52 protein-coding genes (2 of these 52 only partly in view) are annotated in these 57185 nt (G+C 64.1%); 13 read left to right on the forward strand and 39 right to left on the reverse strand.

Going from position 1 to position 57185, the window contains the following annotated elements:
• Positions 1 to 2764, forward strand: the 3' portion of a protein-coding gene (locus AB7Z56_RS12035) for a hypothetical protein (protein ID WP_441256241.1). It extends 1559 nt beyond the left edge of the window; only the last 2764 of its 4323 coding nucleotides appear in the window; its start codon lies beyond the left edge, outside the window; it ends in the stop codon at positions 2762 to 2764.
• A gap of 441 nt (positions 2765 to 3205) precedes the next feature.
• Here the strand turns inward: AB7Z56_RS12035 and AB7Z56_RS12040 are convergent, their stop codons facing one another.
• The 7 genes from AB7Z56_RS12040 to AB7Z56_RS12070 all read right to left on the reverse strand — a co-directional run bounded on the left by AB7Z56_RS12040 (position 3206) and on the right by AB7Z56_RS12070 (position 9259).
• Positions 3206 to 4003 (reverse strand): alpha/beta fold hydrolase, encoded by a 798-nt coding sequence (locus AB7Z56_RS12040; RefSeq protein ID WP_441256242.1) that lies wholly within the window; start codon positions 4001 to 4003, stop codon positions 3206 to 3208.
• 342 nt (positions 4004 to 4345) lie between these two features.
• A complete protein-coding gene (locus AB7Z56_RS12045) occupies positions 4346 to 4879 on the reverse strand; it encodes a DUF2380 domain-containing protein (RefSeq protein WP_441256243.1) in 534 nt (177 codons plus the stop codon).
• 369 nt (positions 4880 to 5248) lie between these two features.
• Positions 5249 to 5494 (reverse strand): hypothetical protein, encoded by a 246-nt coding sequence (locus tag AB7Z56_RS12050; RefSeq protein ID WP_441256244.1) that lies wholly within the window; start codon positions 5492 to 5494, stop codon positions 5249 to 5251.
• A 12-nt stretch (positions 5495 to 5506) separates the two neighbouring features.
• Entirely contained in the window at positions 5507 to 6169 is a 663-nt protein-coding gene (locus AB7Z56_RS12055; RefSeq protein WP_441256245.1) for a hypothetical protein, read from the reverse strand.
• A gap of 177 nt (positions 6170 to 6346) precedes the next feature.
• Complete coding sequence (locus tag AB7Z56_RS12060; RefSeq protein ID WP_441256246.1) at positions 6347 to 6934, reverse strand: hypothetical protein; 588 nt, start codon at positions 6932 to 6934, stop codon at positions 6347 to 6349.
• Between the two features lie 290 nt (positions 6935 to 7224).
• The gene (locus AB7Z56_RS12065; protein WP_441256247.1) at positions 7225 to 7590 is read right to left on the reverse strand and encodes a hypothetical protein; all 366 of its coding nucleotides are present in this window, start codon (positions 7588 to 7590) and stop codon (positions 7225 to 7227) included.
• 691 nt (positions 7591 to 8281) lie between these two features.
• Positions 8282 to 9259 carry an ABC transporter substrate-binding protein gene (locus AB7Z56_RS12070; RefSeq protein WP_441256248.1) on the reverse strand — a complete coding sequence of 326 codons (978 nt, stop codon included), beginning with the start codon at positions 9257 to 9259 and terminating at the stop codon, positions 8282 to 8284.
• 332 nt (positions 9260 to 9591) lie between these two features.
• Between AB7Z56_RS12070 and AB7Z56_RS12075 the strand changes: the two genes are divergently transcribed.
• On the forward strand, positions 9592 to 9873 hold the full coding sequence (locus AB7Z56_RS12075; protein ID WP_441256249.1) for a hypothetical protein: 282 nt from the start codon (positions 9592 to 9594) through the stop codon (positions 9871 to 9873).
• 184 nt (positions 9874 to 10057) lie between these two features.
• On the opposite strand, the gene AB7Z56_RS12080 is transcribed toward AB7Z56_RS12075, so the two are convergent.
• The 15 genes from AB7Z56_RS12080 to AB7Z56_RS12150 all read right to left on the reverse strand — a co-directional run bounded on the left by AB7Z56_RS12080 (position 10058) and on the right by AB7Z56_RS12150 (position 23414).
• On the reverse strand, positions 10058 to 10369 hold the full coding sequence (locus AB7Z56_RS12080; protein WP_441256250.1) for a hypothetical protein: 312 nt from the start codon (positions 10367 to 10369) through the stop codon (positions 10058 to 10060).
• A gap of 2 nt (positions 10370 to 10371) precedes the next feature.
• Positions 10372 to 10869, reverse strand: a complete 498-nt coding sequence (locus tag AB7Z56_RS12085) for a hypothetical protein (RefSeq protein WP_441256251.1) — start codon at positions 10867 to 10869, stop codon at positions 10372 to 10374.
• Positions 10870 to 10995: 126 nt separating this feature from the next.
• The gene (locus AB7Z56_RS12090) at positions 10996 to 11463 is read right to left on the reverse strand and encodes a hypothetical protein (protein ID WP_441256252.1); all 468 of its coding nucleotides are present in this window, start codon (positions 11461 to 11463) and stop codon (positions 10996 to 10998) included.
• 227 nt (positions 11464 to 11690) lie between these two features.
• Complete coding sequence (locus AB7Z56_RS12095; protein ID WP_441256825.1) at positions 11691 to 13046, reverse strand: phage/plasmid primase, P4 family; 1356 nt, start codon at positions 13044 to 13046, stop codon at positions 11691 to 11693.
• Positions 13039 to 13920, reverse strand: coding sequence for a DUF7146 domain-containing protein (locus tag AB7Z56_RS12100; RefSeq protein WP_441256253.1), 882 nt, complete (start codon positions 13918 to 13920; stop codon positions 13039 to 13041). The genes AB7Z56_RS12095 and AB7Z56_RS12100 overlap by 8 nt, the downstream gene beginning before the upstream one ends.
• The gene (locus AB7Z56_RS12105; RefSeq protein WP_441256254.1) at positions 13917 to 14603 is read right to left on the reverse strand and encodes an MT-A70 family methyltransferase; all 687 of its coding nucleotides are present in this window, start codon (positions 14601 to 14603) and stop codon (positions 13917 to 13919) included. The genes AB7Z56_RS12100 and AB7Z56_RS12105 overlap by 4 nt, the downstream gene beginning before the upstream one ends.
• Before the next feature lie 59 nt (positions 14604 to 14662).
• Positions 14663 to 14908 (reverse strand): hypothetical protein, encoded by a 246-nt coding sequence (locus AB7Z56_RS12110; RefSeq protein ID WP_441256255.1) that lies wholly within the window; start codon positions 14906 to 14908, stop codon positions 14663 to 14665.
• A gap of 88 nt (positions 14909 to 14996) precedes the next feature.
• A complete protein-coding gene (locus AB7Z56_RS12115) occupies positions 14997 to 15689 on the reverse strand; it encodes a hypothetical protein (RefSeq protein ID WP_441256256.1) in 693 nt (230 codons plus the stop codon).
• Between the two features lie 5 nt (positions 15690 to 15694).
• Complete coding sequence (locus tag AB7Z56_RS12120) at positions 15695 to 16945, reverse strand: site-specific integrase (protein WP_441256257.1); 1251 nt, start codon at positions 16943 to 16945, stop codon at positions 15695 to 15697.
• Between the two features lie 483 nt (positions 16946 to 17428).
• On the reverse strand, positions 17429 to 18661 hold the full coding sequence (locus AB7Z56_RS12125) for a Zn-dependent hydrolase (RefSeq protein WP_063981931.1): 1233 nt from the start codon (positions 18659 to 18661) through the stop codon (positions 17429 to 17431).
• A complete protein-coding gene (locus tag AB7Z56_RS12130; RefSeq protein ID WP_063981932.1) occupies positions 18654 to 19439 on the reverse strand; it encodes an ABC transporter ATP-binding protein in 786 nt (261 codons plus the stop codon). Before AB7Z56_RS12130 ends, AB7Z56_RS12125 begins: the two co-directional genes overlap by 8 nt.
• Complete coding sequence (locus AB7Z56_RS12135) at positions 19436 to 20209, reverse strand: ABC transporter permease (RefSeq protein WP_028156759.1); 774 nt, start codon at positions 20207 to 20209, stop codon at positions 19436 to 19438. The genes AB7Z56_RS12130 and AB7Z56_RS12135 overlap by 4 nt, the downstream gene beginning before the upstream one ends.
• Positions 20210 to 20280: 71 nt before the next feature.
• A complete protein-coding gene (locus AB7Z56_RS12140) occupies positions 20281 to 21225 on the reverse strand; it encodes an ABC transporter substrate-binding protein (protein WP_135216088.1) in 945 nt (314 codons plus the stop codon).
• 105 nt (positions 21226 to 21330) lie between these two features.
• On the reverse strand, positions 21331 to 22059 hold the full coding sequence (gene hutC / locus AB7Z56_RS12145) for a histidine utilization repressor (RefSeq protein WP_014493578.1): 729 nt from the start codon (positions 22057 to 22059) through the stop codon (positions 21331 to 21333).
• On the reverse strand, positions 22056 to 23414 hold the full coding sequence (locus AB7Z56_RS12150) for a formimidoylglutamate deiminase (protein ID WP_354098245.1): 1359 nt from the start codon (positions 23412 to 23414) through the stop codon (positions 22056 to 22058). The genes hutC and AB7Z56_RS12150 overlap by 4 nt, the downstream gene beginning before the upstream one ends.
• An 82-nt stretch (positions 23415 to 23496) precedes the next feature.
• Here AB7Z56_RS12150 and hutI point away from each other — a divergent pair, with 82 nt between their 5' ends.
• The 3 genes from hutI to hutU are packed head-to-tail and all read left to right on the forward strand — an operon-like array spanning position 23497 to position 27951.
• Complete coding sequence (gene hutI / locus AB7Z56_RS12155) at positions 23497 to 24711, forward strand: imidazolonepropionase (RefSeq protein WP_135216086.1); 1215 nt, start codon at positions 23497 to 23499, stop codon at positions 24709 to 24711.
• Entirely contained in the window at positions 24708 to 26267 is a 1560-nt protein-coding gene (gene hutH, locus AB7Z56_RS12160; protein ID WP_354098246.1) for a histidine ammonia-lyase, read from the forward strand. The genes hutI and hutH overlap by 4 nt, the downstream gene beginning before the upstream one ends.
• 13 nt (positions 26268 to 26280) lie before the next feature.
• The gene (gene hutU / locus AB7Z56_RS12165) at positions 26281 to 27951 is read left to right on the forward strand and encodes a urocanate hydratase (RefSeq protein WP_354098247.1); all 1671 of its coding nucleotides are present in this window, start codon (positions 26281 to 26283) and stop codon (positions 27949 to 27951) included.
• Positions 27952 to 27958: 7 nt separating this feature from the next.
• Here hutU and AB7Z56_RS12170 read toward each other — a convergent pair whose 3' ends face one another.
• The gene (locus tag AB7Z56_RS12170) at positions 27959 to 28579 is read right to left on the reverse strand and encodes a TetR/AcrR family transcriptional regulator (protein WP_354098248.1); all 621 of its coding nucleotides are present in this window, start codon (positions 28577 to 28579) and stop codon (positions 27959 to 27961) included.
• Between the two features lie 257 nt (positions 28580 to 28836).
• Between AB7Z56_RS12170 and AB7Z56_RS12175 the strand changes: the two genes are divergently transcribed.
• The 8 genes from AB7Z56_RS12175 to AB7Z56_RS12210 are packed head-to-tail and all read left to right on the forward strand — an operon-like array spanning position 28837 to position 37200.
• Complete coding sequence (locus AB7Z56_RS12175) at positions 28837 to 29697, forward strand: FAD binding domain-containing protein (RefSeq protein ID WP_354098249.1); 861 nt, start codon at positions 28837 to 28839, stop codon at positions 29695 to 29697.
• A complete protein-coding gene (locus AB7Z56_RS12180) occupies positions 29694 to 30218 on the forward strand; it encodes a (2Fe-2S)-binding protein (protein ID WP_283017250.1) in 525 nt (174 codons plus the stop codon). The genes AB7Z56_RS12175 and AB7Z56_RS12180 overlap by 4 nt, the downstream gene beginning before the upstream one ends.
• Positions 30215 to 32590, forward strand: a complete 2376-nt coding sequence (locus AB7Z56_RS12185; RefSeq protein WP_283017249.1) for a xanthine dehydrogenase family protein molybdopterin-binding subunit — start codon at positions 30215 to 30217, stop codon at positions 32588 to 32590. Before AB7Z56_RS12180 ends, AB7Z56_RS12185 begins: the two co-directional genes overlap by 4 nt.
• A gap of 22 nt (positions 32591 to 32612) precedes the next feature.
• A complete protein-coding gene (locus AB7Z56_RS12190) occupies positions 32613 to 33854 on the forward strand; it encodes an ABC transporter substrate-binding protein (RefSeq protein WP_283017248.1) in 1242 nt (413 codons plus the stop codon).
• Positions 33855 to 33865: 11 nt separating this feature from the next.
• Positions 33866 to 34741 (forward strand): branched-chain amino acid ABC transporter permease, encoded by an 876-nt coding sequence (locus AB7Z56_RS12195; RefSeq protein ID WP_071911591.1) that lies wholly within the window; start codon positions 33866 to 33868, stop codon positions 34739 to 34741.
• On the forward strand, positions 34738 to 35736 hold the full coding sequence (locus AB7Z56_RS12200; RefSeq protein WP_354098250.1) for a branched-chain amino acid ABC transporter permease: 999 nt from the start codon (positions 34738 to 34740) through the stop codon (positions 35734 to 35736). The genes AB7Z56_RS12195 and AB7Z56_RS12200 overlap by 4 nt, the downstream gene beginning before the upstream one ends.
• On the forward strand, positions 35733 to 36488 hold the full coding sequence (locus AB7Z56_RS12205; protein ID WP_283017246.1) for an ABC transporter ATP-binding protein: 756 nt from the start codon (positions 35733 to 35735) through the stop codon (positions 36486 to 36488). Before AB7Z56_RS12200 ends, AB7Z56_RS12205 begins: the two co-directional genes overlap by 4 nt.
• Positions 36481 to 37200 (forward strand): ABC transporter ATP-binding protein, encoded by a 720-nt coding sequence (locus AB7Z56_RS12210; RefSeq protein ID WP_283017245.1) that lies wholly within the window; start codon positions 36481 to 36483, stop codon positions 37198 to 37200. Before AB7Z56_RS12205 ends, AB7Z56_RS12210 begins: the two co-directional genes overlap by 8 nt.
• A gap of 28 nt (positions 37201 to 37228) precedes the next feature.
• Here the strand turns inward: AB7Z56_RS12210 and AB7Z56_RS12215 are convergent, their stop codons facing one another.
• The 16 genes in view from AB7Z56_RS12215 to AB7Z56_RS12290 are tightly spaced (at most 21 nt apart) and all read right to left on the reverse strand, a layout consistent with a single transcriptional unit that may run on beyond the window.
• Positions 37229 to 37750 (reverse strand): hypothetical protein, encoded by a 522-nt coding sequence (locus tag AB7Z56_RS12215; protein WP_283017244.1) that lies wholly within the window; start codon positions 37748 to 37750, stop codon positions 37229 to 37231.
• 15 nt (positions 37751 to 37765) lie between these two features.
• Positions 37766 to 40948: a DUF6519 domain-containing protein gene (locus AB7Z56_RS12220; protein ID WP_354098252.1), complete on the reverse strand. Its 3183-nt coding sequence runs from the start codon at positions 40946 to 40948 to the stop codon at positions 37766 to 37768.
• Between the two features lie 21 nt (positions 40949 to 40969).
• Positions 40970 to 43099, reverse strand: a complete 2130-nt coding sequence (locus tag AB7Z56_RS12225) for a hypothetical protein (protein ID WP_085405623.1) — start codon at positions 43097 to 43099, stop codon at positions 40970 to 40972.
• On the reverse strand, positions 43096 to 45735 hold the full coding sequence (locus tag AB7Z56_RS12230) for a putative baseplate assembly protein (RefSeq protein WP_283017242.1): 2640 nt from the start codon (positions 45733 to 45735) through the stop codon (positions 43096 to 43098). Before AB7Z56_RS12230 ends, AB7Z56_RS12225 begins: the two co-directional genes overlap by 4 nt.
• Positions 45732 to 48278, reverse strand: coding sequence for a putative baseplate assembly protein (locus AB7Z56_RS12235; RefSeq protein WP_085405625.1), 2547 nt, complete (start codon positions 48276 to 48278; stop codon positions 45732 to 45734). Before AB7Z56_RS12235 ends, AB7Z56_RS12230 begins: the two co-directional genes overlap by 4 nt.
• On the reverse strand, positions 48275 to 48646 hold the full coding sequence (locus AB7Z56_RS12240) for a GPW/gp25 family protein (RefSeq protein ID WP_063981950.1): 372 nt from the start codon (positions 48644 to 48646) through the stop codon (positions 48275 to 48277). The genes AB7Z56_RS12235 and AB7Z56_RS12240 overlap by 4 nt, the downstream gene beginning before the upstream one ends.
• A 12-nt stretch (positions 48647 to 48658) precedes the next feature.
• Positions 48659 to 48973 (reverse strand): hypothetical protein, encoded by a 315-nt coding sequence (locus tag AB7Z56_RS12245; RefSeq protein ID WP_085405626.1) that lies wholly within the window; start codon positions 48971 to 48973, stop codon positions 48659 to 48661.
• A 9-nt stretch (positions 48974 to 48982) separates the two neighbouring features.
• Positions 48983 to 49495, reverse strand: coding sequence for a phage baseplate assembly protein V (locus AB7Z56_RS12250; protein WP_085405627.1), 513 nt, complete (start codon positions 49493 to 49495; stop codon positions 48983 to 48985).
• Positions 49492 to 50622 carry a hypothetical protein gene (locus tag AB7Z56_RS12255; protein WP_085405628.1) on the reverse strand — a complete coding sequence of 377 codons (1131 nt, stop codon included), beginning with the start codon at positions 50620 to 50622 and terminating at the stop codon, positions 49492 to 49494. Before AB7Z56_RS12255 ends, AB7Z56_RS12250 begins: the two co-directional genes overlap by 4 nt.
• 14 nt (positions 50623 to 50636) lie before the next feature.
• A complete protein-coding gene (locus AB7Z56_RS12260; RefSeq protein WP_039157624.1) occupies positions 50637 to 50987 on the reverse strand; it encodes a base plate wedge protein 53 in 351 nt (116 codons plus the stop codon).
• A gap of 11 nt (positions 50988 to 50998) precedes the next feature.
• Positions 50999 to 51664 carry a hypothetical protein gene (locus tag AB7Z56_RS12265; protein ID WP_085405629.1) on the reverse strand — a complete coding sequence of 222 codons (666 nt, stop codon included), beginning with the start codon at positions 51662 to 51664 and terminating at the stop codon, positions 50999 to 51001.
• Positions 51661 to 52209: a hypothetical protein gene (locus tag AB7Z56_RS12270; RefSeq protein WP_085405630.1), complete on the reverse strand. Its 549-nt coding sequence runs from the start codon at positions 52207 to 52209 to the stop codon at positions 51661 to 51663. Before AB7Z56_RS12270 ends, AB7Z56_RS12265 begins: the two co-directional genes overlap by 4 nt.
• A 3-nt stretch (positions 52210 to 52212) precedes the next feature.
• Positions 52213 to 54558 (reverse strand): eCIS core domain-containing protein, encoded by a 2346-nt coding sequence (locus tag AB7Z56_RS12275; RefSeq protein ID WP_441256258.1) that lies wholly within the window; start codon positions 54556 to 54558, stop codon positions 52213 to 52215.
• Positions 54555 to 54788 (reverse strand): hypothetical protein, encoded by a 234-nt coding sequence (locus AB7Z56_RS12280; RefSeq protein WP_085405632.1) that lies wholly within the window; start codon positions 54786 to 54788, stop codon positions 54555 to 54557. Before AB7Z56_RS12280 ends, AB7Z56_RS12275 begins: the two co-directional genes overlap by 4 nt.
• Positions 54785 to 56761, reverse strand: coding sequence for an ATP-binding protein (locus AB7Z56_RS12285; protein WP_085405633.1), 1977 nt, complete (start codon positions 56759 to 56761; stop codon positions 54785 to 54787). The genes AB7Z56_RS12280 and AB7Z56_RS12285 overlap by 4 nt, the downstream gene beginning before the upstream one ends.
• Positions 56758 to 57185, reverse strand: the 3' portion of a protein-coding gene (locus tag AB7Z56_RS12290) for a DUF4255 domain-containing protein (protein ID WP_354098255.1). 922 nt of this gene lie beyond the right edge of the window; the window shows 428 of its 1350 coding nt (coding positions 923-1350); its start codon lies off the right edge, out of view; the stop codon is at positions 56758 to 56760. The genes AB7Z56_RS12285 and AB7Z56_RS12290 overlap by 4 nt, the downstream gene beginning before the upstream one ends.

Below are 57185 nucleotides of genomic sequence, written 5' to 3' on the forward strand. Positions count from 1 at the left end.
ACGCCTCTTTGCACTCAAGGGTGAAGCGAAGGCTTTGGCGCTTTCCTCCACCACTGCTAAATATACACGCGAGGCCGCCATACGAGCTCTTCGCGCCGTTGGTACGACCGAAGATATCGACGACTTGCGTAAGAGGTTCGCGAGCGAAGCACTAGTGTTAAATCGCGACTGGCTCAGCGAGATCGTCACTGCATCAGCCCCAACACCGGAAACAACAACGTGGCTTCTCGAGGCGCTGGCTAAAGCGGCGCCGAAGAAGCGATTTACGGTCGATTCACTGACGGACGGGGTGGCGACCTTTGTGAAAGCGACACCAATAGAGCTGCTGCCGAAACTCGCGGAGGGGCTGAACCATTTGCTGGAAGAGCCGCCTTTCATTGAAAGGGGCTTCTGCGACGTCTCGAAAAGCAACGCTTGGCTAATTACTCCTGCTTCACTCGCAGTGGAGAGGCTCATCCGAGCAAGGCGACCTGAAGCCACTCGGGAGACTACTCTCGGCATCCTTCATAAGCTCAAAGCCATCAAGAACTGGGATGAGGACCTTCGGGATGTAAAAGCCGAGTTTGGCAAGTTGGTCCCTGCCTGGACAGAGCTTAATCGTGCGGCGTTTTGGTACGATGTACAAGCGACGCGCCAAAGCGCGTTCTACGTGAAGCAAAACCATCGATTGATAAGTTTTTGGCAGGCGTCCGGACTCGCTTATTGGGATTTCGGCGTGGACGACTTCGCCTATGCGGCCGACGCAATTCGCACATCACATCATCAAGACGACAAGCAGGTCGCCCTGACCCTTGCATTCGATATCTACGCGAAAGGTAACCGCCCGCCCGCGTGGCGAGATCGGCTTCGCGAGCTCGTAATTGGCAATTTCGAACTGGAAGAGCGACTCGGAAATTTGCTTGATCCCCCTGTAACCGAGCATGAGCGAGAAGAGAAAAAGTGGAAGAAACGCGCGGCCGCGAGGGAGAAGCGGGAGCGTGACAACCGCAAAAAGTCCAAGGACTTTATCCTCTCTAATGTTGAGCTTGTTCGCGCCCCCGAGCTGAAGGACCCGACTGACATCTCAAGCGCCCAATGGCACCTGCACGAGCGCCTGCGCGAGAACGCTGAAAGGGCTAATCGATGGACAGTGGGACGCTGGCGCGAACTGATCCCTGAATTCGGTGAAGAGGTAGCGCAGGCGTATCGCGAAGGCGTGACAAATTATTGGCGCAAGTACCGGCCGATCCTCCGGTCTGAGGGAGCTCCGGCCAACTCCACACCTATATCCGTCATATTCGGGCTCGCGGGGTTGGACATCGAGGCGGCAGAAACTCCTAATTGGCCATCGAGCCTATCAAAGGACGAGGTGCTGGTCGCCTGCCGTTATGCTGCCCATGAGTTGAACGGCTTCCCTCCATGGTTTCCAAAGCTATTCGCCACCTATCCAGAAATCGTCAGCGACTTTCTTGTAAGCGAAATCAAGGACGAAATATTATCCGAAAAGCCGGACGTAGAATCCAACTATCTACTAAGTGACGTGAGCTGGTCCGGGCAATGGGCATGGGACCGGACTGCTCCTGCGGCGCTGGACCTCCTGCGAACAACCAACGTCGAGAATGCGTTCAATTTGGGAAAGCTCCTGACCATAGTTCAGGGGAGTAGCTCGATATCAGATCAGGACCTAGCCGCGCTCGCTCAAATCAAGGCCCGAGGCTCAGCAAATGCTGAAGCTGCCGCAACATGGTTCGCCGTTTGGGCGGGCGTGAAGCCGGAGCAAGCCATCCCGCAGATAGCAGCACACCTCTCTGCTATCGCCATTCCAAGCGATCAAACACACTTCGCAATGAACTTGGTTATCAGATTACTAGGTGGAAGACGATCAGAGGTTAGAGGAGTGCGTCGAAGATTCGCCACGCCAGAGCATCTGAAGGAGCTGTTTCTGTTGATGCAAGCGTACGTGCGCGAGGACGAAGATATCAACCGGTCAGGTGGTGGCGTCTATTCGCCAGGGTTGCGCGACAACGCGCAAGACGCGCGAAACGCGCTCTTCAATGAGCTTAAGCAAATCCCGGGCAAAGAGGCCTTCGTCGCGCTATCCGAAATAGCGACCCAGCACCCAAAAGCCGACTCCCGGCCATGGCTCACGTCCTTTGCACGCGGTAAGGCAGAACAGGATGCAGACCTGGCGCCGTGGCTACCGGCCCAAGTGCGTGACTTTCATCAACATCTGGATCGTACGCCGACAAACCATCGCGAGCTGGCTGACTTAGCGATGATGCGTCTCCTCGATCTCCGAGATGATCTCGAGAATGGCGACGACAGCGTGGCGACGATTCTCCAGCGGGTCGAGGAAGAACCGGAGATGCGCAACTATCTCGCGCACGAACTCCGCGAAAAGGCGCGAGGTCGCTACACAATCACGCAAGAGGAAGAACTCGCCGACGCCAAACGCCCCGACCTACGCTTCCACGGAGCCGGTTTTGACGCCCCAGTGCCGTCTGAGCTTAAATTAGCGGAGCGGTGGACAGGACCGCAGCTGTTCGAGCGGCTGGAAGTCCAGCTGTCAGGCGACTACCTGCGCGACAATCGCTCCGCGCGTGGCATCTTCGTGTTGGTGAATCGCACGAAGGGGCGACAATGGCAGCTTCCGTCAGGAGAGCGGGTGAATTTCGACAAGCTGCTTAAAGCACTTCGAGATCAATGGAACTCTGTTGCTGATAAGCATCCGCACGTCGAAGAGCTCACCTTCGTCGGCATCGATCTTTCGAAAAGGTTTGAGTGAAGCGGCGTGCGAACCGATAAGTGGACATGCGCGGTCACGTCCGATGTCGGCCTGAGAACAGACATCGCAGTAACCCGTACCGCCGTCCGCTAAGGGCCGATTGTGTTGCAAAAGTCGAAAGTTGCAGGGCTCAAGATTTTTCGCGAAAACACTAAGCAGCGAGCGATCGCTGATTCGTATGACCTCAATCGCGCTACCGAAGTCGCCTGTGAATTTTGCGTGAGGCCGTGAGGTCCCTCGCATCTTGTACGCGAAAGTCGCGTCCACGGCCCGCAGAATTTTGGTCATCGGCGAAAATCGACTTTTGCAACAATATCGGCCACAAGCGGTCCTTGACCCGGATGCGCACAGCAAACACCGGACATCGCCAGAGGCTGCTCCTATGGCGGACGACAATGCAAGTTCGAGGCTCCCGACTTGACGGCCTCACAGCACGCGAGCTTACGTGGGCTGCGACACGATTATTTGCAGCAGCTGAGCAAGAGCTGCAGGCGCGGTTATGTGCGCTGAATGGCTGGCGTCGAGTTCGTAGTAACGCCAATGGCGGTCGTTCTTCGCGCGCGCGGCAAAGGGTCGGAAAGGATCCGCAGGAGCTACGCGCGTCAGATAGATATAGCTACGCGGCAAGGACAGATCCCCACCGTGCATCTTCAGCGGCTGCTCGAAGCACTTGATTGATTGGGGGAGCCGGCGTTCAGAAATCCACTTCACGTCGGCATCCGAAGTGTCAGGCGGAATGGGGTTCGATGGCACTCGCCAGCCATCGCCCGCCTTTGCGAGTTCCTGCATGCGCTGCCGTGCCGTCGGGGGGCCCGCATCCATCAGAGATTGTCCATCCGTTGGCACAAATGCATCGAGATAAACCAATCGGCTGATACGGTCTCGCGCCCGGTCGGCGACCCCCGTTGCGACCATGCCACCGTAGCTGTGGCCGACTAGCACAATGTCGCGCAAGTCTTCGTATTTGATGACCGCCAGAATATCCTGAATATGGGTTTCAAGATCATTTGACGGGCTGGCTAGGTGCTCCCTCTCGCCAAGACCTGTGTAGGTCGGAGTGACCAAGCGATGGCCGCCGGCGGCCATTAGCGGGTGCATCTTCTTCCACGACCATCCCGCAGACCACGCACCCGTACAGACTAAAAATGTTGTTCCAGAAGTCTGCGCGATGGCCGGCTGGGCCGTTGCAACAACGGCCATGCTTGCGACGGCTGCTTCCAAGAATTCTCGACGTTTCATCGTCTTCCTCCTTGCAATGAATTTTCGCTAGTGGAATGGGTATCGTCAGTTCAGTTCGTGACGCGCAGCTAACTGAACATTCCAATCTCCGAAACTAACCAACTATGAAAACCAGGGCGGCGGCGCCGGCCTACACTTAACACGTGCAGGCTTGTCGCGTAACACCCTTGCAGGCATCGTGCCGGAAGGTTGAGGTCCGCTGCGGGTCAAAATACGAAGAACTCAACCTGAGCAAATCTAGTCCGCCATGCCCCGGTGAGGGGACCTCAACGAGGTGCGCTGCTACTTCGCTGATGGGCCAAAACCGGACTCACGGTGCCATGCACATGCGTCGCGCGTAGTCTATTGCTGCGATCTGCTTTCAAGCAGCCGGTCGCGGACCTCCTCCGATACAAAGCGCTCCGCCCGCTGCCATGCCTCGTCGTTGTCGCCGCGGAACTGGAAGTATTTCCTAAACACAATGCGCTGGGATTTTGTATCGATAGCAACAGTCTGCGCAAACTGCACCAGCGTGCTCATCTTATGAAAGCCGCCGATGATCAGGATCTGCGCGCCGGCCTGTGACGCCGCGCGCAGCCGATCGCGCAACGTCGGTCCATCGGTCGGACAATTTGAAGCGCAGGAGGACGGCACAAGCTCAAAACGGTGGTCCGCCGTGACATCGTCCCGCAGCGCGCTCATGAAGGCCCGCAATCGGTTTTCATGTACGGCCGTCTGATCGGTGGGCTCGTTCGACGTGTCTCTATATTTGAAATCGTCGACGGACACGGCCAAGGCGTGGCCGGCGGTCTCGGCGGATGCATCTGAGATGAGGCTGGATGATCCCAGAAACAGACCGGCTGCGGTAACAGCGTGCAGAATTGAGCTGTGGCGCATGGCGGTCTCCTCCGCTAAGTCCATCTTAGAAGATCGATTCTTTCCGTCTCCTGTCGAAGAAATTAATCCTTGGTAACGCTACGCGGCCGCCCATGGCAGCCCAGCGCTAATGTCCGCAGTGGGTCACAACTGGTAAGGCTCGGATCGAGCATATGATTTCTGCTTCGCGTCTAAGAGCCGACATCTGCGCGTGAACGGAAGGCGCCTAAAACAATGGCCCCGCCGATATTGCGCGTCAGGGCCATTGAAGATCATCAGGTCGGGTACATCCGCCGCGCCTTCTGATCATTGACAGGTCTTATTACCGCATGCGACCTGCTGCATAAGGTGGCACGTCTACGGCATCGGCGCGGTCACATTGCGCTCGATTTACCGCGTTTCGAGCCCGAACCGATTACGCCGCGCCACAATGACCTTCCTCGACAATTCGTACTTCAACTGACGCGCGATCATCCGCGCCCGCGTAGCCTCGGCGACGGTGCGCGGACGGCCAGAAGGCATTTCGCCGACGATCAGTCGGGCGACACTCTCGGGCACCTCTTCGGGACTGCCGAACCAACCGTCGATTCTCTGCAACGTTTGGAAAGGTTCGGCGCCAGGCGGACAGAACTTCAAATCATCCTCCTTCTAGGTACGAACGAAGCCTTTGAAGGTAGGCTCAGCTTTCACGGCGCGGTACTTGAAGTGCGGTTCGGTGGGAGCCTGAGCCGGCGCCGGGACGTGCTGATCCTCGTCGCGCGGCAGGGTCGCAGGCGCAGTGCCGGCGATCACAGCGTCCGCGTGAGCACGAAGCAGTTTGGCAACTAACTCCAACGCGGCTGGCACTTCCGCCTGACAAGTTGCCATGAACTTGTCGAGGCCAAGAGCTTCATAGACGAGCGGGACGGCGCGCGTGGTGTGCTCGGACAGCCGAACCGCAGTCTCGTTGAACTCCGCACCGACCTCCGTCAGCTTGCCGATCAGGCGATCGATTTCCGCTGCGGTTTCCGCACGCATCTTCTTGTCGGCGGCCTCCTCCTTGGCGCGCTCAAGATTGGCAAGTCGCTGGTTCATCTCCGTCAAGGCGGTCTGGAGGGTCGCGACACGATCCTGCGCGGCTCGGAGCGAACCCTCCGCCGCATCAAGACCCGCATCGTCGCCGCTCAGGGCGCTGTCTTTGGCCGCAGTCGCATGCCGACCGATCGCCTGTTCGCATTCAGCCAGCTTTGCCGAGAGCCGGTCACGGTTGGCCGTTGCGGCGTCGATATCGCGCTGGATGGTCTTCTCGGGAGTAAGTTTGAAAATGCCCATTTGTTGTTGCCTGTCCTTTCGCGATCACGTTACGCGAAGGAAGGGCCGGGTTGCACGGGACGTTTTCCAACAAAATACAACGACCGCAATGTCCGCTATTCAGCCGAAGCAGACCGCCGACGAAGCGCTGCGAACGTCCGGATGGGCCACAACCGGACATCCACTCGCGTATTGTGTTCAGGGCGGCGGGAGTGCTTCCGCCTTCTCAAGCTTGTCATCGGGCACGGCTTTGTTGGACCGAACGAATACAATGCGGGAGATTGCTGATATTTCCGCGTCAGGTCTGCCATCTTGACCAATGAGGATAAGCCCGGCCCCGCCATTAGCTACATTTAGGATAACTGGCTCGCCGCTCCACGTCTTGATTGGCTCCATTCCGATGATGAGAAATTCACCCATGGGCTGGTCTAAATACTGAAGCCTCAGTTGCGGACCGACCTCTGCAACCGCAAGTTCAAAGCCGAACTGCTGAGCGCGCCCATAAATTGCAGCCAGGGTCACAGCATCGGTTTTGAAGCCGAGCTGGCCCGCCGATACAGCAACAAGCTCCACATCTGTTTTCGTAGAATCGACGACAAAGGCCGGTCGAGCGAGAATTTCCGCAGCCAGCCCTCCGACGCCGCAACCTTTTTTGTCCAACGCGTTACGAAGGGCGAGCGAGTCCGCAAAAGTCCCCAGCGTAAGTGTTTTCCACGTCGGCACATCGGCGGAGGATCTGACCAGCACTTGCGGCACACTGGTCGAGAGAGCTTTCTTGAGCTTCAACTGGCTCTGCAAGACATCTTGTGCGGTGCATTGAGCCCTAGCTTCACTCGCGAGTTGGAATATGCACACCGCGTAGAGCATCGCGACAATAAAACCGCGGCTACGATGCCCACCTATCGAACAATCAGGTCGTACGCGGCAATCGACTCGAAACATTACCATAACAACCTCTCTTGTGCGAGGCGCGTATCGATGATCAGAAACTGCTTCAGTATCAGTCCGCCAGGCAGCATCGGCCAACAAAGACTACTAAGTGTAGGACAGGCTTTCGTTCGAAAACGCCATGTCGGTCACATCATGGCTCCGGGGATGAAACAACGGATGTCGATCCGCAGCGCCTTGCCGACCGTCCAAGAGTAGAAGGGCCAGACCATCGTGCGACCGGCGCGGTTCGGTTTCTTGATCACGGCCTCGTCCGGCACGTCCCACCATTGGCTCTTGATGCGCACGCGGTAGTGGTCGTCCTTCACCTCCCAGTCGGCGTCGGATAGCGCGGTGCCGTCGGCATTGGAACAGCATGGCCCCTTGTCACTCTTGAGGCTCTCGAACCAGCTATCGAGTTCGGGGCGGCTATGATCGTGCGCGTGCGCCGCGAAGTGCCAGACCACCAGAATGATCACCACCCTGATGGTGGCCATCAGAAATATCTTCGTCACTGCAATCTCCTTAAGCAAGCAAGAGATTTGCGCCGCGACTTCTATAATAAGTTTATTCAAACCGCCGGAGTCACTGTATGAACCGCTTCACATGAAGCGCCAACTCCAGACTGGCCCGGTGGCTTCTAGAGTCCTCGGCTGTTGCTATGTCTGCGATGCGGGCACTAAGGTTCAACGACCGCGTCGAAAGCGACAGGTTTACAGTCCTTTCGAAATCGGTCTGATCCTCGTGCGGCAGGATTGGAAGGCACGACAATGGCTGTCTCCGGGTCGCTGCCACCTACCGATTAGCCCTGGAAGCCACATGCGGATACAATGTGAACGCGTTCACATAGCGCATCGGCCAGGGGCGCTAAATTGAGTATATGAGTGTAGGCGACCCTTCCCGCGGAGTGCTCAATGAGCAACGAACGTTGGCCGTACTTCGCTGGCATCGCATCGATCATCTTAGCTATATTCGTTGCGTACTCCGTTGAGAGCAAATGCCAAAGAGAGCTTGCATTTCAGCGTTCGTTTCCATCCGATTTGTCCGAGCTAATCGTAGGAACTGAGCCGATCAAGTATTGGTTCAGCAATTAAAGCATGCCGTGTGGGCGCCTACTTCCGCTCGGTCAAAATGCGAAGAACTCAACCTGAGCAAATCAAGTCCGCAATGCCCCACGGAGCGGACCACAGTCGCAGTTTTTGGAAGCTATTCGATCACCTCATCGGCGCGAAGGAGCAATAAGGTCGGCACGCTGAGACCGAGTGCCTTGGCAGTTTTCATGTTGATCACGAAGTCGAATTTGACCGGCTGCTCTACCGGCAGATCGGACGGCTTGGCGCCTTTGAGGATCTTATCGACGTAGCTTCCTGCACGGCGGAACAGATCGGCTATATCGGGGCCGTAGACGATCAATCCATCACTAGCGAATTGTCGGGAGAAATGAATCGCAGGCAGATGATGTTTCGCCGCGAGCGCGACAACTCGGGGGGCCTCGACAACAGTGAGAGTTTCGCCAAAAACAATGATTGCATCGGCGCGCTGGGCTGCGGCCGAGGCAAAGGCTACATCAAGTTCCTCAGCCGTGGTCGCTTGAACTATCGGCAGAGCCACGCCGAGGTTGCGCGCCGTACTTGGTACCTCATCGGCTAACAACAGCCTGTGCATTGGGTTGCCGGGATTGACCAAGATCGCAATTTGCGAGGCACCGGGTACCAGTTCCCGCAGGATTTCTATTCGTTTTGCGACGAAACTTCCTGGCACGTAGGTCGCAAGCCCCGTTATGTTGCCGCCCGGACGCGCTAGGCTTTGTACAAGGCCGAGTCCCACGGGATCGGCCACAGCTACGAACACAATGGGAATGGTCGTGGTCGCCGATTTCAGGGCTTCGGTTGCCTGTGGTGCCGCGACGACGAGCACATCCGGACGGAGAGCAATCAGATCGGCAATTGAACCTCGCAGTCGGTCCGGAGGTTGGGAAAAACGATAGTCAATAGTTAGGTTTCTTCCGTCTATCCAGCCATTGTTTCGCAAACCATCGAACAACGCCCGCTCGGCTTGATTGAGCGCCTGCCCGCCTCCGTCACCTACGGCGAGAAAGCCAAGTCGATGGCGTCTGCCCTGCGCGCGCAAACGCCCTGACCAAGCGAGAAACGCCACAGCGGCTATAAACTCCCGCCGCTTCATTCGACCGTCATCGCAACTTGAGGAGGACGCAATGCAGAATATCAGATTTCAAGGGTCGTGGTACTCGGTGAGGTGCAATGTTGCGTCGCAAAGCGGCGGGAGGCCGCATGCCCGCAATGGGTCAGCATCGGCTGCACGGCTCAATCCCGCAGTCGTCTGCTCCATCCTCAATAGCCCACCTCGTTGGACGCGGTCGGGCGTCGCGCATACCCTGCACGCTGGAGCCGGGCACTGCCTATCCGGAACCTTACGGAAGTTCTTAAGTTCAATAGAGGCCGCGCCGGAAGCGTTCGCTGCGGTGTAAATGAGCCCAATTTTCAAGGAACACCTCTGTGCATCGATCGATCGCAATCGCTTTTGGGCTGACCCTGTCTTGCGTCGCCGCCACCGCGTTGGCCGAGCAATGCGACGACAAGCTCCAGCAGGATAAATCTCAGCAGAACTCAGCCGACGAGGCTCAAGTGAGGGGCGATCTCAAGGCTGGTTCGCAATGCGCCACTCCAGGCGATAAGGAGGAGTCCGCAAAGAAGAACGAGGAAAGAGCCGCAAGGCTCAAGAGCGAAGGGAAGGTGGAAGACCACACCACCACCGGTCAGGCACCTACCAAGGAATAGAGCCAACCGCGTTGCCGCATCTTCGGGTGACCAGAGCGGCGCCCGAAACCTCTAGCGCCACGTCGTCGGTGATCCCGCGTCAGGGTCGGCTTGACCGCGCGGCTCAGAGTGACCGCTCAAATTTCGCGGTTGACGGGCGCCGCCGATCCAATGCCCCGTTCGGGGCAAAAAATGGCGATCGCCCTTAGCGGGCTCGCAATCTTCCCTGAAGCCGACCAAAGAGCCGCGCCTGTCGTGCCTTCAGGCTGGTCAAGTTGACCATCCAACGCTTGCCCTCGCGATGGGCCTCGATCAAACCGCGCGCGCCCCACACCCTCGCCGTTTCGTAGTTCACCCCACAGACCGATGCAGCACGCTTGAGGGGCATCCATTGTGCCGCCGGCTGCTCAAGTTCCGTCACCCGAGCCTGCAGCACTGCGATCGTGTGCATCAAGGCAGCGACAACATCTCCCTCATCGTCAGCGTTCTCGCCCAATTCTCGCGTATCGGCATCCATGATCAGGCGCCTCCATTCGAACACGCAGGGCCGCCGGCAATGGCATCAAGAACCCCCCAGCACTCCTCGTACGTCCACTCACACGGGCCTTCGAAGCGCCGCATCGCAACCCGGAAGTGCTGGTCGCAGCGGAGGGATGCACGAAGATCGTCTTCGCGATTCCCGCGAGCCTCGGAACGCATGGCGCCGTCCAGCTCGACCAGGACCATCATAAGCCGACCAGCTTCCTGGCGGCGAATCTTCAGATCAGTGATCGAGTGGAGAGCTGCGCAGCCCTCGTCGAATTCGCTAAAAGCAGCATCCAAGCGGCTTTGATCGACTGCCCGGGGCGCGCTATTGCGGCCGAGATGCCGATCGACTGCGTCAACAATCGTCTTCATCCGCCAACGTGGCTGCTTCTTCTCGTATCCATCCGGCGCCACCTGTCGCAAAGCGCGCCGGACGGTCTGCCGGTCCAACTCCAGCATGTCGGCGGCGCCGAATGCGGAAACTAGTTTCACGTGAAGTTCCTTTCGTTGTTGTTGTCGGTCTTGAATTGTCCAGCACTGGTCATGCCGAGCGCGGGGGCGCTACCCGCAGTCTGCCCCGGTCCGGAAAGGACCCGAACCGAGGCAGCCAGGGCGTGGTTAGTAGCCTCTCATGAGCCGGTCCGATTCAATTCGATGAGGCAAGGTGTGCAACAAGCTCTCCATCCCGCTCGACGCGACCTTCGATGCGGCGCGCTTCACTTTGTGGATGGTGATGGATTCCGGGACCGCCAGTCGATAGATGCCGCCGTCGGAAAAGAAGAAGCCGAGGTAGACCATCATCGCAAATGCCGTGCTGAACGCCCCGGTCGCATCGAAATCGACCACCAGGAAGCGATCCTTTTCATAGGAGGAGAACGGCGCGGCGCTCAGAACCTCAAGTGCAGCGTGTTGGAACGGATCAAACCACCGAGACAGCGTGGAAGCCGAAGTCCGGAAAACACGATCGTGCAGTGTTTCGGACCAGAGAGTCTGCGCTTGTGCCACCTTCAGAAGCCATGAGCCGACGAAGTCGCAATCGTACACGCCTGGCATTTCGATCAAGATTTGTGAATCGGTAGTTCGCATTTCAATCCTCACTGTGATTGGGACCGGTGTGAATCCGCGGTGATGCGTCCCTTCATCGCCGTGGGCGCGGGAGAATTCCGCGCGATTGGCTTATCCATCAGAGGTGACGAGACCTGACGCCGCTGACGGCGCTGACGCCTTTTTCTGTTTGACGCCCCACGCGCGCGCGTAAGCGACTAAACCGGAAAATGCGTCAGCGCCGTCAGTGCCGTCAGCCATCCATCCCTTCATGGATAGCCCCCGTCGAACGACGTATTCGGCTTCAGGCTGATGCCAAAGAACTCCCGAGCCTTCTCGCTGCGGTAAAACTTGAACCCAATCGCAGTCAGGTTGTCCTTGAAGGTCGAGCTAGTGCCGGGATTGTGTCCCGCCGCCTTGGCGTAGTTCGACCACGACTTGAACAAGAGGCTGCTGGCTTCCGACATATGCATATTGCCGGGTTCGCAGATGCACTCCTCTTCCAGCCAGTGCTGGAACAGGTCCTGATCGCTGAAATACTCCGCCGTTGCGTCCATCACGCATTTCGGACGGATCAACCCGTTCTGCTGCCAGTCGAGACAGCCGTCGATCATCCACTGCAGGATTCCCGGCGCTTCCTGCATGAGCTTCTGCTCAAGGTCCCGATCCGGCGTGGCCGGCTTAAGGATGAACGGAACGATGTTGAATCGGCGTTTGGCCGCGTCATCAACGTTATTGAGGACAGGTTTGTGGTTGCCGATCACGATCAGCTTGAAGGTCGGCACGTAGGTGAAGAAGTCGCGCCGCATGAAGCGCGCGGAGATCGGATCGCCGCCGGTCAGCGCCTTGATGCGTGCTTCGGCCCATGCGCGGCCCTCTTCGGTCTCGCTCGCGGTGACGAGCCGCGCGCCAGCCAGCATCGCAAGTTCGGTCGGATGCTTGTCACTCTTCGAGGCAGTGAACGTTTCCATCGCTGACGTGACGGAGTAATTCTTCAGAATCGTGGTGACCGTATTCAGGAAGACCGACTTGCCGTTGCCGCCGGGGCCGTAGACGAAGACAAGCGCGTGCTCGCGCGTGATGCCGGTCAGGCAGTACCCGCACCACTGCTGCAAAAACCGGATCAATTCACCATCGTCTCCGGTCGTCTCGACCAGGAAACGAAGCCAACGCGGGCAACCGCTACCGTCGGGGGCCACCGAGGTGACCTTGGTGATGCCGTCCTCGCGCGAGGCGGGGCGCAGCACCCCGGTCCGCAGATCAACGGTGCCGCCCGGGGTGCCCAGCAGCCAGGGGTCGCGATCCCAGAATTCCATGGTGACAGCGACGTTCGGGTCGCACTTCGCGAACCGTTCGACGCCGCCAGCAAAGCTGGTGGCTTCAATCTTATAGCGCTTGCGGTCCTCCTCGTTCCCGGCCAGCTGCCGGGCCAGCTCGCGTGCCGCGTGGAACGCAAGGTTGGTGTTATTGATCTCCCAATAGAATCCGTTCCAACGGAACCACTTGCCGTGAGAATGACAGTGGCGGAGCTTGTCACCATGCAGCTCGACGAACTGCTGGGCGGCGCTGTCCTCGGTCACAATGTCGTTGGGCATCATCCGATGCACGGCAAAGGGCTTATTCATCGCCACGTGCCTTCCAGCAGTCGTTGAAGTCGTTGCCGACCTTGGGTTCGACGATGTTGACCGGGCGCCGCACCGCCAGATAGCGACGCGCGCAGGTCTTGACGTCCCGGCGGCTGGTCGGGTCGTTCTCCTGCAGAATCGTCAACTCGGGCAGAGTCTGCAGCACCGGAAACGCGCGCACCGCACCGCTCGACCCCAATGCCCACGCCGGGGCGAAGCCCGCAGCACGTGCCGCCAGCACCGTCTCGACGCCTTCACCGATCGTGAGTGCCGAGGAGGACGCGGCGTCCAGCTTGATGGCCGCGTCCTTGGCGATCCCAAGCATCTTCCGGTCGATCTTCTCGCCGGAGTATCGGTTCAGGAAGGTGCGGTGAATGCCGGTCGGTTCGTCGGTCTCGATGTTGCGCAGCAGGCACACCATCGCCGGCAGATATTTGCCGCTCTCATAGCGAAGACCGGCGTGAAAGCGAATGGCCGCGTAGGCGACGCTCTCAGGCAAGTCCAGGCCGCGATATTCGCGCAGGTAACGCTCAGCGAGCGTTCCGCGCGGATCGATGCAGTCCGCCCAGAGTTTCAGGGCGAACTTCTTGCGGCGTTCCTGGTCGTCGCCGGTCATGTCCGGCGCCGGGGCGTTTTCGGACTGCCAATCGTTGCCCAGGCCGAGTTTGCTCCGCACGTACTCGCGACAGTCCTTCCAATCGTCGTTGGCGAAGCTATGGACCAGGAAGCCGTTTGGCGTGATGCGGACGGCCAGTGAGCGGTCCTTGGGGGAGTGCCCGGGACCAGGGACGTTGCAGGAATCGCGGCCAGTCAGATCGCCGCCCATGACGGAAGCGATCTGGCGAGCGCTGAACGGGAACCGGAGGGCGCTCATGACACCGCTCCGAGCGGCTCGCGGTCACCAATAAACAATGCTTTCTCGGAGGCGCTGCGAGTCGGAGGAAACTTCTCGACTTCATCGCCCCAAGCATCCCAGCCTTCGCGCTTTTCACGCGCGAACACGTCGGCACGGCGCAAGCCCGGCGTCTTCGTCGTGATCAGCTCGTAGAACTCGTCAGGCTTACGGCTATGCTCGCGAGCAAGTCCGTCGAAGCAAGACGGCAGGGTAATCTTGGACGGCTTACCGACAGTGCCCAGCAGGATGGGCTCGTGCATGCTACGCGCCCAGTATCCGCAGCCCATGCGCACCTTGCCGTTGCGCGTGACCTTGCGCCAAGCAAGCTCGGTCTTGAACGTGACGCCCCACGCCTCCATGACCGCGACCGCCTGAGCAAGCATGGCGCCCGTGGTCCAGAGCAGGACAACGGCGTTGGCTTTCAACAAGCCGCGGACGGGCAACGCTCCGATTTCGGCGAGCGTCATGAGGCGATAATGCTGCGATGCCGACTTGCCTTCTCCGGCAGGGCTCCAGGTCTTGAACGGCCACGGGGGATCGATGACGATCAGATCGTAGCTGTACGCCACGAGCGGATCGAAGAAGGAAGCGGCGGTTTCCGGCTTAGGAAACTCGTCGCCAGCTTGCGCGCAAACGCGCGCGCTGCTATCAAAAGCACGCATTTAGAATCCATAAATTGTTGATGAGGGGGCGGCTGTTGCGGGCCGCCTTTTCTGTTCGGCTACGCCGCAGTCTGCTTCGTCGCCTTCTCGCGCGCACGACGCCACGCCGCGGCAGCCTCGCGCGAGATCAGCACGCGGGTGCCGAGGTTAAACGTCACGGGCATAAGACCCTGCGGTTTCAACTTGTAGAAGAGCTGAACGCTGATGCGGTGACGCTTACAGAACTCCTCGATGCTGTAGGCGTCGGCGTCATCTGCCGGATGCCGGTGGGTCGGCTTACAGCCGGTAACTTCGGGGCGCGCCATGAATTGTTCTCCATGTCCATTTGGCTACACGGAGCACAGGCTAATTCTTTAGGTCGAGCCGAGTAAGAATGGTCGTTTGTCGCCAGAATTACTTCTGCCGAGCTGGCTTCAGTCCCCAGACTCGTTTCAGCCGGCTGCTATCGGACTGCGGGAAAAAGTTCGTGCCGAACAGCTTATCGATCTCATGACTCAACAAGAGAATCCTGGCGCTACGGTCGCTGTTCAGAAATGCGCGACCGCCCCTGTATCCAGTAAGGGCGCTATACGCCGACTGGACCGTCGCAATCACATCATCGATTGCTTGGTCTGGCTTGCGCTTCTTTTTGTCACCTGTCGCGATCTTCCCAAGCTCAAGCGCCACCTCCAGCGCCGGTAGCACCGCCTCGGGCTTCGGAATAACAGTGGTGAAGCCTGGGGCAGAGAAGCCGAGCAGTTTTGTTTGATCCAATGACCGGCTCTCGCCTTTCAGCAAAAAGGGTCTACAGGCGCGCCGAACAGCAGGCGGCCTTGCAGCCCATTCCCGAATCCAATCCTCCTTGCTGATTTTTCCGCGAATGGCCCTCCGTGCCAGACTAGCCAGATCGCGAAACTCTTTGGCGGGACCCACGGATTTGGCGTATTTCGGTCGGGCGTAGTAGTCGGACTCATCTCTTCCGATATTGTGACCTCGGGAAGTAGCGATGACGGCCGCATGGATATGGACGGCGTGTTTCTTAGCCACGGCGCGATTCCCGAGCTGAGACAGGACCTCGACAAGCCGCTCGTGAACTGATTCGGCCATGGCAATCAGCTCGCCAACGCCACGACATTGTCGCCGGTCGGCGGCACGGACTGCAGCAGCGCAGCTCGGGCGTGTTCATCGCCGTACTCGGCAATGTGCTTCGAGTAGTGCTTTTCGATCATCGCGACGCTTGTATTATGCAGGCTCGCGACCAATCGAACCGGAACATTCTGCAACAGCATCCGGACGATAGAACTGTGTCTCAAGCAGTACATAGTCACCACGGCAGGATCGTACCCAATGGCGGTCACGACCTTGTCCACTTGGCGATGATAGTTTTGCCCCGGATTCTTGTCCCAGGGGCGTCCGTCGCTTTGCATGAGCAATGGCGCATCATCGGCACGGCTCTTTGCCGCGGCCTTTAGTTCGGCTGCCAGTTGCACGGTGATCGGCACCGAATAGCGTTCGACCTTCTTCTGCGCACGGTTGCGGCCGCCGCCCTTGGCGGACTTCGGCATCATCAGCTTCGGGCGCATCGGATGATCGTGCAGGTCCTCGACACGCAGCCGGACGACCTGTGATGGCCGCGCGCCGGTGACGGCGAGCACATCGCTGAGCAACCCCAACTTGGCATCAAGAGCATAGGCCGTTGCGACAAATTCACGGACCTTGTCGTCGGAGATGATCACGTTGCGCGCCTCCTGCGCGTCCGGCAGTCCGGCGAGACCGATTTCCCATGCGTCGCGGTTCTTGACGCGCTGGTCGTGCTGCGCCGCCAGCGCCAAGGCCGCACACACGCACCGGCAGAGCCGGTTGATCGTGGCGGGTGCCATCTTGCCCAACAAGCTGTCCCGCCAATTCTTCAGCTCGGTCGCCGTGAGCAGCGCCGCGGGCTTCGACAAAAGCAGGCTGGTGAGGTGCAGGCGCGGATGCTCGGCGTTGTAAGGATTCGCGTTCCGCGCGATCAGGTCGCGCCTGTAGTCCTTCAGGGCGATGTCCACGGTGATTGGTGCGCTGTCAGTACTGCCGTTATCGCTGCGCGCGAGCTTCTTGGCGACATCCTGTGCTTCGAAGAACGTCAGGACGGTCTTGCCGTTGCTCTCGTCGAAATCGTCGGCCAGAGCGACGGCTTTGGTCCAGTATTTTCCGTGACCGTCCGAAGCCTTCAGGACCCAGCTTCCGGAAGTCTGGTTACGCCGGTACAGCAGGGCCACGCCGCGCGCGAGCGAGGGTCCGCTGTAGGGCTTACGGCGAACGGCGAGCTTCAATCGAGCGGTGCGCGTCTCAAGGCTGGAATGACGGACCCTGCGTGCCACGTGTTGTGTCCCCGGTTTTGTCCCAATGGTGTGTGGGAATGCCAATAAATCGATATGGCATCGTACAGGGACTACTCTCAACCAATCAATGGCTTATAAATTCCACGCGCCTCTCTGCAATTCCATATGCATCTTTGTTTTCCCCTGCGCAGGGAAGGCCGAGTGATTGGCACCACCTGTATGCTGCTGTGCGGTTTCCTTGCGCTACCTTTCGCGCAGCGGACCGCGGGTGCGAGGTCAGCACCCGGCCTTCCCTGCGCCCTCTTGGCTTCGAGGGTGGAGAGATCAAGCAAAGCTCGGGCGAGATGCGCCGCGAGAGCGCGAAGGTGTGTCTGCAACACGCGCTGTCATCGCCCGCGAAGGCGGACGACCCCAGCATTCCAGAGGCGGGTGTGGTTGAACGCTGCGCTTCGGCTATGCCGTGCCGATCACGAAGGGCAAGTACGACATCGTCCAGGAGTTCAGATGCGGCGGCACGTCGTTCTAACCACCGAGGAGCCGCCGGCAGGCGTCGACGAAGACCTGCGCGCCCGTGACGATGTCGGCGTCGGCGGTGTTCTCGGTCCAGTGGTGGCTGATGCCGCCGATCGACGGCACGAACAGCATGCCTGCGGGCATGACGGTCGCAAGCAACTGCGCGTCGTGGCCGGCGCCGCTGGGCATGCGGACGGACCGTCCACCGGCCAGGGCCTTGCTCGCGGCCTCGATTGCGTCCTGAATGCCGGGATTCATCATGGCGGGAGCACCGGTGCGCAGCTTCTCCACGGTGACGGCGCAAGGGCCCTTCGCGCTGGCCTCGTCAGCCATGGTCCGCAGCAATTGCTCCAGCCGCGAGATCACAGCCGGATCGTCGTCGCGGATCTGGAACAGCAATTCGGCCTTGCCCGGAATGATGCTCGGCGCGCCGGGATCGAGCGTCATGCGGCCGGTGGTCCAGACCGTGCGCGGGCCACAGGCGCCCGGGAACCGCTCGTCGATCGCGACGCAGAACTTGGCCAGCGCGAGGCCGGCGTCTTTCCGCGCCGCCATGCGGGTGGTGCCGGCATGGTTCTGCTCGCCGACGAAATTGATCTGGTACTGCCAGATGCCGACGATGGAGGTCACCACGCCGATCGAAAGCTTGCCGCTTTCGAGCGTGTCGCCCTGCTCGATATGCGCCTCCAGATATCCGACGTGGCGTCCCGGCTCGGCAGCGACGCGTGCGCGGCCCGAGAGCCCCATGTCGGCGAGTGCGTCGCGCATGGTGCGGCCGCTGGTGCGGTCGCGGGCGGCATCGATGTCGGCCTCGGTCACCTGTCCGACATAGGAGCGGGAGCCGAGGAAATGCCCAAAGTGTCCTTCCTCGTCGCACCAGGCGGCAACTTCGACCGCACCCTTCACGGACGGGTCGGCATTGAGCACGCGGGCCGCTTCGAGCGCATAGACGACGCCGAGAGGGCCATCGAGCCAGCCGGCGTAGTTCTGGCTCTCCAGGTGCGAGCCCGCCAGCAGCTTCGGCCCCTGCTTCGCGCTGCTGCCGAACACATTGCCGATGCCGTCGATCGCGGCGGTAAGGCCGGCGTCGGGCAGCTTCTGCACCAGCCAGTCGAGCGACTTCTTGTGCGGCTCGGAGAAGGTCGGCTTGTGCACGCCGGTCTTGTAGACGCCGATGGCACGGAGCGCATTGAGATCGGCGAGAACGCGTTGCCCATCGGCACGCGGCTTGGTGTCAGGCATGTTCGGCAACCTTCAGCGCCTCGGTGCGGATCTCCTCGACCAGCCGTTCCTTCAGCTGGACGAATTCGGGCGTGGTCTTGATCTTGTAGGAGCGCGGATGCGGCAGGTCCACATTGATCTCGGCCTTGATGCGGCCGGGGCGCGCGCTCATCACGATGACGCGGCTGCCGAGGAAGATGGCTTCCTCGATGTCGTGGGTGACGAACAGCACGGTCTTCTGGTCGCGCTCCCAGATCCCGAGCAGCATTTCCTGCATCAAGGCGCGGGTCTGGTTGTCGAGCGCGCCGAAGGGCTCGTCGAGCAGCAGGATCTTTGGATCGTTGGCGAGCGCGCGGGCGATCGCGGTGCGCTGCTGCATGCCGCCGGAGAGCTGCTTCGGCCAGTGGTTCTCGAAGCCGGACAGCCCGACCTGGCGGATGAAGGCATCGGCGATCTTGTTGCGCTCCGCCTCGGGCACGCCGCGCTCGCGCAGGCCGAAGGCGATGTTCTCGCGCACGCTCAGCCAGGGAAACAGCGTGTAGGACTGGAACACCATGCCGCGATCGGCGCCGGGGCCGGTCACCTCGCGCCCGTCGAGCGTGACGCGCCCGCTGGTCGGCCGGTCGAGACCGGCGACGATGCGAAGCAGCGTGGACTTGCCGCAGCCGGAGGGGCCGAGGATGGTGACGAAGTCGTTGTTGCCGATCGTGAGGTCAGTCGGCTCCAGCGCCCTGGTCGGCGCATTGCCGTGGCGCGCGGGGAAGGTTCGGGAGACCTGTTCGATCTTCAGCGTGGTCATGCGAGCCTCCACGGAAACAGCCAGGCGTTGAACGCCTTGAACATGAAGTCCGAGAGGAGACCGATCAGTCCGATCACGATGATGCCGAAGATGATCTGGCCGGTGTTGAGCAGCGCCTGGCTGTCGGTGATCATGTGGCCGATGCCCGAGGACGAACCGATCAGCTCGGCGACGATGACGTAGGTCCAGGCCCAGCCCAGCACCAGCCGCAGGATTTCCGCGATCTCGGGCGCGGAGGAGGGCAGCAGCACGCGCCGGATGATGCCGCGGTCGCTGGCCCCCAGCGTATAGGCCGCCTCGACCAGATCGCGCCGCGTGGTGCCCACGGTTACGGCGATCATCAGGATGATCTGGAACACCGAGCCGATGAAGATGACGAGCAGCTTTTGCAATTCGCCGATGCCGGCCCACAGGATCAACAGCGGGATAAAGGCCGAGGCAGGCAAATAGCGAGCAAAGGAGACGAACGGTTCGAGGAACGCTTCAACCGGCTTGTAGGCGCCCATCAGCACGCCGAGCGGAACCGCGATGATCGCAGCGAGCGCGAAGCCGCCGACGACGCGCCAGATCGTCATGCCGATGTCGAACAGGAAGCCTTGCTTGGCGAGCAGGTCATAGCCTTCCTGCATCATGGTCAGCGGGTTGGCGAGAAAGGTCTTCGACACATGGCCGCCGAGCGTTGCCCACGACCAGAGGGCGACGAACAGCACGAAGAACGCGAGGCCGTAAGCCACGCGCTGCTTCGATGTCACGGGATCCAGGGGACGCATCAACGATCTATCCGGGCGGTGAACGAGTTTCCGGCCCCGCCGCGAGACGGGGCCGGCAGCTCCTCAAGGGTTTACTTGATGTAGCTCGCGTCGAAGAGGTCCTCGACCTTCGGCGCGGCCTTGATGATGCCGATCTCGAGCAGGAGGTCGGCGGCGTCCTTGTTGAAGGTCAGGAAATCGCCGGCAAAGAACTTCTGGTTCGCGGCCTTGTCCTGCCAGCGCAGATATTTTGCCGAATTGCCGAACGCCTCGCCGGTCTGCTTCACGTCGGCACCCATGATCTCATAGGCCTTGGCCTGGTCCTTGGCGATCATGTCGAGCGCCTCGAAATAGCTGTCGGCGAGCGCCTTGGCAGCCTTCGGGTTCTCGGTGAGGAACTTCGGCGTGCAGCCAAAGGTGTCCATGACCATCGGATAGTCGAGCGTGGTCGCGATGATCTTGCCCTTGTCGGGCGCGGCCCGAACCGTCGACAGATACGGCTCGTAGGTCATTGCGGCGTCGTTCTGGCCGGCGACGAAGGCCTGCGCGGCCGCAGCCGGCTCGAGGTTCACGACGGTGACGTCCTTCACCGAGAGCCCGTTCTTCTTCAGCATCCAGGCCAGCGCGAAATAGGGCGAGGTGCCGGGCGCGGAAGCCGCGACGGTCTTGCCCTTGAGGTCCTTGATCGATGCGAGATCGTTGCGCACGGCCATGCCGTCGGCGCCGTAGCTCTTGTCGAGCTGGAAGATCTGCTTGGTCGCAACGCCATTGGCGTTCCACGAGATCCAGGTCTCGACGGTCGTGGCCGCGCACTGGACGTCGCCGGAGGCGATCGCGAGGTGGCGGTCCTTCTGCGGGATCTTCTTGATCGTCACGTCAAGACCATTTTTCTTGAAGATCCCAGCCTCCTTCGCCAGCGTGAGCGGCGCGAAGCCGGTCCATCCGGAGATGCCAATGCCGACCTTGACGTCGTCGGCGAGCACGGGAGTGGTGGCCGCGAGGGCAATGATTGTCGCAAAAATTGTCGAACTACGCATGATTGTCGTCCTCTTGCCGATCGATGGATTGACGTCCCTGTTGATCATTCGGTCCTGATGGACCGTTGCCCGAAGCGTTGCACGATTTGTGCCGACATCGTTCTCTCAGCCTCCCTTGAATCGGGCGACAAGGCGGTGAGAGTCACCGGGATAGAGCAGGCGCACTGCGGTGATGGTGCGCGCGCTGCGCCAGGTATAGCGGTCGATCACGAGGCAAGGCGCGCCGACGGCGATGTCGAGCGCCTCCGCCGTGCGATCGTCCGCAACGATGGCGCTGATCGTATGCTCGGCTTCCGTCCATGGGACATGATGAAGCAGCCACGAGCCGGGCGGCTCGCGCGAGAAATCCGCGGTCGCTGCATCCGGTACGGAGGACAGATCGATCAGTCGGTCCTCGACGGCAAACGGCACCTTGTCGGCGCTGTGCCGGCAGGTGATCGCAACCACTTTTCCGGCCTTCTTGACGCCAAGACGCTCGCGGTCGGCGGCGGTCGCCGCGCGCAGCTTGCGCCCGATCAGCTCGTAGCCGTAGCCGCGGCCAAGCGCGGTGATCTCGGCGCGAATGTCTGCGATTTTCAGCACCGCGGACAGATGCTGTGGCCGGCGTACGAAGGAGCCGGCGCGCCGCCGCCGTTCGATCAGATCTGCTTGCGCGAGCTCCGACAGCGCCTTGTTCACCGTCATGCGCGAGCAGCCGTAACGTGCGACCAATTCGTGCTCGAACGGGATACGATGCCCGGGCGGCCACTCGCCGGTCAGGATGCGCTTCTCGATATCGGCGCGGATGCGCTTGTAGAGCGTCGGCTGGTCGGCGGCATCGGTGGCCAGGCTCATGCGACGAGCCTCCGCACTGCCGCGTTGAAGCGTTCGCGCGCGGTCTGTCGCAGTCTGTGTCGTCCGCCTTCGACGACCTTGTGGCCGCCGGCCCAGACGCAATCGATCGCGCCGGTCCCTCCGGCAAAAATCCAACCGTCGATGGCGGCGTCGCGCAAACGTCCCGCGAGCGATGGATGTGCGGTGTCGAGCGTGACGATGTCGGCGCGTGCGCCGGGCCCGAGGCCAACCGTCGCTTGTGCCAGCGCGCGCGCACCGCCCGCGAGCGCATGATCGAACAGCGTACGTCCCGTCGAGCGGCCTGCACCGCCGGAGAGCACGTTGCGCTCGCGATGCTTGAGACGCTGGCCATATTCGAGCTGGCGCAGTTCGTCGGCTGCGCCGACCAGCACGTTGGAGTCGGTGCCCACACCGAACGCACCGCCGGCATCGACGAATTCGCGCGCCGGAAAGATGCCGTCGCCGAGACTGGCCTCGGTGATGGGGCAGAGACCCGCCACCGCGCCAGTCCTGGCGAATGCGGTCACTTCCGCATCCGTCGTGTGGGTCGCGTGGATGAGACACCAGCGTTGATCGACCGGCGCGTGCTCCAGCAGCCATTGCACCGGCCGTCGTCCCGACCAGGCCAGGCAATCGTCGACTTCCTTCACCTGCTCGGCGGCATGGATATGCACCGGCCCGCCATCCGCGAGCGGAATGATCGCCGCGAGTTCGTCCGGCGTCACCGCGCGCAGGCTGTGCGGCGCGATGCCGATATCGGCGTCCGGCAATCTGCTGATCGCCTTGCGCGATCCTGCCATCAGCGCGGCGAACTGATCGACCGAGCAGATGAAGCGGCGTTGTCCGGCATGCGGTGCGGCGCCGCCGAATGAGCCATGCGCATAAAAACTCGGCAGCAGCGTCAGCGCAATGCCGGAAGCTTCGGCGGCCTGTGCAATGCGGGCAGCCATTTCCGCGAGGTCGGCATAAGGAGAGCCGTCGCGATCGTGGTGGAGGTAGTGGAATTCGCCGACGCGGGTAAAGCCCTGTTCGAGCATCTCGACATACAACAGCGTCGCAACGGCGGCGACATCTTCCGGCGTCATCGCCAGCGCGAAGCGATACATCGTGTCGCGCCAGGTCCAGAACGTATCGGTTCTATCGCCGCGCAGCTCGGCCAGCCCCGCCATGCCGCGCTGGAATGCGTGGCTGTGCAGGCTCGCCAACCCCGGAAGCGCAATTCCATGACGCTCGTCGCCGGCGGCCGGCGCCACGCCCGGCGTCACCTCGGCGATCGCGCCGGCGGTGATCACCATCTGCACGTCATTGGCCCAGCCCGAAGGCAGGAGCGCGGAGGCGAAATGCAGTCGGGTCATGATTACACGCCGGCTGGACAGAACCGCCCCACGATTATATGTCTAGACATATAAGTCAAGCATCCCACGAAGGGACCATTGCATGGCAGAGCGCTTCGACCGGATCTGGCACAACGCCCGGCTCGCCACGATGCGGGCCGACCGTCCCGATCTCGGCGAGATCGAGCATGGCGTGATCGCCGCGCGCGGCGGCCATATCGTCTATGCGGGTGCAGCGGCGGATTTTCCTGTTGACGCCGACGCGATCAAGCGGATCGATTGCGAGGGGCGTTGGATCACGCCCGGCCTCGTCGACTGCCATACCCATCTCGTCTACGGCGGCAACCGCGCGCATGAATTCGAGCTGCGCCTGAAAGGCGCAAGCTACGAGGAAATCGCGCGCGCCGGCGGCGGCATTGTCTCGACAGTCGCCGCGACACGCAAGGCGAGCGAGGCCGAGCTCGTTGCGAGCGCGATGCCGCGGCTCGATGCGCTGATCGGCGAGGGCGTCACCACCATCGAGATCAAGTCCGGTTACGGCCTCGATATCGATACCGAGATGCGACAGCTCTCAGCGGCGCGCATCCTCGGCCGTCAGCGGCCGGTTGCGATCCGCACATCCTTGCTCGGGGCGCATGCGCTGCCCGTGGAGGCCGGCGGTGACAAGGATCGCTATATCGATCTCGTGTGTCATGAGATGCTGCCGGCGGTCGCAAAGGCCGGTCTTGCCGATGCCGTCGATGCCTTCATGGAAGGTATCGCGTTCTCGGCCGAGCAGACCGCGCGGGTGTTCGAGACGGCGAGGGGGCTTGGGCTGCCGGTCAAGCTCCATGCCGACCAGCTGTCGAACCTCGGCGGCGCAGCACTTGCCGCAAAATTCTCGGCGCTCTCCGCCGATCATCTCGAGCACACCGACGAGGCCGGCGCCGCCGCAATGGCGAAGGCCGGAACTGTCGCCGTGCTGCTGCCCGGCGCCTTCTATTTCATCCGCGAGACGCAGAAACCGCCGATCGAAGCGTTCCGCAGGCACGGCGTCCACATGGCGCTCGCGACCGACTGCAATCCCGGCAGCTCGCCGCTGACATCGCTGCTGCTCACGATGAACATGGGCGCGACGCTGTTCCGGATGACGGTGGCCGAATGCCTCGCTGGTGTCACCCGTGAAGGCGCGCGTGCGCTCGGCGTGCTCAATGAGACCGGCACGCTGGAAGCAGGGAAGTGGTGCGATCTCGCGATCTGGGACATCGAGCGGCCCGCCGAGCTCGTCTACCGCATCGGCTTCAATCCGCTGCATCGCCGGGTGTGGAGGGGACAGTGACGGAACAGGGCGCAGCGATCGTCGTCAAGCCGGGAACGGTCAGCCTCGACGATCTCGCGCGCGTGCTCAAGGGACAATCCGTCGTACTCGACCCGTCATTCTGGCCGCGCGTCGAGGCGGCGGCGGAGATCGTCGCAAAGGCAGCACACGCCGCCGCGCCGGTCTACGGCATCAATACCGGTTTTGGAAAACTGGCCTCGAAGCGCATTCCGCCCGACCAGACCGCGCTGCTCCAGCGCAATCTCATCGTCTCGCATTGCTGCGGCGTCGGCCCGGCCACGCCGGAGCCGATCGTACGGTTGATGATGGCGCTGAAGATCGTCTCGCTCGGCCGCGGTGCCTCCGGCGTGCGTCGCGAGGTGATCGAGCAGTTGCAGGCCATGCTGGCGCAGGACGTCTATCCGCTGGTGCCGCAGCAAGGCTCGGTCGGCGCCTCCGGCGATCTTGCGCCGCTCGCACACATGACGGCGGTGATGATCGGCGAGGGGCAGGCGATCGTCGATGGCAAGACTGTCTCCGGCCGTGAGGCACTCGCCGTCGCCGGTCTCGCGCCGCTGACGCTGGGTCCCAAGGAGGGACTCGCGCTGATCAACGGCACGCAGTTCTCGACCGCCTACGCTATCTCCGGCGTGCTGCGCGCGTTTCGCCTGGCTCGCGCCGCGCTTGTCACCGGCGCGCTGTCAGTCGATGCCGCAATGGCCTCGACGGCGCCGTTCCGCCCCGAGATTCAGGCGTTGCGCGGTCACGCCGGACAGATCGCTGCCGCCGCGACGCTGACCACGTTGCTCGACGGCAGCGATATCAGGTTGTCGCATCTCGAAGGTGACGAGCGCGTGCAGGATCCCTATTGCCTGCGGTGCCAGCCGCAGGTCGCGGGCGCTGCGCTCGACCTGATCACGCAGGCCGCCCGCACGCTGATCGTCGAAGCCAATGCCGTCACCGACAATCCGCTCGTCCTGGTCGAGACCGGCGAGATCGTCTCCGGCGGTAATTTCCACGCCGAACCGGTGGCCTTTGCGGCGGACGCCATCGCGCTCGCGCTGTCGGAGATCGGCGCGATCAGCGAGCGGCGCATCGCGACGCTGGTCGATCCCGCGCTCAATTTTGGTCTGCCGCCGTTCCTGACGCCCGATCCCGGCATCAATTCCGGCTTCATGATCGCCGAGGTCACGGCCGCCGCGCTCTACGCCGAGAACAAGCAGCGTGCGGCGGCCTGCTCGATCGACTCCACTCCGACCAGCGCCAACCAGGAAGACCATGTCTCGATGGCCGCGCACGCCGCGCGTCGCCTCTCGGATATGGCCGATAACCTCGCCGCCATCCTCGGCATCGAGCTTCTGGTGGCCGCACAAGGCATCACGCTGCGCGCGCCGCACGCGACCAGCGCGCCACTCGCAGCCGTCATCGCTGCGCTTCGCGAGCATGTGCCCGCGCTCGGCGCCGACCGCTACATGGCCGGCGATCTCGCCAAGGCGGCTGCGCTGATCGAAGCCGATGCGCTACCGGCCGTGGCGATCGCGGCGCTTCCAACCGATCCGTTCCCGAGACTTGACTAAAGAGGTGCTCCGCATGAACCGCCGACTGGACAATGACCGCACCATCCGCGCCCCCCGCGGCAGCGACATCAGCGCCAAGAGCTGGCTGACGGAAGCGCCCCTGCGCATGCTGATGAACAATCTCGATCCTGATGTCGCGGAGCGTCCGAGCGAGCTCGTCGTCTATGGCGGCATTGGCCGCGCCGCGCGCGACTGGGAGAGCTTTGACCGCATCACGGCGGCCTTGCGCAAGCTCGAGAATGACGAGACGCTGCTGGTCCAGTCCGGCAAGCCGGTCGGCGTGTTCCGTACCCATGCCGATGCCCCGCGCGTCCTGATTGCGAACTCCAACATCGTGCCGCATTGGGCGACGCTCGATCATTTCAACGAGCTCGATCGCAAGGGCCTGATGATGTACGGCCAGATGACCGCAGGTTCCTGGATCTATATCGGCAGCCAGGGCATCGTGCAGGGCACCTACGAGACCTTCGTCGAGGTCGGCCGGCGCCACTATGGCGGCAGCCTCGCGGGAAGATGGATTCTCACCGCCGGTCTCGGCGGCATGGGCGGCGCGCAACCGCTGGCCGCGACCATGGCGGGCGCCTCGATGCTCGCGGTCGAATGCCAGCCGAGCCGCATCGAGATGCGACTGCGTACCGGCTATCTCGATCGACAGGCTACAACGCTCGGCGAGGCGCTGGCGATCATGGAAGAGGCCGCGAAAACGAAGAAGGCGGTTTCGGTCGGCCTGCTCGGCAATGCCGCGGAGATTTTCCCCGAACTGGTGCGCCGCGGCGTCAAGCCCGACATCGTCACCGACCAGACCAGCGCGCATGATCCGATCAACGGCTACTTGCCAAAGGGCTGGACGCTCGCCGATTGGGAAGCCAAGCGCGCTTCCGATCCGAAAGCCGTCGAGCGTGCGTCGAAGACGTCGATGGTTGAGCACGTCCAGGCCATGCTGGATTTCCATGCGCAGGGCATTCCGACGCTTGACTACGGCAACAACATTCGCCAGATGGCGCAGGACATGGGCCTGAAGAACGCCTTCGATTTCCCGGGCTTCGTGCCCGCCTATATCCGCCCTCTGTTCTGCCGCGGCGTCGGGCCATTCCGCTGGGCTGCGCTGTCGGGCGATCCCGAGGACATCTTCAAGACCGACGCCAAGGTCAAGGAGCTGATGCCTGACGACAAGCATCTGCACAACTGGCTCGATATGGCCAAGGAACGCATCAAGTTCCAGGGCCTGCCGGCGCGGATCTGCTGGGTCGGCCTTGGCGACCGAGATCGCCTGGGCCTTGCCTTCAACGAGATGGTGGCACGTGGCGAATTGAAGGCGCCGATCGTGATCGGCCGCGATCATCTCGACAGCGGCTCGGTGGCGAGCCCCAACCGCGAGACCGAGGCGATGAAGGACGGATCGGATGCGGTGTCCGACTGGCCTTTGCTCAACGCGCTGCTCAATTGCGCCAGCGGCGCGACCTGGGTCTCGCTGCACCATGGCGGCGGCGTCGGCATCGGCTACTCGCAGCATGCCGGCATGGTGATCGTCGCCGACGGTACGCCGGAAGCGGCCAAGCGGATCGAGCGCGTGCTCTGGAACGATCCCGCGACCGGCGTCATGCGCCACGCCGATGCAGGCTATGAGACCGCGATCGACTGCGCCCGCGACAAGGGGCTCGATCTGCCGAGCTTGGCGAAATAGCTACGCTTCAGTCGCTCACCAGCAGCTTCGGCATCGTCATCTTCGCGCCGTCCATGAAGGTCTGGACGGCGTCGCGGACGATCGCGTCGAGATCGGGCGGGATCGGCGTCTCGTAGATGAACTTGCGGATGGCGAGATAGAAGATGCGGCCGTGCAGGCCCCAGAACAGCTCGGTCTCGCGTTCGCTGAGCGGATGGGCTTTTGCATCGGGCAGCTTCAAATCGTGGCGCAGCTCGGCCGCCGCGGGCTCGATGATCTCGCGGCGGACAATGTCGAGATAACGGCCGGTGATGCCGAACGACTTCATGCCGGAGAAGACGAAGATCCGCACCCAATTGTACTCGAACACGCGTTCGACATAGTCGAGATAGAAGCGCGTCAACCGTGCCTCGAGCGGCAAGGTTCGGTCGCGGATCATCGGCCCCCAGTCGGGCGACCAGCGGCTGAGATAGACCTCCTGGTAGACCCGCTCGATCAGCGCCTCCTTGCTCGGGAAGTGGCGATAGATCGCCGAATGCGTGATGCCCATGCGTTTGGCGAGTTCGCGGGTTTGGCCCTCGAAGCCATGCTCGGCGAAGAAGCGGATCGCCTCGTCCACGATCGCGCGCTCGCGGTCGGCCGCACGCATGTTGCGGCGCTTTGGCGCGGACTTGCTGCCTGTGTCCGTCCGCTTCCGGACCGGTCGCTTCGCTGGTTTCTGCGCTTTTCGGGCCATTTCGTCGCTGTTTAGCAATCTCAGGCTGCCTTCTTAGCCTAAAGGTGCATTTGTGACCAAATGGTCATTTCCTGTTGACCGCCTCCCGGCGGCGTGTCAGGATTTTGAGACCAGATGGTTACAAATCTGGCATCCCGGCTGATGAGCCGACGGATCTCGAGGAAACGGCGGTGAAGGCGAGGGCTTTCAGCTATTTTCGTGCTGCGACGATCGACCAGGCGCTGGATGCTCATGCCCGCGCCGGCGACGACGCGCGTTTCATCGCCGGCGGCCAGAGCCTCGTACCGGCACTGTCGCTGCGGCTGCAAGCACCGCGCTTGCTGATCGACATCACCTATATTGACGAGCTGCGCGGCGTCAGGCGTGAAGGCGGTTACTTGCGTATCGGCGCGCTGACGCGGCACTGCGAGATGCTGAGCGAGCCGCTGATCGCCGAATTCGCGCCGCTGCTGCATGCTGCTGCGCCTTTTGTCGCCCATCCCGCGATCCGCAACCGCGGCACCATTGGCGGCAGCGTCGCGCTCGCCGATCCTGCCTCCGAATTCCCGGCGATGACCCTGGCGCTCGATGCCGAGATCGAAATCGCCGGCCCTTCCGGCAGCCGGCGTGTGAAAGCCGACGACTTCTTCGTCGAGCTGTTCGAGACCGCATTGCAGCCCGGTGAGCTGATCACCGCGATCTATGTTCCGCTGTTCAAAGCTGATCAGCGTTTTGCGTTCGACGAGCTGGCGCGCCGGCGCGGGGACTATGCTCTGGTCGGGTGCGGCATGCTTGCGACTTTCACAGCCGAACGCATCGACGACATCCGCATTTCCTTCTTCTCGGTCGGCAATACACCGACGCGGGTGAAGGGCGCTGAGGCAACCCTGATCGGCTCGAACCTGGATCCTGAGCGTATCGCCGCCGCACAAGCTGCGCTCGAAGGCGATCTCGCCCCGCCGGACAGCGACGAGGTGCCGCCGGCGATGCGGCTGCATCTTGCCCGCGTGCTGCTCGGCCGCCTGCTCGGACGTCTGGGTGAGGGCGCATGAGCGGTTTTGACGAAACCCTTTTGGACGACCCCGACGAGACCGTGCGGGTCCGCTTCGTCGTCAATGGCCGCAAGGTCGCCTGCGAGGTGGCGCCGCGCGAGACGCTGGTCGATTGCCTGCGCAACGCGCTCGAACTGACCGGCACGCATGCGGGCTGCGAGATGGGGGCCTGCGGCGCCTGCCTGGTGCAGCTCGACGGCCGCGCTGTGCACTCCTGCCTGATCTTTGCAGTGCAGGCCGATGGCGCCAAGATCAATACCATCGAAGGTCTTACCGAGAGCGGCGTGATCGCCGATCTCCAGGCCGAATTCCATCGCCGCAACGCGCTGCAATGTGGCTTCTGCACGCCGGGCATGCTGGTCAATGCGCACGAGTTGCTCTCGCAGATCGCTCTGCCCAGCCGCGACGAGATCCGCGACGCGCTGTCGGGCAATTATTGCCGCTGCACCGGCTATGAGGCGATCGTCGACGCCATCGACGCGGTGGCCAAAGCGCGCAATGAAAATGGAGGCGCGACATGAGCGCGCCACTGACCTCGCTCGACCGCCCTAATTCCTATATCGGCCGTTCCGTGCCGCGCCCGAACGCCAAGCGGCTGCTCGCCGGCCGCGGACGCTATGTCAGCGACCTTCGCTTGCCGCGTATGCTCCATGCCGCCTTCCTGCGCAGTCCGCATGCGCACGCGAAGATCGTCGCCATCAATACCGAGCAAGCGCGCGCACTCGAAGGCGTGCATCTCATTGCCACCGGCGAGGACCTCGCAAAGATCTGCACGCCCTGGACCGGCACGCTCGACCACTTCAAGGGCATGACGTCGGCTCCGCAATTGCCATTGCCGCTCGACCGCGTGGTCTGGGCCGGGCAGGCTGTGGTGGCCGTCGTGGCCGAGAGCCGGGCGCTTGCGGAAGATGCGCTGGAGCTGATCGAGATCGACTATGAGGACCTCCCTGTCGTGGTCGATATCGACAGTGCACGAGAGGTTGGTGGCCCGCTGATCAATCCGGGCAGTGTCAATAACACCTGTTTCCGGGCCCAGCTCGACAATGGCGCCGTTGACGACGCGTTTGCGCAGGCCGCGCATGTGGTGGAAGAGGAGTTCTCCTTCGGCCGCCACACTGCGGTGACGCTGGAGCCTCGCGCCATCGTCGCCGACTACGATCCCGCCGCCGGTGCGCTGACCGTGCATCACGCGACGCAAACGCCCTACCAGTTCCAGGATCTCTATTCGCGCCACTACGGTATCCCCGAGGCCCGCGTTCGCGTGATCGCGACCGACATCGGCGGCTCCTTCGGGATGAAGCTGCATGTCTATCACGAGGACATGGCGGTGGTCGGCCTGTCGATCCTGCTCGGCCGTCCCGTCAAATACGTCGCCGACCGCATCGAGTCCTTCGTCTCCGACATCCACGCCCGCGACCATCGCGTCCGCGCCCGCATGGCGCTCGATGCCAAGGGCGAGATTCTGGCGATGGACGTGCTGGACCTGACCGCGATCGGGGCGTTCTCGACCTATCCGCGCACCAGCGTGGTCGAGGGCAACCAGGTGATCCGCCTGATCGGCGCGCCCTATCGTTTCAAGAACTATCGCGCCACACTGGAGGTGATCTTCCAGAACAAGGTGCAGACCAGCCAGTACCGCGCCGTCGGCCATCCCATCGCCTGCGCCGTCACCGAGCGGCTGGTGGACATGGCGGCGGCCAAGGTCGGCCTCGATCCCTTCGTCATCCGCGCGCAGAACGTTATCGCTGACGATGCCTATCCGCAGACCTCGCCGACCGGCTATCGCTTCGAGGCGCTGTCGCATCAGGCCTGCCTGAAGCGCCTGCACGAGATGATGGGTTATGAGGCGTTGCGCGCCGAGCAGGCCGATTTGCGCAAGCGCGGCATCTATCGCGGCATCGGCATTGCGGCCTTCGTCGAGATCACCAATCCCAGCCCGGCCTTCTACGGCGTCGGCGGCGCGCGCATCTCGTCGCAGGACGGCGCGATCCTCAGCCTGACGCCGTCGGGCGAGGTCCGCTGCCTGATCTCGGTCACCGAGCAGGGGCAGGGTACCGAGGCGATCATCAGCCAGATCGTGGCCGATCAGCTCGGCCTTGCGCAGGAACACGTCAAGGTCATCACGGGAGATACCGAGGTGACGCCGCATGGCGGCGCGACCTGGGCCTGCCGTGGCGCCGGCATCGGCGGTGAGACCGCGCTGCAGGCCACGCGCGTGCTCAAGCGCAATATTCTGGAGATTGCCGCGCTCATTCTTCAGGAGCAGCCGTCGGCACTCGACATCATCGATGGCGAGGTCGTCGACGCCGTGACCCGGAACCAGCGGTTGCCGATCTCCGAGATCGCGCGGATCGCCTATTTCCGCTCCGACACCTTGCCGCCCGGCACACAGGCGCAGCTCACCGTCAGTCATCATTTCGCTCCGCAGGGCTATCCCTTCGCCTTCACCAACGGCATCCAGGGCTGTTCGCTGGAGGTCGATGTCGAGACCGGCTTCATCAAGGTGCTGAAGCACTTCATCGTCGAGGATTGCGGCCGCGTCATCAATCCGATGCTGGTGGACGAGCAGCTTCGCGGCGGCATCGTGCAGGGGCTCGGCGCGGCGCTGTTTGAGGAATGCCGCTACAGCGAGACAGGTCAGCTCATGAACGGCTCGCTCGCCGACTACCTCGTTCCGATGCCGATGGAAATGCCCGACATCGTCATCGGCCATGTCGAGACGCCGACCGCCGACACCGAACTCGGCGCCAAGGGGGTTGGCGAGGCCGGCACGGCGGCGGCATCCGCCTGCGTTCTCAACGCCGTCAACGACGCGCTCACGCCGTTCGGCGCGACGATCAATTCGATCCCGATCACGCCCATAAAAGTCCTGAAAGCCCTGAAACGCTTCTAAAAAAAGTCAGTTGGAGGAAATCATGCCCAAATCCGGTTCGACCTCGACAATATCCCGCCGCACTGCGCTCGCCGGCCTCTCCGCCGGCGCCGCCCTGCTCGCCATGCCGCGGCTCGGCCGCGCCGCGGACGAGACGATTCGCATTGGCTTCCCGACGCCGCTGACCGGACCGTTCGCCGCTGAGGCGCGCGATCAGGTCAAATGCGCCGAGCTCGCCGTCAAGCTCGTCAACGACAAGGGCGGCATCGGCGGCCGCAAGGTCGAGCTCTTGGTGCGTGACGACAAGCTCAATGCCGGCGAGGCCGCGACCCGGACGCTGGAGCTGATCGAGAAGGACAAGGTCCACGCCGTGGTGGGCGCGCTTTCCAGCGCGGTGCAGCTCGCCGTCAATGAAGTCACCCGTGCCCGCGGCGTGATCTACGTGTCGATCAGCCAGTCCGACACCATCAACGAGGCCAAGGATTTCAGTAAGTATACGTTCCACGAGGCGCTGAACCCGCACATGACGACCGCTGCGGTGGCGCGGCAGACGCTGAAGAAGGGCATGAAGGTCGCCCATCTCGTTGCGGACTACGCCTATGGTCACGAGATGCTGCGTGGCTTCAAGCGCGCGCAGACGGCGATCGGCGCCGATACCGTCGGCGAAATTCTTCATCCGTTCGGCGCGGCCGACTATTCCACCTTCATGCCGCGCCTGATGTCGATGCGGCCGGACGTGCTCTGCATTTCCAATTTCGGCCGCGACCAGGCTAACGCGATCAAGCAGGCGGTGGATTTCGGCGTCAAGCAGCAGATGAAGATCGTCGTGCCCGTCATCCTGCACAACCAGCGGCTCGCGGTCGGCCCTGACGTGTTCGAGGGCGTGGTCGGCGGTGCCAATTACTATTGGGGCCTGGAGCCGCAGAGCAAATCGGCGGCCGCTTTCAACGCGGCGTTCAAGGCCGCCAATGGCGGTGCGATCCCGACCGATTACGGCGCCTACGGCTATTCCGGCGTCGGATCGCTGCTGGCAGCCATGCAGGCCGCCGGCGGCACCGACACCGACAAGGTCGTCGATGCCCTCGAGAAGCTGCAATATGACTTGACCAAGGGCCCGCAGCATTACCGCAAATGCGACCACCAGTCGGTGCAGTCGGTGCTGGTGCTGGAGTCCAAGAAGAAGTCCGCGATGGCGAACGACAACGACCTGTTTGCGATTCTCGCCAACGACACCGGCTCCGATGATATGCTGCGCAGCTGCAGCGAGCTCGGCCACGCGACCTGAAGCCTCAACCGATGGACCTGTCGCTGATCATCATGCAGCTTCTTTCCGGGATCGCCCTTGGGGCGGTCCTGGTGATCACTGCGCTTGGACTGACCATCGTGTTCGGCATGCTCGGGGTGGTCAATTTCGCCCATGGCGCGCTGTTTATGATCGGAGCCTATGCGGGGCTGTATCTGGCGTCGCTCACCGGCAGTTTCTGGTGGGGATTGCTGCTCGCTCCCATCCTGATCGGCGCGTTCGGCATGCTGATCGAGTTCGTCCTGATCCGAAGACTTTATGGACGCTCGATCGACGATCCACTGCTGCTCACTTTCGGCCTCAGCTACATCCTGGTCGAGGGCGTGCGGATCGTGTTCGGCAGCGACGGCATTCCGTTTCCGACCCCGCCGCAGCTCGTCGGCGTGCTCGATCTCGGCATCGGCTTCTTCCCGCGCTATCGCCTGTTCGTCATCGCGCTGGTGGCGGTGGTGCTGCTGGTGCTCTGGCTGACGCTGGAGAAGACCCGCATCGGCCTCATTGTGCGCGCGGGCGCCCGCGATCCCACCATCATGCAGGTGCTCGGCGTCGATATCGGCCGGGTCTGGCTCGCGATTTTTGGCCTTGGCGTCGGACTTGCCGCGCTCGGTGGTGTGCTCGCGGGTCCCATGCGCAGCGTCAATCCGGAGATGGGCTCGCTGGTACTGGCGGAGGCCTTCGTCGTGACCGTGATCGGCGGGCTCGGCTCGATCGTCGGCGCAGTCGTCGCCGGCCTCATGGTTGGCATCTCCATCAGCCTGGTGGCGCTGTTCGCACCTGAAATGGCGACCATCGTGATGTTCGCGCTGATGGCGATTGTGCTGCTGATCCGCCCGCAAGGCCTGTTCGGCGTGAGAGGGAGGACCGCGTGAGGTCACCATCGAACGGCGAAGCGGTCGCCAAGCCCTCGTCCCGCGGGCTCGGCTGGATTCTCGAGCAGCGCGTCCTGCTCTCCATCGCGGTGCTGGCCGTGCTGCCATGGCTGCTGCCGTCGCAGGCGCTGGCCGTCAACGTCCTGATCTACGGCGTCGTGGTGATGGGCTACAATCTGCTGTTCGGCTACACCGGGCTGCTGTCGTTCGGGCAGGCGGCGTTCTTCGGCGCGGGCGCCTACTTCACGGGTATTGCGATCGGCCGCTACGGCGTGCCCTGGTTCGCCGCGGTGCCGATCGCTGTGCTTCTCAGCACCGGCCTTGCCGCCGCAATCGGCATCGTCTCGACGCGCACCCGCGGCATCTATTTTTCCATGGTGACGCTGGCGCTGGCCCAGCTCGTCTACTACGTCGCGCTGCAAGCCTCGTCCTTCACGGGCGGCGAGAACGGCCTGCGCGGCTTCACCGTCGACCGCATCAGCCTGTTCGGCTTCCCCGTCAATTTCCTCGACCCCGTCAACAAATATTACGTGCTGATGGCCTTCGCGGCGCTCGCGATGTGGTTCCAGTCGCGGATCCTGAACTCACCGTTCGGCGCCGTCATCGAGGCCATCCGCGAAAACGAGCAGCGGGCGCGGGCGTGCGGCTATGACGTCGAGCGGAGCAAGCTGATCGTGTTCATGCTGTCGGGTGCGATCTCCTCGCTTGGCGGCTGCATGCTGGCGCTGCACCTGTCGATCGTACCGCTCGACCTTTTGCACTACCAGACATCGGGCATGATCGTGATGATGGTGCTGCTCGGCGGCGCGCGCAGCTTCTTCGGGCCCTTCGTCGGGGCTGCGAGCTTCCTGATCCTGGAGGATGTCATCTCGCTTTGGACGCCGCATTGGCAGATTTTTGTCGGCGCGATCTTCGTGCTGTTCGTGCTGTTCCTGCCCAAGGGGATCTGGGGAACGCTGCTCGACACGCTCGGCATCGGAAAGGCGCGGCCATGAGCGGCGAACTGCTTCGCGTCGAGGGGGTCGGCAAGCGTTTTGGCGGCTTCGTCGCGCTCGAAGACATTACCGTGTCCTTTGCGGCGGGACAGCTCACCTCGATCATCGGGCCGAACGGCGCTGGCAAGAGCACCTTCTTCAACATCCTCTCCGGCGCGCTGGCCCCGACGTCGGGCACGCTGCACTTCAGGGGACGCGAACTGAACGGCCTGCCGCAGCACCGCTTCGTGCATCAGGGCATCTCGCGCTCCTACCAGATCACGAACATCTTTCCGGACTTGTCCGTGCACGAGAATGTGCGCGTAGCGGCCCAGGCGCTGACCGTGAGCTACGACATCTGGCGCAACCGCGCCCGGCTGACGGAGCTGAACGCGCGCGCCGACGCGGCGCTTGAGGCGGTCGGACTGCTCGGCAAGCGCGCCGACTTAGCAAAATTCCTCTCGCACGGCCAGCAGCGCGCGCTGGAGATCGCGATCGCGCTGGTCTCCGAGCCCGAGCTGCTCCTGCTCGACGAGCCCACCGCCGGCATGGGGCCGGAAGAGACCAAGGACATGGTCGCGCTGCTCGAACGGCTCGCGGAGAAGCGCACGGTGCTGCTGGTCGAGCACAAGATGAAGATGGTGCTCGGCCTGTCCAAGCGTGTCGTGGTGCTGCATCACGGCCGTCTGCTGGCGGACGGCGCGCCCGACGAGATCAGGAGCAACCCGGAAGTCCGGCGGGTTTACCTCGGACAGAGTGAAGGCTATGGCTGAGACCGCGCTGCTCGAAATCGATGACCTCCACGCCTGGTATGGCGCAAGCCATATCCTGCACGGCATCTCCCTGCACGTGAAGGAGGGCGAGGTGGTAGCTCTCGTCGGCCGCAACGGCGCCGGCAAGACCACGACGCTGCGGGCGATGATGGGTCTGATGCCGAAGGCGACCGGCCGCGTGCGCTTTGCGGGCAGGGAGCTGCTGCCGCTCCGCGCTCATCAGCGCTTCCATCTCGGTTTGGCCTATGTGCCGGAGGAGCGCCGCATCGTTCCCGGGCTCTCCGTGCGCGAAAATCTCCGCCTCGGCCTGGTCGCGGCCGGAAGCGAGATCGAGGAGCGCGCCGCGATCGACGAGATCGCCGAAACCTTTCCGCGCCTGAAGGAACGCCTCGATCAGGAGGGCGTCACGCTTTCGGGCGGCGAGCAGCAGATGCTCGCGATCGCCCGCGCGCTGATCGCAAAGCCCAAGATGATCCTGCTCGACGAGCCCTCGGAAGGCATCATGCCCGTCCTGGTCGAGGAGATGGGCGTGCTGTTCCGCCGCCTGCGCGACGAGGGCAAGACACTGCTGCTGGTCGAGCAGAACGTCGAATGGGCCCTGCGGCTGGCCGACCGCGCGGTGATCATCGACCAGGGCGAGGTCGTGCATCAAAGCAGCGCCGCGGCGCTGCTGGCGGACAAGGACATCCAGGAGCGTTATTGCGCGGTGTGACGGCCGCGGAGGGCCGCACGCCAGCAGGTCATCCGAGCAGCTTGCCGAGCTCGTTGAGCTTTGCGATCGCGGCCTTGCCGACCTCGGTGATGTTCTTTTCCGCGCGCGCGGCGAGCTCGCGATCGGCCTCGAAGCCTTTCCTGGCGGCATTGACGCTTTCGCGGATCTGGCCGCCCACATTGGGGTCGCCGATCGCTTTCTTCACCGCACCGTCGTCGAAGGCCTTGACGGTCTGCTCCTGATCCTCGAGCCGCGCGTTGCTGCCGGCCTCGGTCTCCTTGAGCGCGAGGCCGAGCGCCTCATCCAGGAGTTCGTGCAAGGCTGCGAGCGGACCCTCGGTGGCGGAGCTTGTGGTGCTGACCTTGAAGCCCGGCGTATCCGGCACGAACAGCACGGTGCCGCGCGCGAGCCTGTTCAGATCGGCATGCGGATTGGCCTCCTGCAAGGCTTTCAGCGCAGCCTCGCCGCGAACCTGGCTCAGATTGGCATGCAGCAGCTTCTCGCTGACAGCCTTGAGTTTCGTCTCGTCTCCAACGATGAAGGTGCGCATCGAAATCTCCGCGAATTAGCCGATCACGTTGAGTGGCGCCCACGGCGTGTTGGCAATGCCGCCTGGGATGATGATGGTGCTGGTTGTAATGTTGCCGATCACGGTCACTGCCCGCGCGCCGGTGAGGCGGATCGAGCTTTCGCCGCCGCGCACCCGGTTCGTGCTTATGATGGCGACCGCGCTCTCCAGCGAAACGGCGACGCTTTTGCTGCCGGATTCCACCCGGTTGTCGTTGAACAGGCATTCCTGGCCGGCCACGACCAGAACGGCGGGGGCTGGCCCGCGCGCGGACAGCATGTTGCCGATGATGCCGGCGCGCGCGCCCTCGGTGTCGTTGGCGGCAAGGCTTGCCCTGACGAACGCACAGTCGGCGCCAAGCGCGAGGATCCGCCCGTCGCCGAGCCGGATCGCGACCTTGTCGCCGGCCTGTCCGAACGGCACCTTCGGATTGACCTCCGCCGTGGTGAGCGCGAACCAGTTGCCGTCCGAATTGTCCACGCCCGGCGTGAGGTCGCGCTGCACGCTGTTGTGATTGACCTCGATCTGGGTCTGCGGCGCGCGCAGCATGATGCCGGCGCTGGTGCCGACAAACCCCTTGGCGGGCGCGACCTCGACGATCTCGTTGCCGCTCACGCGCGGGCGGTTGACGCCGAAGGTGACGACGCCGGCGCGCAGTGCCGACTTGACCGCCGTCAGGCCGATCGCGCGAACCAGATTGCCCGCAATCGTCGCGCTGTCGGCGCGGATCACCTCGATGCCGACCACGGTGCCGTTCTCGCTCTCGGTGACCGGCTCGATGTTGCGGATGTGGTTGTTCTCGATCGAGACGGCTGCGGCGTCGGTCGCGCCGCCGAGCATGATCCCGGCGCCGCAGGCGTCGATCGCGTTGAGCTTGATGATCAGGTCCTGTGCTCCGGCAATCACCTTGATTCCGGCCGTGCCGAAGCCGTGGATCTGGTTGGCGAGGATATGCGCGGTGGCGGTGCTGCGGCGGTCGAGCCCGGGGATCAGCCCGATGCCGACGTGATCGCCGGGCGACCAGTTGCGCAGCTGGTTGCGGTCGATCCACAGCCCCGCCGCGGCGCATGCGATACCGTTGGCCGTGACGTTGCAACTGTTGCCGTCGATCGCCAGCGAGGCGCCGGGAAGCGCAAGGCCCTGCGCGGCGATGGCGGTGTCGGTGCAGCCGATGATCTCGTTATGCGCGATTCGCGTGGCGAGCAGATGCAGCACCTCGTCGGCGAAGGCGATCGCGCCGCGCTGGCACAGCAGGACGTTCTCCTCGATGGTCACCGCGGCCGTCAGCAGGAAGCCGGCACCGTTCTCCACGCCCTTGAGCGCGCCGCCCGCAATCCCAACCGGCGCGAAGATTGCGTTCTCGGCGAGCTTTACAGCGCCAACCACGCCGCGCAGCACCACCGCCGGGAGCTGTGCATTCTCGGTGCCGAGTGCCGCGATGGCGAGACGGGTCAGGCCGAGGCCGATGCAGGTCGAGACGTCGATGGTGGGATCGCGTGCGAGCGAAAGGATCGCGAGGTCCTCGATTGCGATCGCAAAAGAGTCCTGGATGACGAAGGCGCCGGTCGGCGCCACCAGCAGCGTCGCCGGGCCCTTGCCGGTGATGCGGACCGATTTCGCCTGGTTGATCGCCACGGCCTCTTTGAGCACGTAGCGGCCTGGGCCGAGGCAGATGGTGCCGCCGGTCTCGCGCACCTTGTTGACGGCGTCCTGGATGGTGAAGCTGCCGCTCTCGTGCTGCTCGACGGTGACACAGGCCGTGCAGGCACAGTCGTGGCCTTCGCCTTTCGGCGGCCAAGGGTGGCGGCAGTCGGTGACGCTCTTGGCATCGACATCCCAGATGCCGAGCCGTGCATAATGGTGATGGATCCCGCGCGGCGGGGTGCGGTCGAGCAACTCGACGCTGGCATCCCCCGTGCGCGCGGCGAAGGCCCACCAGTCGCCGGCACGACAGCCCGCAGCCCCGGTCGAATCGAAGCTCACGGTGACGCCGTCCTCGAGCAGGACGGTCGTGCCCGCGGCCGGCACCTTGATCACGCCGGTCGATCCGGCGGCATCGAGATCGCCGATCTGCACCGGCGTGCCGCTGGCATCGGTCCGGAACACCTTTCCCTTCTGATCCCAGCGGCGCACTCGCAAATTGGTCTGCTTCGGCCAATCGCTGTTGGGGAATCCCGGCGGCAGCATCAGGGCCGGCAGTGCCGGCGTGAAGCTGATGCGGCGGGTCGCCTCGGTGACGGTGATGCGGCGCATCTCGCCGGCCTTCTGCGAGAACTCCCTGGGGTCGTCGATGATCTCGACCCAGTCGCCGGTGTTGAAACGCAGCACGTCGTCGCGCCCGAGGCTGTCGAGCTCGAGTTCGGTGGCTGAGATCATGCTGGCGACGCGCGAGCCGACGCTGGCATTTTCGCGCGACCATTTGAAGGTCGCAGTGCCGCCGGGCTGGCCGGGGTCGTGGATCTCGATCCGGTAGAGCTGGTTCTCGAGGCCGCGGAAGCCGCCGGTCGGCGGCAGCTCGCAGGGGTCGGTCACCGGAGCTGCATCAAACGTGCCTGTCGTGAGCACGCCGGTCGATGGCGCGATCACTGTGCTCCAACCCGGCATGTCCTCATCGGGCGTCGCGCAGCTCGTGTTGGCGCCGGCATCGGTGTCGAGCACACGCACCTGCCACGCCGTCTGGAGCCGCGAGCTGGTCTCGACGCCGACGGCGATCTCGACCAGTTCCGGCCGCTCGAGCCAGGTCAGCTCGCGCTCCCAGACGTCGAGATAGACGAGATGGCGACCGGCCGTCGGCAGCGGCGGCCGCACCGCATCCGGCAGATAGGGCTGGGTCTCATAGGTCAGCTTGTCGGTGAAAACAGTCTCGGCCATGAGATCGTCGAACAGGCGCTTGTCGGGATCGGCAAGGCCGTGGTTCTCCGCGAGCAAACCGTCGACATAGAGCCGCCCCTTGCCGATTTCGAGCGTATTGCCGGCAACGCCGAGCTTGAATGCATCCGGGGTCGTCGAGGACACCGTATCGCGGCCGAGAATGTCGCTGGCGAGCGCCCGCAGCCTGCGATCGAGGATCGCCATCAACTCGTTGGCATCGCCGTCCAGCAGCACCGCGCCCTGTTTCAGCTCCACGCCGGCGAAGTCGAGCAGCGGGTCGAGACGAACGCGTGAGAAGTCGGCACCCATGATAGCCTCCGATGCACTCGGTCAACTCGCGAAGAACAGGCCCGCGTGCAGCCCGAAACGTAGATATTCATCGAGCCGCAGCCTGAGATTGGCCTCGCGCTGCGGCTGGAATAATGCGTTGAGAACGCCGATCTCGCTGTCATTGTCGCCGCCGGCGCGGATCGTGAGGCTCGTGGCGCGGCGCAGCTGCCCGTAACCGGGATCGCCATAACGCAGCGAGGTGAACAGCGGCAGCGCCGTGGGCGCCGTGTCATTCGGCACGCAATGGAAGCGCCGCGGCGTGATCGAACCCGCGGGCACGTAACAGAAGCGGACGCAACCTTCCTGGCGACGCTGGACCAAGAGCGGCGCGATCCACGTTTCCGCGGGCTTTGGACCAAGCTCTGCGAACAAGATGGTGTTGGAGGCGAGCTTCAACAGTTTCGTGTGAACCTTGCCGATGACGGTGCATTGGGCGACCGTCAGTTCGGCGCCGGGGCTGCCCGCGGCATCGGCGGCAAAGGCGACGTTCGCCGGCGCGCCGGCATCGATCATGCAGTCGGTCAGCGTTACCTCGGCATCAGTGACGGCGCGGATAGGGCCGACGACGCAGTGCTCCAATGTCACTTTGGCGAAGGGATGCTCGATGATCAGGCTCGGCTCGCCCGGCGAGGTCGGACTGCCGTCCCCATTCAGGGTCAGTCCGGGCACCAGCGTGCAATCGCGCAGCAGCAGCTCCCGCGGCTCGACATCGGCAAAAGCCGCCAGCCGCAACGCGCCGCCCGATATCACGAGCCCGTCGAGCGTGAGGCGACCACGCGCGCCGATGTCGAGCGTGATCTCGCCGCCCGCCGCCAGCAGCGGGCGGGTCTGGTCATGGGCGGCGACCACAACATGGTGCGGCGTGGCATCGCCGGTCACGTCGTCGACGACAAAGGTCGGCGTCTCCTTGTAGGTCAGGCTGTCGCCGATGATGAGGCGGCCACCGGTCCTGATCAGATTGAGCTTGGCCTGCCACGCGCCTCCGGCATCGACTGCCTGCTCGTTGCCGATATCGCCCGCGGCGGGCACGCGCGGATACTCGCCGCCGCCGATCTGCCGCGCAGTGCCGTAGTGGAATGTCGCAAGCAGCGGTCCGTCGGCGGGATTGCCGAGCAGCACACGGCCACGCTCGGGATCGAAGCCGATCGTGCCCGCCGTCACCTGCGCCTCATGGGCCCAGCCGATGACATTGCCGCCGCCATCGAGAATGTCGCGGAGATCGCAGACCCGCACCTTGGCCGTCGGCATCGGGATGGGCGGGGTGCCCGGCGTGAAAAACACCAGGCTCTCGCCGTCGCCATAATCGCCCTCGCGCTGTGCGTCCGGCTGTGCGGTTGCCTGTGCGGCGCGCACCCCCATAGCCATCAGCCGCACCGACAGCGGCTCCGGCGCGTTGACCGGCTCGGCGAGATGGGAGATGTCGGACTCGGCCTGCGCGAATCGAAACAGCCGCATGTCCGCGCCGAGCGGGTTGAGACGGAATTTCCGGCCGGTCGCGTCGCCGGCGTCAGGCGTCAGCGGCACCGCCGTGAGCGACAGCGACAACAGCCGCCACAGGAAGATGCCGATGTTGGGAATGTTGTAGCGGCCGGCGCCGGTTTCCGGCCGCCGCATCTCGGCGGTGTGCGCGATGCTGTTGAAGGCGCCGTCACGCCGGAACAGCGCCGCCGTGTCGCGCAGATTGCAGGTCGCGGGCGCATGCAGTCGGATGTGCTTCATGTATTGCGTGGTGGCGAGCTGCTCGAAAAATTCGACCGCATGTGCCGGCCAGCCGGTGACGTCCTGCGCGAGCTCTTCCAGCATCAGCGCGGTGCCCTTGCGGCGGCGGAAGGCGATGGTGTCGGCGACTTCGGCACGCGGCGAGGTCAGCTCGGTGCCGAGCCCGCGCAGCGGCCGGTAGCCGATGAGATCGCCGATATAGGGCGTCACCCACTCGGCGCAGGTTTCGATGAACTGGTCGTCGTAGAGCTGGTCGACGGACTCTTCCAGCGTGGCGAACTCGCGCGCAATTGCCGCCAACAGAGCCTGGAGCGGACCGGCCTTTGCCGGATCGCCCGCAAGCGCGGCGTCGCGCAATCGGTGCAGCGTCGGCAGCAGGCTGTAGAGCCGTTCGGGGGTGAGGCTGTTCATGCCATCTCCTCCAGGAGGTCGAACGGCGCCGGGTTCAATGTCAGTAGCTCGCTCGGCTTCGCCACGCCCTGGTCGACATGCATCCGCGAGGCGAGCAGGCGGACCTGGCGCGAGGGAATGGTCTGCGCGAAGGGCGCCGTGCCGCCATAGAGCTGGACGAGGTCGACAGCGACGACGCCGGGCACCGATTGTGCCGCCGCGATCACGTCGGATTGCTGCACCGGTTGGCCGAGCTCACGCGCGTCGAAGGCGAAGTGCGCGCGTAGCGCCGCCTCGACCGCGGTGAGCACGGCCTTGGCGTCGAAATCGGGATCGCGCTTGACCTTCAATCCGATCCGGAAGGTGCCGGGCCGGTAGGGCAGCAGCACGACGGCGACATGCGGATCGCCGCCGGCCTTCAGCGCAGCGAGCAAATTGGTCCACACCGGGCTTGTCGAATTGACGGGAGCGCCGAGCGGCCCCGCGATCGTGATGGCGATGGTCTTTCCGCGCGGCAGTTGCAACACCTGCGCCTGCGCCTTGGCAATGCCGGTGAAGGCGCGGGCAAAATCCTCATAGTCAAGGACGGACACGACGCGGCCGAGCGTGCGTGCGCCGAGCGGCATGCTGCGTCGCGCCGCATCCGCCGGCTCCGGATCGTTGCCGCCTTCGGCCGCGAACGGGTTGCTCACGCCCTTGAGGCCGAGCGGGCGCGACAGCAGTTGGCCCAGCGTCTCGGCGCGAACATTGCCGGCGACACCGATGCCCTTGCGGTAGGTGGCGCGGATGTTGTTGAGCCCGCTCGGCAGCCGCGCGCCGCTGACGCCATCGCCGAACTTCACGAGATTGCGCCCTTGCTCGTCAATATCGAGCGCAAAGACGCGATCGGTGGCGACTGTGCCGAACAGCGTCGCGCGCTCGTGCCATGCGATCTCGCCGACCCGCAGCGTCAATTCGCTCGCGGCACCGCTCTCATTGGCGGCGGCGCGATAGGTCAGCGGTACCTGCTTCAGCTCGAATTGCTGGAACGGCTGGGCCGCATCGCCCGAGCCGAGGATCTGAGTCACCGTCTCGCCATGCGAGGCCGGCACCACATTGCCATGAACGACGACGCTGCCGCGCTCGAGGCTGCCGGCGAGCGGCGGATCTATCTGAAGCATGCAGCGGCCGGCATCGACAGCCTGGGCGGATACGAGATTGGCCTGCACGACAACAGCCTTGCCGTCGGAGACGCGATTGCCACGTACGATCAGTCGTCGCCCTGCAATGAGGCCATCGGCACTGACGGCTGCAGGGATGCTGCTGCCGGTCGCGGCATCATCGACGGCGTAGGGCGCAAGCGCGAGCTGCTCGGACTGCACGAAGGCCGTGATGCGACGAACTTGGTCCTGATAGCGGTCGTAATGGGAGCCGCGCAGTTGCAGCCGGGTGACCTTGCCGGCCAGCGCGAACTCCGCGCGCGACGTCTCTTCCGCATCGGCGATCTGGTAGACGTCGAGATGCGGGCCGAGATCGAGGATGACATCCGACTTGCCGAAGGCCTTGATGATGACCTGGATGGAGCCCCTGGCTGCCATCGAAAGCACGACGTAACCGCCGGCGCGGACCTCGGAATAGACCGTATCGAGATCAATGAAACCGCCGCCCTGGGCCGAGCCCATCGGCGAGATCGTGTAGTCGGGCCACTCCGGCGCGTCACTCCCGCTCGGATAGTTGTTGCGAAAGTCCGTCGACATCGACTTCCACATCGGCGCGTTGTGGCCGAAGGGTGCTGCCCGCTTGCGCAGCGCATAGACCTTCGAGTTCTGGGCGGCCGTGACCCCGGAAAGACCGGCTTGCCAGGTGATCTTGGTACGATCGAAATCCGATTGCAGCTCGACACTGTCGATGAAGCGGAAATCGCAGTTGCTGTCATTCGTACCGGGATTGAAGGCGTCACCGACGATCAACAACGCATCACCCGGCTTCAGATTGTTGCGCTGGCCGGCAAGGTACATGACCGTGTCGCCTTTGTCCGGCCGGCGTGTCTCCGCCAGCCACGGCCGGATCGCATTCCAGGCCGGCCGTGCGGCGTCCAGTCGCTCGACCGTTTCGAAGGTCTGCGGCTTCTCGTCCGGTCCCGGCACGCTCTGCACCTTCGTGCCGATCTCGATCGACACTTGCGCGGGCACGCCGGTGACGAAGCTGCCCGGCTCGGGCGACAGTTTTGGTGGCGGCGCGGGCGGCGTTTCCAGCGTGAAGGCGAGCCATGTCTCGGCGGCGACGCCGGGCCGCAGGCGGTAGCCGATCAGCCGGCCCATCTCCTGGAGCGAGACGCGCTCCAGCGCAGTGCGGAGATAGGATTCGTTGGCGATGCGCTCCTGGTAGAAAGTGAGCACGTCGGCAGCGCAGGCGAACGCATCGATCAGGCCGATGGTGAAATCGTCATCGGCGCGGCTTTGCAGCTTGCCGAGCGGTGCGAACGCGGCAGAGGACAGCGCGGCGTGCAGGCTGTCGCGGAACTGGGCGTAGTCACCGACGCGGTAGGCGATGGCGGAGAGGCCGTAGCGGTTCGAGATGCCTTGCGGCGTCTCGGCTTCGACACCGGCGCAGCAGCCGCAGCTCTCGCTGCCGGCAGGCAGGGCATGAGGCTTGATGGTTGGAACCGGTAGCGTCATTTGCCGCCTCCCGCCTCGATGATGAGCCGGCCGCGCTCGCGGAAACTCGGATTATTAGCGAGCTGCGCGATCTCGAGGCTTCCGATCGGGATCACCTCGTCATCCAGCGAGGTCGCGAGCGGCGAGATCAGCCGCTGGAATTTTTCCGCCTGCACCGCCTCGACGCCCTCGACCGCTTGTGCGGCCGCGATGATGCGGCTGAGATAGACGGGATCGCCGAAGGTGAAATTGTCGGGATGGAACAGGCCGAGCGTGCCGTCGGGCAGCACCGCGCTCGACAGCACCGTCCGCACGGCCTGCGCGACATCGGCGCGGAAATAGTCCGGCTTGACGCAGACATGCAGTGTGACGTCGAGCGGCACATAGCGCGGCGGTCGTACGTCGAGGTCGTAGCCGGCCATCCTGAACCGCTCGAGATGGTTGCGCAGCTGGGTGGCGAAGGGCGCGTCGACCGCGCCGCCGCCGAAGCGGTCGGGCGTCACGAACACGGTGTGCCAGCTTCCGGTCCAGCGGAATGTTGCGGCCGCGCGCTGCACGTCGGCGCGTCGCTCACTGGCGGCGGCGTAGTCGGCCGCCGTCACCGCGCGCTCCTGGGTGCGGAACGCCTGTGGGGCATCGCGGCGCGCGGCTTCGATGTCCTCGGGCTCGACGCCGCCGGATGCGGGAAGCGGATTGCGCACGGCGGTGAACACGCCATTCGTCGCGCTGACGATGTGCGCTATGGCATCCGCACCGACATTGCCTGCCGTGCCGTTGCCGATCCGGTAGGTCGCCATGAACGCGGTATCCTCGGCCGGACGCTTCCCGAGTAGGCCGTCGCCGAAACGCAGCAAGGCGCGGCTGTGATGGTCGATCTCGACGACGACATGGGGTGCATTTCCGGCGCTGTCGATGAGATCGCGCCGCGGCAGCCAGTGTTCGGTGATGCCGGCAACTTGTCCGGTGAGATCGACGATCGCAGGCGTGGCGTCGCGCGGCGACAAGAGGCTGAACGCACTCGCCGCCCACCACGGCTTGTCCTTGCTGACGGGAACGGCGAGCAGCGCGCCGAGATCGAAGGATTGCGTCAACGGGCTGTTTGCCAGCACCGGGCGGAAGCGCGGCGGCAGCATGACGTCCGGGGCCGACGTGCAGCAATCCCCCGGCGCAGATGATGCCTGCTTCAATGTCGCGCGCGGCATCACGCCGAGCTGTTCGGGCGGCAGCGTGCGGCCGTGATCGACGAGCACGATGTTGCCGCGCGCAACACTGATCGCGAGCTCGGGGCGATCCTCCACCGTCAGGCAAAGCGGGAAGGGCAGTGCGTCGGCCTCGCTCCAGGCGATCTCGGTGACGTCGACCGGGCCGTCGACCGGGGGCTCGTCGAACAGCCCGCCGGACGGATCGCTCGCAAGCGTCCTCTCGGTCAGCCGCACCGCGCAGCGATGGCCGGGATCGGCATCGGCGGTAGACAACGTCGTTGGGCTGATGACCTCCTCGAAGATCAGGATGTCGCCGATGGCGAGCGTATCAATGTGGCCGCGCAGCGTCGCGCGTGTGGTGCCGCGCGGCAGGCAGCATCCGTTGTTGCCCCAGGCATAGAACGCGAGGCTATTTTGCTGCTGATCCAGCTCGGCGGGCGCGACCGTCTCGAACATCTCGGCGCCGCCTTCTATCGCATCACCGAGCGCGCGCGAGCCCGGCGTCAGCACCACGTCCAACCCGGGCACGCGGGTGAGCAGCTGCGTCCCCTTGGGCAGTGCGATCTTCTGCCCATTCACGTCGAAATGGACGAAGGCGCGGGCGTTGCAGCCCTCGTGCAGGTGATAGTCGACCAGCCTCGCATGGCGCCGCACCGAGATGCGCTGCCGCGCGGTGGCGAGATAGGCTTCGTTGGCGACTGCATCCTGGCGATAGGCGAGGTTGTCGGCGGCATAGGCGAGCAGCTCGACCAGGGTCACGCCGAGATCGGCCGCCGAACGCTCCTGCCAGCCGGGCACGAGCAGGCTCAGCCTGTCAAGCATCAGCCGGCGAAAACCCTGATAGTCGCGCGCGAGATAGTCGATCTCCGGCCTCAAACGCGGCGCGGGCGGGCACGGCGCGGTGTCCGCGCAGTCATAGTCCGAGGGGCATTCGACCTTGCAGGTGAAGTCGATCGCCGACAGCTTCGGATCGAACCCGGCCGGCGGCAGGGCCGAGCCGGAATTGGCGAAGATGCCGAAATTGTAGATCGAATAATCCCCGCTGCTGTCGGTCCGGACGACCAGCGTGCGGGCGAGATCGTCGACAGTGTCGACCAGACCGGGCTCAGCCTGCACCGGCAGCGCGTCGGCCGGTGCGCACCAGACCACGCCGACGGTCGCGATCCGCTCGCCACCGGTGATGCGCAGATTGTCCGGCGAGAGCGTGAAGCCGGAATGCAGCAGCCGCACCAGCAGGGTCTGTTGCCGCGGCGCGCCGGGCGGAGAAGCGAGGTCGAGCACCTCGATGAATGCGATGGCGTTGGCGCTGCCCTTGGCCTCGAGCACCTCGAGCCGGCGCGGATCGCAGCAATGTTGCTTCATGCCGCGCCTCCTGGAACCGCAAAGCTCGCGACGTGGCTGGTGCGGTCGGCCAGCACCACGTAGCGGATCTCGACCCGCAGCACGGCGTCGTCATTGATCACCTCGACCGAGGTGACGGCGATCAGATGCGACAGGTGCTGATGCAGCGCGGCCTGGGCCAGCATCTGCGTCGTCGCGGCGAGCGTCACCGAGTTGGGCTCGAACACCAGCGCCAGGAGTCCTGCGCCGAAATCCGGCCGCATCACCCGCTCGCCCTGCATCGTGAACAGCACCTGCTCGATTAGGTCGCGGATGTGATCGGGGCGGCCGGTCGTGGCCGTGCGGCCCTGGTCGTCGAAATGATAGGGGAAGTCGAGTTCGCTGCTCACGCCGTCCTCCCCTCAGGTTGCCAGTACGCGCGTCTGCGCCACGACGGGCAGCATCGGCGTGCCCGTCGGCGTGCAGACGGATTGCCCCATCATGGTCGCGGCCGGTGCGCCGCCGATCATCACCCGCGCCGCGCCCATCACCATCTGCGCCGTGACGCAAGGCGGTGCCGAGCCGGTGAGCGAGCAGGCCACGATCGCATAGGGGCTGGTGAGATTGACCGCGGGCTGGCCCGACAGCATCACACGCGGGAACGGCGCGACCGGCGTTGCCTGTCCGGCATGGCTGCACAATACCGTGGCGCCGAGATGCAAGACGGGAGCGGGCATGTGCGTCTCCTAGATCACGGTGAGCGCGCCGAGATTCACGTCGACGGTCGGTCCGGTCATGGTGATGACCGCGCCTTTGCCGTTGGAAATGGTGATGCCGACGTCGCTGACCGAGATCATCGCGCCCGTCGTGGTCTGCATCAGGATGCCGCCGGTCGGGCCCGGCACGTCGCTGATGGTGAGACCGTTCTTCAAGGGGGTTTGCAGGGTGATGCCGGGGACGCCGGGTGGCACTGCGTGCGCCAGTACCGGCACCTCCGCGGCACTGCCCCAGTAGCACCCGACCCAGATCGGATAGTCGGGGTCGCCGCGCTCGAACTCGACCCAGACCCCGGCGCCGATGATCGGCACCGTGAAGAAGCCGGCATTGATGCCTGCGGTCGGCAGGCAAGGCATCGCCCAGCTCGTCGGTATCGCGGCGCCGACGTCGGGCACCATCACCTGGATCCGGCCGATCTGCAGCGGATCGATATTGTTGATCACCACCGCGCGATACTTTCCGAAAAGTGGCGCATCGCTCATGTCGGCACCTGCGGGACGGTCGAGATCAGCGCGTTGCGTGCGAGCGAGAACGATTGCTTGTAGGAGCCGCGCTCGATCTCGTGGGTGACGTTTTTGACGTAATAGAGCCCGTCGAACGGCAGGCCTGCGCCGCGCACGCCAACCAGTTGCCGCGACTTCAGGACGCGGCCATATCTGGCGACGTCGAGCTTGCCGCAGCCGAACACGCTGTCGCTGTGCTGGCTGGCATAGGCAAGGCCTGCCATCAGCGCCTGCGGCGCGGATAGATGCGCGGTGTTGGAGAGCTTCTCGATCTTCGGCGGCAGCGGCGGCACCGCGCCGAGCGGCGGGCTCATCGGGGTGATGTCAGGGATCGGCACCGGGATCGGTGCCTTGCTGTTGGCCTCCTGGAAGAACACGATCGGCATGACCTTGCGTTCCTTGTCGAAGTTGAACGAGATGTCCTCGACATTGGTGAGCGCATCCATGTTGGTGGTGAGTGCCGGCTGCGGCGCGCCGAAGCGGATTTCCGGGCCCCAATAGGCCTTCGAGGCGCCGGGCGCGGGACCGGCCTCGAGATAGAAGACGTAGCCGGCTTCGCCCGCGAGCTTCTTGACGTAGGCGTAGTCGCTGCCCTTCTGCTGCGGGATCTGCTGAACCGGGATCGGCGGGATGTCGAGCACGCTCGGGATCACCATCGGGATTACGCCGAGGGCTGCGTATTTGGCGAGGATCGCGAGCACCCGCACCGACGGCGGCATCGCCGGGAAGGGCAGGCCGGGCAGCTCGATGATGTCCATCAGCGCCGACATGTCCTTGCCCTTGATCACCAGCTTGCCGACGCCGCCGCTGCCGGGCTGGGTCTCGACATTGGTGACCATGCCGTCGATGACGGACTCGGCCGTACCGTTGATGGTGACGATCAGCACCACGCGCAGCAGCGGCGGCAGCGCGCCGCCGCCGGCAAGCAGGAAGATGGTGCGCAGCGGCGAGCGCACCGGCAGGTCGAACGTGAGCTCGAATCCGCTCTGTGCATCGCCCGATCCGATCTCGATCTTGGCATGGGTCAGCGTCTCCAGCACCTCGCGCGGCGCCGGCACCGGCGCCGGACCGATCTGGAGAGATAGCTGGACGCCGCCTTGCATCATCGGAAATCGTCTCCCTAAAGCCCGTTCGGGCGCGGGATCTGCACGCGCTCACCGGGCGTGTCGGTGAGTTCGAGCGGATCGGTCACGACATTGGCGTCGGCGATCCGCCAATACAGTTCGGGGTCGCCGAGCGTCGCGGAGGCGAGCGTGTCGGGCCGTTCGCCGGCATTGACGATGTGTTCGCCGGCGATGCCGATGTCGCGCGCCTGGGGGATGAAGCGGCGCAGCACATAGGCGACACCGGGATCGTCCGCGCTGCGCTTGAGCCGCCCGATCGCGGCGCCGTGATAGCGGCTGTTCGGCGGAAAACTGTTGTCCGGGAACGCTCCGGCATCGATCAGCATCTGGACGGGATCCGAGGACATCATGTGCTCCGTCAGGGCAGACTGGAAAGACCAAGCGAGGCCAGTGAGGCGCCGCCGGTCAGGCCGGCAAGCGTCTCGCGATTGCGCAGGTAATTGAGGAAGATGGTGCCGCCACGATGCGAGAAGCCGAGATCGTCGGTGCTCATCACATGCAGCCCGAGCGAGACCTTTGCGCGGATCGGATTGAGCGCGGGATCGAACGCTTCCTCGACGATCGAGAACTCGGCGACGCGCACCGGCGCGACCCGGTTCTTGCTCCAGACGAACAAGGTGAGCGGCGCCTCCGGCGGCAGGATCTCGAGCGTGCCGCGATCGGCCTGGCTTGCGATGCCGAGCAGATCGTCGACGCTCGGATTGACGAGGGCCTCGAGCACCGCGAGCTGCGGCGCGATGCCGAAGGCGATCGCATTGGCATGCGCGTCGGGATCGGCGAGCTGGTCGGTCGCGTCGATCTCGGCGTCGAGCTTGATGGTCTCGATCGCGGGCCCTTTCAGCCGGAACGGTTGCGCCCGCCCGCCGGCCGCGCCGTCGCCGCCGGTACCCTGCACCTGGTAGCTGCGGCTCAGCGTGTCCGGATTGTACTGGAGCGCGATCTGCCGTCGCACCGTGCCGCCGCCCGGCGCCAACACCACGAGGCCGCCCTTGATCAGTTTTGGGGACGAGGTGAGGCCGGTCATGGCAGGCGATCCCCCGATGGGCCGCGCGACGGTGGCAGTCGTTTCATCTGAAGGTCGAGCCGCAAGTCGCGCTGATAGCGTTCAAGACTGCTCGGTGCGAACGCGGCGATCCGGAGCGTCGTATCGACGGCGCGATTGACGTACAGCGTCAGGCCCCGCCGCGCGTAGACGTATTCATTGGCCTCGACCTCGAACGTCCCCTGGAACGAATTGAGCCTTGTCTCCGGCTCGCCGAGTGCGTCGAGCAACGACGGCAGCGGCTCGACGAGGACGACGTCGGTCGCATCGATCAGCACCACCGTGCCGTCGTTTGCCCATACCCGTGCGCCGCGCGCGAAGCCTGCGGCCGCGGCGTTGAACCAGTCGGTCCGGTGCCTGGCGCTGCCGAGCGCGCCCTGACCATGCCAGGAGCGGTCGAGATCGAATACGGCTGCGACGTCGTCGAGGGAGGTCGGGTGCGCGAGGCCTGCGAACGAACGCAGGTCGCGGCCGGCGAGCAGCCGCAGTGGTGACAGAGCGAGATCCGACGGGCGCGCGGCTTGCATCGCTCAGCCTCCGATCTTCTTGACGTCGCCCTGGAAATAGGCGGCGTAGAGGTTGCGGATGCCGACGACGTTGACGAGCTTCACCGCCTCCGCATACGAGGAATAGCGTCGGCGTGATGCCGGCTGCACGGTGATCGGTTTGAGCTTTGCATATGCGGGGCCCTCAACCGCCTCGCGCAGCTTGGGATCGTTGACCCGCGGTGCGACATTCTCCCAGGCGATCTCGTCGAAGAGCGAATCGACGCCTTCGATCAGCGTATTGTTCTCGTTGGAGCCATCGCCGAAAGTATTGGCGAAATTGTCGTATTCCGTGGTCCGCAGCGTGTGGATATATTCGTGGATCAGCGTCTGGAACATGTCCCACAGGAAATCGCGATCTTTGTCCGAGTCGGCCTTCTTGAAGATCTGGATGTTGATGTCGCCGAGATTGGCGGAGGCATCCCAGCCGCGGTCGATTTCGTTCAGCTTGTCGACCTGCGCGGCCGTGCTGGTGAAGTCGTCGGCGATCTGGTCGAGGATGATCGCCTCGTCGCCCACGGGATTGTTGCTGGCATCGAAATGCGGTGAGGCATTGAGCTTGCGATTGATGGCGCGCACGCGGTCGTTGGCCTGAAAGAAATACCGCATCAGCGCCTTCGCCTTGTCGCGCTTCTCGGTGCTGTCCATGCCCGCGAGCTCAGCCTCGGTCTCGGCGAACAGGTCGTGGATGTTGCCGCGCGCGCCGAGCGTATCGGCTTTCAGCTCGGGATGCTTCGACTGGTCGTAGTACTCGCCGAACACCTTGTCGGTTTCGTCCTTGCTGGCCTTGCCGATCCGCTCGAACTCCGCAAGCTGGTGCACCTTGTTCGGATCGCCGTGCTCCGCGGTCCCCTTGTCCTTGACCATTTCATCCCAGTAGTCCTGGATCATGCCGGGCATCAGCAGGCGCAAGGCGTCGTCGTACTTCTTCTTGCCCGCCGGGGAGTTGTCGAATGGCAGCGGGCTGCTGGGGTCGGGCCTCAGCGCCACCGCGATGTCTGCCTTCTTCGCGGCATCGGGTTCGACCGTCGTCGACAGATCGCCGGCGCTGGTGGTCAGCGTGACGTCGCGGAACACGCCCTGAAGCATGACGTCGTATTTATCGAGGATCCTTTCCGTCGCGTCAGCCTGCTGTTTGAGCGTTGCTTTTTTCGCCGGATCGCTTTCGTCCTCGGCCTGGTCGCTGAGGAGATCGAACCGGCGGGCGATGTCGGCGCGCTCGCGACCGAGTTCCTCCGTAGCCTTCGTCCGCTCGGCCGGCGCGAGCGCGAACACCTCCGCGGCGATGGTGGCGACCTCGTCGTGGCCCGCTGCCGTCGCAATCCGGATCTTGATGGCCATGGCATCGTAGGCGAAGGTCGGCGCGCCCTTGCCCGGTTCGCCCTGCGGTTCGACGTCGCCCTTGGCGAGCGCGTCGCGTCCGCCGCGAAAGCGGGTTGCGAAGAAGCGCTTCAACCTCTTGTACTCGGCGCCGTCGATGTCGGATTCGAGCTCGGTGACGCTGAGTTTGCCTGAACCGAACATGATCCTCAGTGCGGCGATATCGCTCAGCTCGAGCAGGTCGAGGATGGCGTTCTCGTCGTCATCGAGTGTGGGGCCGTCCTGCATCTCCAGGATCAACAGCGCCTTTTGCCGTGGATCGAGCTTGAACTCGGCCTGGCCGGCTTTCCACCGACGGACGATCGCACGCGCCTTGTTGTCGCTGTCGAAGCTACCTTCGATCGCTGCGGACTTGGTGATCTTGTCGAGATAGGCGAGCAGCTCCTTGTCGCCGAAATTGCCCTCGGCGCCGAAAAACACGGCGATCGATTCGTACCAGGCGAGCCGCTGCACCGCCGCCGGCGGCACGGTCGCGCCGCGCTGCTGCACGACATGGGCGAGCTCGTGCGCCAGAATGTGCCGGCCACGTGGGCTTTGCGGATTGTATGCGCCGTCGCCGAACACGATGTGGGCGCCCGCGGTGTAGGCGGTTGCGCGGATCGCACGGGCCGAGGCTGCGGCCTGCGCGTCGGTGTGGATCCGCACATGGCTGAAGTCGGACCGGAATTGACGTTCCATCGTCTCGCGCGTCGGAGCGCCGAGTGGCGAGCCTGTCGATCCGACCACCTCTGATACCGCGGCCGGCGCGGCCGGTCCCGTCGTGCCAGTGGAGCGTGGAAGCGGCGATAGCGCCGGCGCCGGGCCAGCCGGCTGCGATGGCCGCAGGGCGTTTTTGACCGCATGCTCGGCTTCGCTCTCGAAGCGGTCGCGGGCCGGACGAAGCTCGAGCGAAGGCGCATGGGCCGGCGAGGATGGCTTCGGCACTGCCTTTGGTGCGGCGTGCACGGTCATGGCTTGCCTCGCGGAGCGTCGGCGCCGGATGTGGTGGTCAATCGTGCCGCGATCCGATCGGCGACCGCGCGCGGCGCCTCGGCATGGGCGGCGCTCGCCTCGTTGGCGGACCCCGTGAGCCGCTGTTGCAAGGCCTGTCCGATTGCGTCGGCAAGTCCCGCAGCTTCGGAGTGTCGCGACGCATCGACGACGAGATGTCTAATCCGGATATCGATGCCGGAATGTTTCATGGTCCGACTCCCGGCCAAGGCCGCTCGAGCTTGGAGAACTCCGCACGCACCGCGGCGTTGATCGCGTCCTGCTCGATCCGTCCGCCGCTGGCGGCAGCGGCCAGGAAGGCGGCGTTAAGCGCGATGGCGCGGATGTTGCCGCCGGTCAGTTGCAGCCTGGCGAGGCCTGCGAAATCGACCTCGCCGAGCGGTGCATCGGCGGGGAACTGCATGCGCCACAGTGTTTCGCGCGCGGCGGCGTCAGGGTAGGGGAACTGGACCACGTAGCGGATGCGGCGCAGGAAGGCGCGATCGAGCGCGCTCTTCATGTTGGTGGTGAGGATCACGAGCCCGCGATAGGTCTCGATCCGCTGCAAGAGGTAGGCGATCTCGATATTAGCGAAGCGGTCATGGCTGTCGCGCACCTCGCTGCGCTTGCCGAACAGCGCATCGGCCTCGTCGAACAGCAGGATGGCGCCGCTGGTCTCCGCGGCCTCGAACAGCCGGCTCAGATTCTTCTCGGTCTCGCCGATATATTTGCTGACCACGCCGGCAAGATCGATGCGGTAGAGATCAAGTGCGGCCGCGCTCGCGATCGCTTCGGCCGCGTAGGTCTTGCCGGTGCCGGATTCGCCGACGAACAGCGCGGCGGTTCCGAGCCCGCGGCCGTTATGCGCGGCAAAGCCCCAGTCGCCATGGACGCGCGGCCGGTGCTGCAATTCATTCGCGATGGCGCGGAGCTGCGCGGTTACCACCGGGGGCGCGACCAGGTCGTCGAAGACAACGCGGCTGTCGATCCGCTGCGCCAACGCGTCAAGCCCGCCGCGCACCGCGGCGCGGCAAAGCCGCCATACCGCCGGCCCGAGCAGAGCGGGATCGGCCTGTGTCTCGGCGAGGGCTTCGGTGACCACGAGGCGCAGGTCGGCGGCGGGGACGTTGAACTGCCGCAGCGCCGGACGCAGCGCGGCTGCGAGCGCGGCGGCCTGCTCGCGCGAAAGCCCGCGCAAGGCTGCGACCTGCCGCGCGGCGGCCGGGGCATCGGCGGCCTCGAGCCGCAGGATACGGCGCTGCCGCAGTCGCGACAAGCGGGTCGGTTCCGGCGCGTTGAGCACGATCGCGGGTCCCATCAGATGGGCGAGCAGCGCGATCGCATGCGCCTCGGCATCCGCCGCCTCGATCGGGCGGTCGAGCTCGAGCGCGATGATAGCATCCGAGAGGGCGGCCTCGCGGTCGAGCAGGCGGGCGATCTCGGCAAGCTCGCGCGGATCGTGCGGCAGGTCGCGGGCGTGCAACCAAAGGCCGTTCGCACCGAGGCAGGCGAGCGCCGCGCGCGCGAGGTCTCGCTGCGGCTCGATCTCGCTGCGAGCGTGACCCAGGGCGGCGAGGGCGGCCGCCCCCGTGCCGAGCGCGTGCGCGATCGTGTTCGCCTGTGGTGTATCGGGCTGGATAGAGCCGACCGGCTCGCAGCGAACGAGCCCTATCAGGCGGGCATCCATCGCGGCCACGCCGGTCAGGTAGTGCAGCACGCGCTCGTCGATCTGGATCGGACGGCGCGGCGGCGCCTCGTGGCCCTCGCACGCGATCAGGCACCAGCGCCGCAAGGGCCGGAGCGGCGAGAGCGCATCCCAATGTGGCTCAGTGAGCATCTGCATGGCGAAATTGAACGTCGGCTGCGTGCTCGCGATGGCTTCGGGCGCTTGCGTCATCGCCACGCCGACGAGGCGACGTAGCGCGCTGTCGAGCTCGACGCCGGCCGCGAGCAGCACGACGTCGCGCTCGAACGCTGACAGGCCGAACAGCTTTGTCAGCGCGTCGAGCGCGGGCTCGAAATCATCGCCGCATTCTGGCGGAGGCGGCTCGGCGTCGGCCGATGTATCGCGCAACTGCCGTGCGAGGCGCCCGCGCAGCGCAGCGAACTGCGCCGCCAGCCATTGCTGGTTGCGGCTGGCCCAATCGAGCCCCGGCTGCGCTTGCGGTCTGTCGTGCATGTTCATGGCGGCACGCTCAGGGTTTGCGAGGCATCGAAAGCGGGCGCATCGCCGCTGAGATCGAGCAGGAGGCTGTCGACGCCGTCGATGCGCAACCGCGCCGGATAGGCTCCAGCGGGAAGCGTCGCGGGGAAGTCGAACACCAGCGGATCGGTAGACGCGCTGCGCGGTTTGGCGGTGGCTTCCGCCGTGCCGAGGACGAGGCTCGCGCGCTGCCGCGGCTGCACCTGCGGCCGCGAGAACAGGGTGGCTGTGACGCGCAGCGGCGCAGTCTTGCGCAGCACGGTCGCCGCGGGCAGCGAAAGTCCGGCATCCGCTGCAATGACCAGTGCTGGGGCGATGACCAGGGCCACCGCGTTGGTCTCGCGCTCATTGGCTTCGCCGGCCGGCAGCAGGCGCAGCGTGAGGCTCCATTGCCCCGGCGCGAGCG

The sequence above is a fragment of the Bradyrhizobium sp. 482_C4_N1_8 genome, from assembly GCF_052075965.1.
GTDB classification, from domain to species: Bacteria; Pseudomonadota; Alphaproteobacteria; order Rhizobiales; family Xanthobacteraceae; genus Bradyrhizobium; species Bradyrhizobium barranii.

What these genes read in the sequence shown, in the direction of transcription:
- AB7Z56_RS12040 (WP_441256242.1), bottom strand. Translation starts at nt 4,003, where the DNA reads ATGAAACGTCGAGAATTCTTGGAAGCAGCCGTCGCAAGCATGGCCGTT.
- AB7Z56_RS12045 (WP_441256243.1), bottom strand. Translation starts at nt 4,879, where the DNA reads ATGCGCCACAGCTCAATTCTGCACGCTGTTACCGCAGCCGGTCTGTTT.
- AB7Z56_RS12055 (WP_441256245.1), bottom strand. Translation starts at nt 6,169, where the DNA reads ATGGGCATTTTCAAACTTACTCCCGAGAAGACCATCCAGCGCGATATC.
- AB7Z56_RS12070 (WP_441256248.1), bottom strand. Translation starts at nt 9,259, where the DNA reads ATGAAGCGGCGGGAGTTTATAGCCGCTGTGGCGTTTCTCGCTTGGTCA.
- AB7Z56_RS12080 (WP_441256250.1), bottom strand. Translation starts at nt 10,369, where the DNA reads ATGGATGCCGATACGCGAGAATTGGGCGAGAACGCTGACGATGAGGGA.
- AB7Z56_RS12090 (WP_441256252.1), bottom strand. Translation starts at nt 11,463, where the DNA reads ATGCGAACTACCGATTCACAAATCTTGATCGAAATGCCAGGCGTGTAC.
- AB7Z56_RS12095 (WP_441256825.1), bottom strand. Translation starts at nt 13,046, where the DNA reads ATGAATAAGCCCTTTGCCGTGCATCGGATGATGCCCAACGACATTGTG.
- AB7Z56_RS12100 (WP_441256253.1), bottom strand. Translation starts at nt 13,920, where the DNA reads ATGAGCGCCCTCCGGTTCCCGTTCAGCGCTCGCCAGATCGCTTCCGTC.
- AB7Z56_RS12105 (WP_441256254.1), bottom strand. Translation starts at nt 14,603, where the DNA reads ATGCGTGCTTTTGATAGCAGCGCGCGCGTTTGCGCGCAAGCTGGCGAC.
- AB7Z56_RS12110 (WP_441256255.1), bottom strand. Translation starts at nt 14,908, where the DNA reads ATGGCGCGCCCCGAAGTTACCGGCTGTAAGCCGACCCACCGGCATCCG.
- AB7Z56_RS12115 (WP_441256256.1), bottom strand. Translation starts at nt 15,689, where the DNA reads ATGGCCGAATCAGTTCACGAGCGGCTTGTCGAGGTCCTGTCTCAGCTC.
- AB7Z56_RS12125 (WP_063981931.1), bottom strand. Translation starts at nt 18,661, where the DNA reads ATGCCTGACACCAAGCCGCGTGCCGATGGGCAACGCGTTCTCGCCGAT.
- AB7Z56_RS12130 (WP_063981932.1), bottom strand. Translation starts at nt 19,439, where the DNA reads ATGACCACGCTGAAGATCGAACAGGTCTCCCGAACCTTCCCCGCGCGC.
- AB7Z56_RS12135 (WP_028156759.1), bottom strand. Translation starts at nt 20,209, where the DNA reads ATGCGTCCCCTGGATCCCGTGACATCGAAGCAGCGCGTGGCTTACGGC.
- AB7Z56_RS12140 (WP_135216088.1), bottom strand. Translation starts at nt 21,225, where the DNA reads ATGCGTAGTTCGACAATTTTTGCGACAATCATTGCCCTCGCGGCCACC.
- hutC (WP_014493578.1), bottom strand. Translation starts at nt 22,059, where the DNA reads ATGAGCCTGGCCACCGATGCCGCCGACCAGCCGACGCTCTACAAGCGC.
- AB7Z56_RS12150 (WP_354098245.1), bottom strand. Translation starts at nt 23,414, where the DNA reads ATGACCCGACTGCATTTCGCCTCCGCGCTCCTGCCTTCGGGCTGGGCC.
- hutI (WP_135216086.1), top strand. Translation starts at nt 23,497, where the DNA reads ATGGCAGAGCGCTTCGACCGGATCTGGCACAACGCCCGGCTCGCCACG.
- hutU (WP_354098247.1), top strand. Translation starts at nt 26,281, where the DNA reads ATGAACCGCCGACTGGACAATGACCGCACCATCCGCGCCCCCCGCGGC.
- AB7Z56_RS12170 (WP_354098248.1), bottom strand. Translation starts at nt 28,579, where the DNA reads ATGCGTGCGGCCGACCGCGAGCGCGCGATCGTGGACGAGGCGATCCGC.
- AB7Z56_RS12180 (WP_283017250.1), top strand. Translation starts at nt 29,694, where the DNA reads ATGAGCGGTTTTGACGAAACCCTTTTGGACGACCCCGACGAGACCGTG.
- AB7Z56_RS12185 (WP_283017249.1), top strand. Translation starts at nt 30,215, where the DNA reads ATGAGCGCGCCACTGACCTCGCTCGACCGCCCTAATTCCTATATCGGC.
- AB7Z56_RS12190 (WP_283017248.1), top strand. Translation starts at nt 32,613, where the DNA reads ATGCCCAAATCCGGTTCGACCTCGACAATATCCCGCCGCACTGCGCTC.
- AB7Z56_RS12195 (WP_071911591.1), top strand. Translation starts at nt 33,866, where the DNA reads ATGGACCTGTCGCTGATCATCATGCAGCTTCTTTCCGGGATCGCCCTT.
- AB7Z56_RS12205 (WP_283017246.1), top strand. Translation starts at nt 35,733, where the DNA reads ATGAGCGGCGAACTGCTTCGCGTCGAGGGGGTCGGCAAGCGTTTTGGC.
- AB7Z56_RS12210 (WP_283017245.1), top strand. Translation starts at nt 36,481, where the DNA reads ATGGCTGAGACCGCGCTGCTCGAAATCGATGACCTCCACGCCTGGTAT.
- AB7Z56_RS12215 (WP_283017244.1), bottom strand. Translation starts at nt 37,750, where the DNA reads ATGCGCACCTTCATCGTTGGAGACGAGACGAAACTCAAGGCTGTCAGC.
- AB7Z56_RS12220 (WP_354098252.1), bottom strand. Translation starts at nt 40,948, where the DNA reads ATGGGTGCCGACTTCTCACGCGTTCGTCTCGACCCGCTGCTCGACTTC.
- AB7Z56_RS12225 (WP_085405623.1), bottom strand. Translation starts at nt 43,099, where the DNA reads ATGAACAGCCTCACCCCCGAACGGCTCTACAGCCTGCTGCCGACGCTG.
- AB7Z56_RS12230 (WP_283017242.1), bottom strand. Translation starts at nt 45,735, where the DNA reads ATGACGCTACCGGTTCCAACCATCAAGCCTCATGCCCTGCCTGCCGGC.
- AB7Z56_RS12235 (WP_085405625.1), bottom strand. Translation starts at nt 48,278, where the DNA reads ATGAAGCAACATTGCTGCGATCCGCGCCGGCTCGAGGTGCTCGAGGCC.
- AB7Z56_RS12245 (WP_085405626.1), bottom strand. Translation starts at nt 48,973, where the DNA reads ATGCCCGCTCCCGTCTTGCATCTCGGCGCCACGGTATTGTGCAGCCAT.
- AB7Z56_RS12250 (WP_085405627.1), bottom strand. Translation starts at nt 49,495, where the DNA reads ATGAGCGATGCGCCACTTTTCGGAAAGTATCGCGCGGTGGTGATCAAC.
- AB7Z56_RS12255 (WP_085405628.1), bottom strand. Translation starts at nt 50,622, where the DNA reads ATGATGCAAGGCGGCGTCCAGCTATCTCTCCAGATCGGTCCGGCGCCG.
- AB7Z56_RS12260 (WP_039157624.1), bottom strand. Translation starts at nt 50,987, where the DNA reads ATGTCCTCGGATCCCGTCCAGATGCTGATCGATGCCGGAGCGTTCCCG.
- AB7Z56_RS12265 (WP_085405629.1), bottom strand. Translation starts at nt 51,664, where the DNA reads ATGACCGGCCTCACCTCGTCCCCAAAACTGATCAAGGGCGGCCTCGTG.
- AB7Z56_RS12270 (WP_085405630.1), bottom strand. Translation starts at nt 52,209, where the DNA reads ATGCAAGCCGCGCGCCCGTCGGATCTCGCTCTGTCACCACTGCGGCTG.
- AB7Z56_RS12275 (WP_441256258.1), bottom strand. Translation starts at nt 54,558, where the DNA reads ATGACCGTGCACGCCGCACCAAAGGCAGTGCCGAAGCCATCCTCGCCG.
- AB7Z56_RS12280 (WP_085405632.1), bottom strand. Translation starts at nt 54,788, where the DNA reads ATGAAACATTCCGGCATCGATATCCGGATTAGACATCTCGTCGTCGAT.
- AB7Z56_RS12285 (WP_085405633.1), bottom strand. Translation starts at nt 56,761, where the DNA reads ATGAACATGCACGACAGACCGCAAGCGCAGCCGGGGCTCGATTGGGCC.